A 56072-nucleotide genomic window follows, 5' to 3' on the forward strand; every position below is an offset into this window, starting at 1 on the left:
TCAGCGATCGCTCGGCGCCGTGTCCGCTGGACCGGGTCAACCGGCAGTTCCACGCGCCAGCACCCGACATGCTGTGGGTCTCGGACTTCACCTACAGGACGGGATTTCAGCGGCGAAGGCACGACGCAATAGTCTGCAAGCTGCGGTGAGTGATCTGGACAATCGGATCGCTTCCATAAAGCGTGAGCGACAAGGCCGAGATATGGGCGATCGGATCAAACTGGAGCGTGACGTGCGATCGCTCAATGACCAGCGTAACACCGCTGTTGAATTGCTCAGCGCAGCGGAGGAACAGTACGCCAAAAAGCTTAGCGAGTATGACGACGCCACTGCCATGGCCGTGAAGGATTTGGGCAAGATCGCAGCTGCATGTTCGGCGGCGGCAGGGCGCTTCGATCGTGCTTTGCGTGACGCGTTAGTGGCGTTGGACGATATTGAACGCGAAGCCCTTCCGCTCGCAAACACGTTGATCCCGAACGGCGTGCGCCGGGTTTACACGCATCCCCGCTGCATCAATGCCGCGATTGCGCTCGCACTCGAAAGCCGGCTGGGTCGATCGGTTACGCATGTGCCGAAGCCCTCAATGGCCGACTGTATCGGAAACATGATCAGCGAGGCTCGCGATAGTGCTGCGCAGCTGCGCAACAAGGCAGCCGCGTGATGGCCGATGGTGCTCAGATTTTCCGAACCGCCCTCGCAAAAATACTTGCAGGTGGCGGCGACAGCGGCGAGGCAAGAAAGGCTTTTCGACTTAAGGTGGACTCCGTTGCAAAGCGCGACGGCTGCGCTGCGCACGAGGCAATGCGCAAAGTCAGGATTGAACATCCCGAGCTGTATGATGCTCTCCAGAATGGGTCGCCAGCTTCGATCAATGCCGTGGAGCAGCCAGCTCCAGGCCTGACCGAAGCGAGGGCGGCGTTCGCGTCAAAGGCGCGCGAGATCGCAAAGCGGGACGGCTTGCCGGGCCACGTCGCGATGTCACGCACGCGTGTGGAGCATCCCGAGCTTTTTGCCGCATTGCGGTGATTTGAGTTTGCCCGCCGTTCATGTCGGGGGCGGGCCGGCCACTTGGCGGTGCCGGAAAACACCAAGAGCCGGCGGCGGCATGGTGATACCGCGCGGCCGGCATAAATCGAGGTTTTGATGCTGGATCACGACACAGCGGAGACTGTTCGCAACCTTGTCCGGTTAGGGCGGTGGGATGACGAGCGAATAGCGCGCTACTGCGGTATCGACGCCGCTGCGGTCGCGCGGGCGCGGCAGCTTGTCCCCAAGGGCCGGAAGCCGAGCAGGGCAATTTACGAAAATTAGAAGTCCATGTTTGCCGCATCGTCCATGCGACGCGCAAGGAAACCGGCAAAAACTTCCATATCGGCGTCAGAGTGCATAGCGGCCGCATATGTGCCGTCCGCGACATAGGTCAGTATCGCCGGGAGTTGATATTCCTAAATGTATATCTTCGCAGGAGAACGCGACCCGGTCCATAGATGATTCATAAATGCATTAACGAGCGCGATTGAAGGTTCTAACCTGAATTCGAACCCAGAACCGAAGCGAAAAGTACTCTTGCTGCGCCTGTGCGGCAATAACATTGGCACAGCACCTGCGCCTGAATGGAATTGCAATGCCTCGCCGTCTTTGCCGAATGATCCATGCGCAACAAAGTTGCGGAGTTGTCGGCTCAACTCCGCAAGTTCATCATAAAACCGTTTGTCAGCTGCGTCCGTAAGATCAAGCGCTGCCTTGCATTTTTCCGCCCATTCTGCCTTCGCAAGCTCATTCACCTCCTTACCCGTCGTGACAGCGCCGAGAAGAATAGCAATGTGAATGAACACATGCTCCGTCCAACTAAAAAATCCCTCGATGGCGGCGATTGCATAGTGCCGGGCTTCACGTCTCAGGTCGACCGACGGACGGTGCACTGTCCACGCATGTGCGCTTATCTGGGTCTTGATGACCTCGTCGTTTCGGGTGTCCGCTTCCGCTGCCCGCGCGTCATACAGGACAAGATGAAATTGGAGGTGCTGCAACAAATCGCTTGATCGATTCAAAACATTGAGATGGGCCTGTTCGGCAGCAACCTGCGCTCGCCAATCAAAATAGGGCCTGGCCGCTTTGACGGCTCTGTGCAGACACGAAGCAACGCGTGCTGCCGTAGACTCAAAATTTGGTCCATCTAACCCAAATAGGCCAAGCCCGAACTTGCGGTGAGCAATCAGGAAGGGCGTGCCCTCGAACTCGACCGTGACAGACCATGATGTCTTTTCCCACTGCCCGTTATTTCGGAACCCGAGGAGGTCCACCAACAGGAAATAGAGCAGATAATAATCTGGCAGCCTTCGCCCGCCACTCGTTCGTTTACCTGACATAAAGATTGGCATATATGTCGAGTGACTAAGCTCGGCCTGCTTCAGAGGCGAGATCGCCTTTTGCGCCCGCTGTCTAATGATTTCAATATCCACCTGAAACGCATAGACTAGACTGCACGGTTCGACAACGAGCACTGCGAAGCGAAGTAAAAACCGACAAATGCCCAGCGATCATCCTTGATCGATTTGACAGTCGGTAAAGACCGAATGTTCGCTATCGAGGACTAAATGTGGGAAGACGCTGGCCATCGGGAGTGGTGTAGCAGCCGCAATCGCCAACTCCAACCGAGACGCTGCTCCAGATTCAAGGTGACCCATCGTCCCCATCTGTGCCGCTCGCCATTGGCCTGCTATTCCCATGCGATGTTGACCAAACTTTCTCCTCTTCAGTCAGGAACGCTCGGTGAGTTGCTGGCCGTGGGGAAGCTCAACAGCCTTGGACATGCTGCTTACATCAGCCCCGAGGGTGCGCCAGGCGATGACCTAATCGTGGTCATTGAGGGGCAGGCAAAATCGGTTGAAGTGAAGACAAGGCAGTTTTTGAACCGCGCTTCAGAGATCACTCGGTGGCCGGTTGATATGGAGGCCAAGGGAATGCAGACTTTTTCATCTTTATCGAGCTTGACCTGCGGACGTTATCGCCGACATTTTACCTACTGACCAATTTACAGGCTCGCGAAACGTATAAGGATTATGCTGGGGGCGGCAACTGCATTCCGTTCCATGTCAGACAGTTGGTCACAGCAAATGATTTTTCGGCCCTCAATTTTGGCTGAAGACAGTCCAACGAACTTGAGTGATATTATGGTTGCCAAAAGGCTCGTCTGGGATAGCTGGGCGACACGGCGGCATAACCAACGATTGGCGATGGTGGCCGTCTCGGATGCCAGTGCTTTTAAGCGACGTAATCGCCAATCGGAATCTGAGGCACTGGAGTAGCGATTTGTTCAACCAACGCGCTGACCAGTCTTGGACTATGCAACTTCATGTTATCATAATCGCGATTGCGCAAGATGCGCAGCCCGACGCGAGGGAATGTTTATGAAGCGAATGATCAGCTTAGCAATCGGTTTGTTGGCGGCAAGCTCTGCTCTTGCTCAATCAACGGAATGCCTGACATTCGGCAATCAGACATCCTGCACAACGTCTGGCGACGAGCTGTCAGCTGTGGCCAAGGCGCAAGCGGAAAGGGATCGTCAAGCGGCAGAGGATGCGGTGACCGAACGTGCTGCTGAAAACCGTAGGGCGGTGATGTTCAATCAAGTCGGTGCTCTGATTGCAAAGGGCGATTGCGACGGCGCGAAACGACTCGCCACCTTTTACAATGATCGAGCCTTAAGCAAAGCGACCCTGCGAGCCTGCCCATAGTTCTAGAGCTAAAGCGGCCTGACTGATTCGGTCTCGCCAATGGCGCTCGCCGCTCCCCGTTTGCGCAAGACTGCGCAGCATTCCGAGCTTCGCCCGCTCGGCTCCCGGTTGGCATGGTTCATGTCTGTTGCGCACCGCGTTGCGCAGAAGCCAAACTCCCCGTCTCGAAAGGCTTCGTTTTTGGGATAAGTTATTGAGATTATGGTGGACACACTTGGGCTCGAACCAAGGACCCGCTGATTAAGAGTCAGCTGCTCTACCGACTGAGCTATGTGTCCATCACCGCGATTTGCATCTTGGCGAGGGCAGGCTGTTAGCAGCGATGCCGAGGCGTGTCCACCCCTATCCCTCGCTCCCCTATGCCTCACCCCCCTATCCCTCACCCAACGTGCGTTCGCGGTGAATGCCCATGATGAGGCCCAGCAGGATGCACACCGTCATCATTGCCGATCCACCCCAGCTCACCAGCGGCAGCGGAATGCCGACAACCGGCGCCAGCCCCATCACCATCATCAGATTGACGGCGACATAGAAGAACAGCGTCACCACCAAACCCATCGCAAGCAGCCGCTCGAACTGGGTGCCGGCACGCATCGCAACGCCGGTGCCCCAGGCGAGGATGAAGGTGAAGCCAGCCATCACCGCAAGGCCACCGAGCAGGCCCCACTCCTCGGCCATGGTGGCAAAGATGAAATCGGTCTGTAGCTCCGGCAGATAATCGAGATGGCTCTGGGTGCCCTCCAGAAAGCCCTTGCCGCTCAAGCCGCCCGATCCGATCGCGATCTTGGATTGGGTGATGTGATAGCCCGCACCGCGCGGATCGACCGAGGGATCGAGAAAGATCATCACCCGGCGTTTCTGATAATCATGCAGCAGCCCCCAGGCAAAGGGCGCTGCGGCTGCCATGGCAAGGGCTGCCCCGCCGAAAAGCCACATGCGCACGCCGGCGAGGAACATCACCGCCACACCGCCGACCGCGATCGAGGTGGCAGTGCCGAGGTCGGGCTGCAGCATCACCAGCGCCGACGGCACCGCGATGAGAACGAGCGGTGGCCAGAGCGCCATCGGCTTCGTCTCATAGCCGCGCGGCATATAATGGTAGAAGCGCGCCACGGCGAGCACGATGCCAAGCTTCATCAGTTCCGAAGGTTGCAGCTGGATGAAGCCCAGGTCGAGCCAGCGCTGGCTTCCGCCGCCGACCTGGCCCTTGATCTCGACGCCGAGCAACGCCACCACCAGCACGCCATAGATGAGAAAGGCATGGCGCAGCCAGAAGCTCGGCCTAACCTGCGCCAGCACCAGCATCATCGTGCCCAGAATCCCGAAGCGCACGCCGTGCTTGAGCGCCCAGGGCTGCAGTGCGCCGCCGCCGGCCGAATAGAGGATGACCATGCCGAAGCCGGCAAGCAGCGCAGTGACGGCAATCACCCCCCAGGGGAGCCGTGCGAGCTCGCGGGCCCAAGGTCCGTTGAACATCGGCTAGATCACATCGCGGGGTGGTTGCGGGGTGTCGCCGGTGTTGACCGGTGGCCTTGCCGGCGGCGCATCGGCGCGCAGCCAGGCCGGCATCAGCCGGGCCTCCTCCGCCGCACGCGCTTCGGCGACTTGCGCCTGTGATTCCGCCCGGCGCTTGGCCGCGAGTGCGCGCTCGACCGGCTCAAGCGCCTTCATCGCGCGGTCGCGGTCGTACAGGAAGCTCAGCACATCGCGCGCGATGGGGGCGGCGTAGCGGCCGCCGGCAATGCCATGCTCGATAATCACGCTCACGGCATAGCGCGGGGCAGCGGCGGGTGCATAGGCGACGAAAAGCGCATGGTCGCGAAATTTCCACGCCAGCGCCTCGTTGCGCAGCACGCCGCTGCGGCGCTCGGCCTTGCTGATCCGGCGCACCTGCGCGGTGCCGGTCTTTCCGCACACCTCGACACCGGGAAGCCCGGTGCGGGCACCCCGCGCCGTGCCGATGCCCGAATTGACAACATCGAACATGCCCTGGCGCACCATCGCCAGATGCTCGGGGTCGATGCCAAGAGCAGGAAATACCGGTGCGGCGTCCCCGGCCTGCGGCAGCAGCAGCCGCGGCTGCACGATCAGGCCGGAGGCGATGCGCGCGGTCATCACACCCAGCTGCAGCGGATTGGCAATGAGATAGCCCTGGCCGATCGAACAGTTGAGCGTCTCGGCGACGTTCCACGGCTTGTCGTAGCGGCGCTGCTTCCAGTCATTGTCGGGCACCAGCCCGCTCGCCTGGCCGGGGAGCGGCAGGTCGAATTCCTGCCCAAGGCCGAGTCGCCGCGCCATGTCGGCAATCCGCTCGATCCCGATCTGTCGGCCGAAATGATAGAACCAGGTGTCGCAGCTCTTGGGCAGTGCCGTCGCCATCGTCACCCGGCCATGGCCGCGCCGGGCATGGCAATGCCAGACATTGCCGCCCATCGGATAGCGGCCCGAGCAATTGACGCTGGCATCGGGCGGAATGCCGGCTTCGAGCGCAGCCAGCATCGTCACCATCTTGAAGGTGCTGCCGGGGGGATAGACACCCATCGCACTCTTGTTGAGCAGCGGCGTATGGTCATCGACCTGCAATGCCTTCCACAGGCTGGTTGGCACGCGGGTCGAAAACACATTGGGATCGAACGCCGGCATCGACACCATTGTGAGCAGGTCGCCGGTCACGCAATCGATCACGATCACGCTGGCGCTGTTGTCCCCCAGCCGGCGCGCGGCATAGCTTTGCAGGTCGCGGTCGATGGTGAGCCGCAGCGTGGCACCGGGCTGGTCGGGCGTCTGGCCGAGCTCGCGGATCACCTGGCCACGCGCGGTCACCTCCTCGCGCGTCGAGCCGGGGCGGCCGCGCAGCACCTTGTCCTCGTGCCGTTCGATGCCGTCCTTGCCGATGCGAAAGCCCGGAAAGATCAGCAGCGGATCCTTTTCCTTCTCATATTGCTCGGGCGAGGGCGGGCCGACATAGCCGAGCAGATGCGCAAAGGGTTCGCCATCGGGGTAATGGCGGCTGAACACGCGCACCGGCTGCAGGCCGGGCACATCGGCCACCTGCACATTGAGCGCAGCATAGGCCGGCCAGTCGAGATCGCGCGCCACCTCAACCGGCATCCACGACGGCTGGATGGCGAGATCGGCCCGGATGCGCAGCTCGTCCTCCAGTCCGATCGGCAGCACCTGGGCGATGCGGGCAAGGGCTGCATCGAGATCCTCGACGTCCTTCGGGATGAGCTCGAGCCGATAGTCGGGCCGGTTGACTGCGAGCGGCTTGCCGGTGCGGTCGACGATCCAGCCGCGGCGCGGCGGCACCAGGCGGTCGCGGATGCGATTGCGCTCGGCGGCCGCGGCGTAGCGATCACCCTCGAACAAGGCAAGCCACGCCATGCGACCGGCGAGCGTGGTGCCGACCAGCCCCATGCCGCCGCCGAGCAGCAGCGCCCGCCGGCTGAAGCGGGCTTCACGGGGCGGGCCGATGTTCATGCCGCCGCCCTCACGTGGCGGTGCGGGCGCCGAAGGCGGCGCGCTGCAGCCATCCGCACAGCGCCACCACGGCGGGATAGGCGAACAGACTGGTAAGCCACTGCCAGGCCAGCGGCTCGAGCGGCACCGGATGCGAGGCAAGCGCCATCAGCTGGATGGTGAGCAGGGCATGGACGGCGGTGATCGCGACGGCCATCGCCCAATCGAAGCCGTGCGCATGATGGCCATAGCGCACTTCGAACCAGCGCACGAAGCCCGCCACCGCCGCGAACAATGTGGCGTTGACCCCGAACGGCATCGAAAGCAGCAGATCGGCCACCAGGCCGAGCAGGAAGGCGAGCCAGGGCGGCATCAGCCCCGGCTGGAAGGTCGCCCAGACGAACACGCCGAGCAGCCCCAGCGGCGGCATCAGCGGCAGGCTGAGCGGCAGTGGTGCCGTGGCAAGCAGCAGCAGGCCCAGCACCGCCAGCGCCGGCAGCCCGAGCCGCCAATGGCCCAGCCAGAAGCTGCGGCGTTCGCGCGGGTTCATCAACCGCAGCGGGGGCGCGGGGCCGCGCATCAGGTCGCGCCGTCGGTGGAGGGCGCATCGAGCCCGCGCACCAGGCCCTTGATACCGCCGACCCGCTGCGCCTCGACCGGCACCGGGGCATCGGTCATCGGCAAAGTGGCCGCAGTCGCGGGCATCGCCGCATAGGCGGCTTCGATCCGCACAAAACCGATCCCGCGCGGCGAAGCGGCTGCGCGCACGCGGATCGGCTCGCCCGCATCCACCACGAAGCCGACCGGCACGCCCGGCGGGAAGATCCCGCCTTCGCCCGAGGTGAGCAGCCGGTCCCCGCGCTGCAGCGGCTCCTGCAGGCCGAGCCGATCGGTCAGCACCAGCAACGGCCCGCCATCGCCGCTCACCAGCGCGGCCTGGCCGGTGCGCTGCACCAGCACCGGCACCCGGCTTTGCGGATCGGTGAGCAGCAGCAGCCGCGACGAGCCCAGTCCGGTCTCGATCGTGCGGCCGATCAGGCCGTCCGCCGCAATCACCGGCTGTCCGGGGCGCACCCCCTGGTTGCGGCCGGCAGCGACCAGCGCAGTCTGCACGACGGCACCCTGCGTGGCCGACACGATGCGCGCGGTGGCGACAAGCCGGCGTTGCGGGTTCTCCAGCCGGCCGAGCCGCGACAACTGGCGAAACGCGATCTGGTCGGCCTCGGCGACCTGCAGCCGTGCCCGCAGGTCGATCACCTCGGCCTCGAGCGCCCTGGCACGGCCAACCGCGCCGAAATAGTCCCCGATGCCGTTGACACCCTTGCCCAAGCCATCGAACGGCGCGCGCACCACCGACCATAAAGGTGTGACGACATCCACCGCCGCGGCGCGCACGCTGGCGCCGAACTGCGGGCTGACCCGGGCGATGAGCAGCAGCACCAGCCCGGTGGCGATGACAGCGCCGGTCACCACCGCGCCGATGATGGCGAGATTCTGGTCACGCCGCATGGCGCTCGACCGGCGGGGGGATGGCGTCCAGTCCATCGGGATCGGCCAGGGTCCTTCGAGGTGCTGCCCGGGGTGCTGCGGGTGCTGGGAACCATGTAGCAACTAATGCTGCAACGCCCAAGCGGCGCACGCGACGCGCGTGCGTCGGCCTTGGTCAGGCGGTGGTGAGCACGCCGCGGTACATCGGGTCCTCGAGCGCACGCCCGGTGCCGATCGCCACACAGGTGAGCGGATCGTCCGCCACCGTCACCGGCAAGCCGGTCGCTTCACGCAGCACGACGTCCAGATCGCGCAGCAGCGCACCCCCGCCGGTCAGCACGATGCCCTGGTCGACGATATCGGCTGCCAGCTCGGGCTGGGTGTTCTCGAGCGCCACGCGCACGCCCTCCACGATCGTGGCCACCGGCTCGGCGAGCGCCTCGGCAATCTGCGCCTGGTTGATCTGGATTTCCTTGGGCACGCCGTTCATCAGGTCGCGGCCCTTGATGTCGAGCGTCATGCCGATGCCGTCGGCGGGCTGCTTGGCCGTGCCGATTTCCTTCTTGATCCGCTCGGCGGTCGCCTCGCCGATCAGCAGATTGTGGTTGCGGCGCACATAGGAGACGATCGCCTCGTCCATCTTATCGCCGCCTACACGCACGCTGGTCGTATAGGCCAGGCCCCGCAGGCTGAGCACCGCCACTTCGGTCGTGCCGCCGCCGACATCGACGACCATCGAGCCGATCGGCTCGGTCACCGGCATCCCGGCCCCGATCGCCGCCGCCATCGGCTCCTCGATCAGATACACCTGCGAAGCGCCGGCATTGTTGGCGGCATCGCGGATGGCGCGCTTCTCCACGCTCGTCGAGCCCGACGGCACGCAGATGACGATCTCGGGAAAGCGCGGCAACCGCGACGTGTGCACCTTGCTAATGAAATATTTGATCATCTGCTCGGCCACATCGATGTCAGCAATCACGCCGTCGCGCAGCGGCCGGATGCACTCCACATTGCCCGGCGTCTTGCCCATCATCACCTTGGCCTCATTGCCGACCGCCTTGACCGTCCGGGTCCCGCGGATCGTCTCGATCGCCACCACCGAAGGCTCGTTGAGAACGATCCCGCGGCCCCGTACATAAACGAGCGTGTTCGCCGTGCCGAGATCGATAGCCATATCCTGGCTGAGGAAGGAGAACATCCGGCTGAAAAGCGACATGGGGGCAGGGGACCAATGGTTGGGCGCGCCGGCAAAGCCCCGGCAGCGCCAAGCGAATCGGGGAAGTGGCCATTAGTCGCCGTTCAGACCGCATTGCAAGGCAGCGACCCGGCCTTTGTGCCGCGGCGAGGCCGCAATCGGCTGGAGCGATGACCCGGCAGATCGGACCGGCCCGGTCGTGACACATGCGCCCCCCGCGCATACAAGCAGCAAGTGCCCATCATCCGCCGCCTTCCCGAAAATCTCGTCAACCAGATCGCCGCCGGCGAGGTGGTCGAGCGACCGGCGGCCGCCCTCAAGGAGCTGGTCGAGAATGCGCTCGATGCCGGCGCCCGCCGCATCACCATCACCCTTGCCGATGGTGGCACCACGCTGCTCGAAGTGGCCGATGACGGCTGCGGGATGGACCGGGAATCGCTGCATCTGGCGGTCGAGCGCCATGCCACCTCCAAGCTGCCGCGCGATGATCTTGGCGCCATTGCCACCATGGGCTTTCGCGGCGAGGCGCTGCCGTCGATCGCGTCGGTTTCGCGGCTGCGCCTTGCCAGCCGTACCGTCGATGGCGAGGGCTGGCAGCTGGCGATCGACCATGGCCATCGGCTGGAAGATGGCCCGGCCGCCCAACCCCCCGGCACGACGGTCACGATGGAAGGCCTGTTCGACAAGGTGCCGGCGCGGCAGAAATTCCTGCGTTCGCCGCGCGCCGAGCTTGCCGCCTGCCTCGATGTCGTGCGTCGCCTCGCGATGGCACGCCCCGATGTCGCCTTCACGCTCACCCATGATGGCCGGCGGCTGCTGGCGGTGCCGGCCGGGCCCGATGCCTCGGCGGCGTCGATCCTCGGCCGGCTGTCGGCGCTGCTGGGAGCGGAATTCGTCGAATCAGCGGTGGCGGTCGATCTGCTGCGCGAGGGCGTGGCACTCGGCGGGCTGGCCGGAATTCCCACCTTCAACCGCGGCGTTGCCGACCAGCAGTTTCTCTTCGTCAACCGCCGCCCGGTCAAGGACCGGCTGCTCGCCGGCGCGCTGCGCGGCGCCTATATGGACCTTCTGGCGCGCGACCGGCACCCGGTGGCGGTGCTGTTCCTCGATGTGCCGGCCGATTTCGTCGATGTGAACGTGCATCCCGCCAAGACCGAAGTGCGCTTCCGCGATCCGGGGCTGGTGCGCGGGCTCATCGTCTCGGGCATTCGCCGCGCCCTCGATGCCGCCGGCCAGCGCCCTGCCGCCAACATCAGTGCTGCGGCGCTCGCGGCCTTTGCGGTGCCGGCGATGGCCCAGCCCGCGCAATCCGCACTGTGGGACCGCCCCTCCGCAACCGACCCCCTCACGGCAGCCGGCCTCGCCGAGCCGCCGCGGCTGTTCACCGAATTCCCGCCGGCCTTCGCGCCGCATGCAGTACCCGCCGCTGGTCCCGCTGCCGCGCCGCCCGCGCAGCAATTTCCGCTGGGTGCCGCGCGCGGGCAGATTGCCGGCACCTATATCGTCGCCGAGACCGACGATGCACTGATCCTCGTCGATCAGCACGCCGCGCATGAGCGGCTCACGCTCGAACGGATGAAATTCGCACTCGCCGGCGGCCGGGTGGCCGCCCAGGCGCTGCTGGTGCCCGAGACGGTGGAACTCGACGAACCATCGGCGGCGCGGGTGGTCGCGCGTGCCGGCGAGCTTGCCGAGCTCGGCCTCGAACTCGAAAGCTTCGGCACCCAGGCTGTGCTGGTGCGCGCCACGCCGGCGCTGCTCGGCCGCGCCGATGCCCGGGCGCTGGTAATCGATCTCGCCGCCGACCTTGCGCACTGGGGCGAAGCGCTCAGCCTGCGCGACAGGCTCGATTCGGTAGCCGCAACGATGGCCTGCCATGGCAGCGTGCGCGCCGGTCGCATCCTGTCGGTCGCGGAAATGAACGCCCTGCTCCGCCAGATGGAGATCACCCCTAATGCCGGCCAGTGCAATCATGGCCGCCCGACCTTCGTGCGGCTGGCACTCACCGACATCGAAAAGCTGTTTGGCCGCCGCTGACCGCCGATTTTTCCGGCGCGCCGAATGAGAATGACTTGCAACGCGTCGGCCCATGGGCGATATCGGTTCTCAACAGCAGGGATTCGCCCGGTTGGGATTTGTGAGGCCGCTCGTGATCGTTTGCGTCTGCAATGCCCTTCGAGAACGCCAGGTCCGCGATGCCGCACGCGCCTCCGGCCGCGCCTGCGCCCACACCGCCTATGCCCAGCTCGGTTGCAAGGTGAAGTGCGGCATGTGCCTCCCCTTCGCGCGCGACGTCGTCCGCTCCGAACTCGCGACCGCCTGACCCCTGCATCGATTCGATTGCTCGGACTGCATCGCACTCGCAAGGGCGTTCAGGCACGACTGCGTGGCATTCGCACCGAATTCATCCGATTTTGCGCTAGTGCAAATGGTTTGCAGAAAAACTAAGCGAATTCAGGCAATTATTGGCTAATTCTACCCTGAATCCTTGACGCCTGGATCGCGCTGGCAGCATATCCCGTGCAACGAAAAGGAGTTGCACCATGAAGGGCGATGCAAAAGTCATTGAATATCTCAACGCCGTGCTCAAGGGCGAGTTGACTGCGGTCAACCAGTATTGGCTGCACTATCGGCTGCTCGACAACCTCGGCATCAAGCGCCTCGCCGATTACGAGCGCCATGAATCGATCGACGAAATGAAGCATGCCGACCGGCTGATGGAGCGCATCTTCTTCCTCGATGGCTTCCCCGGCATGCAGACGCTCGGGCGGCTGCGCATCGGCGAAACCGTCCCCGAAGTGCTGCAGGCCGATCTCGAGCTCGAGCATGAAGCGATCGCGCTGCTTCGCGACGCCGTCCAGCACAGCGAGACCGTGCGCGATTATCCGAGCCGTGATCTGTTTGCGGAAATCCTCCGCGCCGAGGAAGAGCATGTCGACTTCATCGAGACGCAGAAGACGATGATCGAGCAGATGGGGCTGCACAATTACCTGCAACTGCAATCCCGCCCCGCAGGCGAATAGCTTCCGCCGACGGCCTCCGCCATCGAAGGCCGGCATATGAAAAGGCCGGGTGGACCTCAAGTCCACCCGGCCATTTTCACGTGCTGTCGCGGACTCAGGTGGCCGAAACGGCGCCGCGCGTCTGGGCGTAAAGATCCCAGAGATGCGCGATCTCAAACATGCCGAACTTCTCGCCCACGCCGTCGAAGGCCTTGCGCCCCGCCGCGACATTGCCTGCCTTGAGCGCAGCAATGCCCTTGAACAGCATCGCCTGGTCGCCGACAGCGCCGCCGCCCTTGGCTGCGACATCATAAGCCTGCATCGCCTTGGCATACTGGCCCTGGCCGAAATAGGCACCGCCCCCCTTGAAGGCCGTGGCCGGGGTGGCGGCAAGCTTCGGCGCTTCGCCAACGGCCTTTGCAGCCATCTGGTCCGCAGCCTGCACCAGCCGCTGCGACATGGCGTCGGCGCCGATTTCGGACTTGGCAAGGGCTGCCTTTGCAGTGCCGGCCTGGTTCGCCACCAGCGCAAGCTTCGCAAACTCCATCTGATCGGCCGGCGTGGTGAGGTTACCGGTCGCCTGCATCAGATGATACATCGCGAGCTTGGCTTCAGGCCGCAGCGGGTTCTGCCGGAAATTGGCGAGCAGCGTCTGCCAGCGCTTCGGCGAACTGTCGGCGCGAACCAGCCGCTCGGTGGTGGCCAGATAGCCGGCCTTGTCCCCCGCCTTGAACTGCATGCCGGCGAGGTTCTCCAGATACATCGGCTTGGGGCCATTGGCCTTGATCAGCCCCTGATAGGCCGCCACCGCACCCTTGTTGTCGCCCTTGCGCATCAGCGCCTGGGCAATGAGAATCTGCATCTGCTCGCCGCCGCCTTTGCGCGCTTCGGCAATCGCCTTGTCATATTGACCGGCGCGGTAATAGAGCGGCGCCAGCTGGCTCGGCCCGGCACCCACCGACTGCAGCGCGGACGCAGCATCGGCGTAGCGACCAGCCTGGGTGAAGACATAGGCGGCCATCTGCGCGCTCTTGTCCCGCTCTTCGGGCGTCTTGGCTGCGGTTCGTGCCTGGTTGACGGCGTTGATTGCAGCGGCGTTGTTGCCGGCGCGGGCAGCACTCTGCGCCGCCTGCAAGGCCTTGCCGACAGCCGGCGAGACAGCAGCCGATGCGGGAGCGGCCACGCCAAGGCCTATCACAGCGGCAAGCAGCATCGTGCCGGTGCCGGCCTTGCGGGATTTGGTAGGGGCGGTGACTGTCATTGCGACCTCATTGTTGCAGCGAGCAAAAGCCCGGATGGACGTTGGTTCATCGACGGGGCCAAGCCCCGGGATATGCAGCCATTGTCGTGCCTATCCCATGGCCCGGGGGTGAACAGCGCGCGTTGAGAACCGACGAATTGCCACCCCCATGGCAAACCCGCCCTAGTAATTGCGCATTCCTGCCAGCGGCGCAACCGGTCGCGCGCCCTCAACTGCTCGCCCCCCGCGAACGGCGTCCGGTTGCATGCACGCCGGCAAGAGCCTAGTTGCGCCCGATTGCAGCGTTGGGGAGAACGACAATTCGCGCCTTCATCTTTCCCGGTCAGGGAAGCCAGGTCATCGGCATGGGCCGCGGCCTCGCCGATGCCAGCCCGGTCGCTCGCGCCGTCTTCGAAGAGGTCGATGAGGCGCTCGGCCAGAAGCTCAGCCGGCTGATGTGGGAGGGCCCCGAAGTCGAACTGACCCTCACCGCCAATGCCCAGCCGGCGATCATGGCGGTGGGAATCGCGGCTCTTCGCGTGCTCGAAGCCGAGGCCGGCATGCTGCTTGCCGACAAGGCCAGCTATGTGGCCGGCCACAGCCTCGGTGAATACACCGCCCTTTGCGCCGCACGTGCGCTGCCGCTGGCTGCCACGGCGCGGCTGCTGCGCGTGCGCGGCGATGCCATGCAGGCCGCAGTCCCGGCCGGCGAGGGCGCCATGGCGGCGCTGCTCGGGCTCGGCTTCGACGATGTCGTGGCGATCGCCGCCGAAGCCTGCACCGCCACCGAGCTGGTGCAGGCCGCCAACGACAATGCCAATGGCCAGGTTGTCGTGTCGGGCCACACCCCGGCCGTGGCACGCGCGATGGCGCTGGCGCGGACCCGCGGCGCCCGCCATTCGGTGCTGCTGCCGGTTTCGGCACCCTTTCATTGCGCGCTGATGCAGCCCGCCGCCGAGGCGATGGCGGCAGCGCTTGCCGATGCGCCGCTGGTGGCGCCGGTGGTGCCGCTCATCGCCAATGTCACTGCTGCTCCGGTCCATGAAGTCGATGCCATTCGCGCGCTTCTGGTCGCGCAGGTCACCGGCACCGTGCGCTGGCGGGAATCGGTGCTGGCGATGGCCGATCTCGGCGTCACGACACTGGTCGAGCTCGGCGGCAAGGTGCTCGGCCCTATGGTGCGGCGGATCACGCCCGACATGAAGATGCTCACCGCTGCCGACATGGCGGGGGTGGAGGCACTGGCGAAGGAGCTTTGAGCATGTTCGACCTCACCGGCATGACAGCCCTTGTGACCGGCGCCACCGGCGGCATCGGCGCCGCCATCGCGCGCGCCCTGGCAGGGCAGGGGGCGCGGCTGGCGCTTTCAGGCACCAGTGCCGACAAGCTCGCCGCTCTCGCGGCCGAACTGGGCGGCAATCATGTGACGCTGCCGTGCAACCTCGCCGACGCCGGGCAGGTGGAATCACTCGTGCCCGATGCCATCGCCGCGCTGGGCAAGCTCGATATCCTCGTCAACAACGCCGGAATCACCCGCGACAATCTGGTGATGCGGATGAAGGACGAAGAGTGGCACGCTGTCCACCAGGTCAATCTCGAAGCCGCCTTCCGGCTGGCGCGCGCGGCGTCGCGCCCGATGATGAAAGCGCGCTTCGGGCGGATCATCTCGATCACTTCGGTGGTCGGCGTCACCGGCAACCCCGGCCAGGCCAATTATGCCGCCGCCAAGGCCGGGCTGATCGGCATGTCCAAGGCGCTGGCGCAGGAGCTGGCCAGCCGCGGCATCACCGTCAATTGCGTCGCCCCCGGCTTCATCGCCTCGCCGATGACCGCTGCGCTCGCCGATGCGCAGACCACCGCACTTCTGGCGCGCATCCCCGCCGGCCGGCTCGGCGATGGCGACGAGGTGGCGGCAGCGCTGGTGTGGCTGGCAAGCCGCGAGGCAGGCTATGTCACTGGCCAGACGATCCATGTGAACGGCGGCATGGCAATGCCCTGATGGTGCCAGGCGGGGGCGCCGGCCTTGAAAGCCGCCGCAATCCCGCCATATTCAGGCCCGGCTGCTCTTGTCAGCCGGCCACAGCGCCGCTAGTGCCGTGTCTTGCAGTTCATAACAGCAGTTTCATCCACCAAGTTCGATAGTGAAGGGGTTCCCATGAGCGACGTTGCCGACCGCGTGAAGAAGATCGTTGTCGAGCATCTCGGTGTCGAGGCCGACAAGGTCACCGAAGATGCCAGCTTCATCGACGATCTCGGCGCCGACAGCCTCGACACTGTCGAGCTGGTGATGGCGTTCGAGGAAGAATTCGGCGTGGAAATTCCGGACGATGCCGCCGAGAAGATCCTCACCGTCAAGGATGCGATCGGCTTCATCGCCGCGAACGCCAAGGGCTGATGCCATCGGCGGCCCTGGGCAAACCGCCCTCGGGCCGCACGGCGGCATGCTGGACAAACGGCCCTTCGCGCAAACCGCGAAGGGCCGTTTGACCATCTGCCCCCCGAAAGGCCGGCTTTGAAGGGAATATGACAGCATGCGTCGTGTGGTGATAACGGGCCTGGGCATGGTGACCCCGCTCGGGTCCGATGTGGAAACCGTCTGGGCGAACATCCTCGCCTCGCGCTCGGGCGCCCGGCCGATCACGCGCTTCGATGCCACCGATTATGTCTGCCGCATCGCCTGCGAAGTGCTGCGCGGCGACGGCAGCGGCGAGACCTTCAACGCCGATACCCGCGTCGACTACAAGGTCCAGCGCCAGGTCGATCCCTTCATCATCTACGGCATCGATGCCGCCGGCCAGGCGATTGAGGACGCCGGTCTCACCGACATGACCGAGGAAGAGCGCTTCCGCGCCGGCTGCTCGATCGGCTCGGGCATCGGCGGCCTGCCGGGAATCGAATCCGAATCGCTCGTGCTCGCCGCCAAAGGTCCGCGCCGTGTCTCGCCGCATTTCGTCCATGGCCGCCTCATCAACCTCATCTCGGGCCAGGTCAGCATCAAATATGGCCTGATGGGCCCCAATCATGCCGTCGTCACTGCCTGCTCGTCGGGCGCCCATGCCATCGGCGACGCGGCGCGGATGATCGCGCTCGACGATGCCGATGTGATGCTCGCCGGTGGAGCCGAGGGCGCAATCTGCCCGCTGGGCATCGCCGGCTTCAGTCAGGCCAAGGCGCTCTCCACCGGCTACAACGACGATCCCACCCGCGCCAGCCGCCCCTATGACAAGGGCCGCGACGGCTTCGTGATGGGCGAGGGTGCGGGTGTGGTGGTGCTCGAGGAATATGAGCGCGCCAAGGCCCGCGGCGCCAAGATCTATGCCGAAGTCATCGGCTACGGCCTGTCGGGCGACGCCTGGCACGTCACCGCGCCGCATCCCGAAGGTTCGGGCGCCTTCCGCTCGATGGCGATGGCACTCAAGAAGTCCGGCCTCTCCACCGCCGACATCGATTATGTCAACGCGCACGGCACCTCGACCCCGATGGGCGACGAGCTCGAGCTCGGCGCCGTCCGCCGCCTTTTCGGCGCCGATCTCGGCAACCTTTCGATGTCCTCGACAAAATCGGCGATCGGTCATCTGCTCGGCGGCGCCGGCGCAGTCGAATCGATCTTCTGCGTGCTTGCGATGCGCGATCAGGTGGCGCCGCCCACCCTCAACCTCGACGATCCTTCGGACGCCTGCATCGGTGTCGATCTGGTGCCGCACACCGCCAAGCCGCGCCGCATCCGTGCCGTGCTCAACAACAGCTTCGGCTTCGGCGGCACCAACGCGACGCTCATCATGCGCGGCGTCTGAGCGGCGGCGCGGACCATGCGGACGTTCCGGGCGCTGGTCCCCACCTTTCTCCTTCTGCTGCTCGTGTTCGGCGTGCCGGCCTTCGTCGCCCCCTGGCACGGCTGGTTCCGCAGCCCGGGCGAGCTGATCGAGGTCGAGATCCCGCGCGGCACGTCGCAGGCCGGGGTTGCCGCCGAGCTGGAAAAGGCCGGGCTGATCGAGTCGCCCCGCCAGTTCCGGCTGCTCGCCCGGCTCCATGCCGCCGACGAGCCGATCCAGGCCGGCCGCTATGCGCTCCGCCGCGACGATGCCTGGAAGCGCTGGATCGAAGCGATGCAGGCCGGCAAGGTGGTGCGCCTCACACTCACCATTCCCGAAGGCACGCCATCGATCCTGATCGCCGAGCGGTTGCTGGCCAATACCGCGCTCACCGGCCCGGTCAACCCGCCTGCCGAGGGTGCTGCCCTCCCCGAAACCTATGATTTCGCCAAGGGCGAGGCGCGCAGCGCCGTGGTGGACCGGATGACCGCCGCGATGGACCGCACCCTCGCCGAACTCTGGCCCAGGCGCACGTCCGATGCCGTGGTCAAGACCCCGCAAGAAGCGCTGATCCTCGCCTCCATCGTCGAGAAGGAAACCGGGAAGGGCGAGGAACGGCGCATGATTGCAGGCGTTTATTCCAACCGCCTGCGAATCGGCATGAAGCTCGATGCCGACCCCACGGTCATCTACCCTGTCACCAAGGGGAAGCCGCTCGGCCGCCGGATCCTGCGCTCCGAGCTCGACACCGACAATGGCTACAACACGTATCTCAAGCCCGGCCTGCCCGCCGGCCCCATCGCCAACCCCGGCCGCGCCAGCATCGAGGCGGTGCTCGATCCGGCAAAGACCGACGCGCTCTATTTCGTGGCGGATGGCAGCGGCGGCCATGTGTTCGCCGCCACGCTGGCCGAGCACAATACCAATGTCGCGCGCTGGTATGCGCTGCGCCGCAGCCGGGGGGAGATGTGACCCGCAAGCCGCGTCCTATGGTCGTGGGCAAGCGCCCGCGCAGCCGCAGCACCGGGCTGATCGGCGCGCTGCTGCGGCTGGTGGCGATCGTGGCGCTCGCCTGGGTGGCAGGGCTGCTCTGGTTCAGCCTCACCCTGCCGGGGGCGGCACCGCTCGCCACCCGCACCGATGCGGTGGTCGTCCTCACCGGTGGCAAGGGCCGGCTGGCGCGCGGTGTCGAAGTACTTCAGGCAGGGGCCGCACCGCGCATGCTCATTTCCGGCGTGGCGCGGAGCAGCTCGATGGCGATGATCGCCGAAGCGGCCGAGCTTCCGATGAGTGCCTTTGCCACCACCGATCTCGGCTATGGTGCCGTGGACACCCGCTCCAACGCCGAGGAGACGGCGAGCTGGGTCACCCGCCGCGAAGTGCGGTCCCTGCGGCTGGTCACCTCCTCGGCGCACATGCGCCGCGCCCGGCTCGAGCTGTCGCGCGCTGTCGCCGCCGATGTGCGCGTGGTGCCGGATGCCGTGCCGCACGAAGTGGGCGCGCCCGGCATTCCATGGGAATACACCAAGTTCCTCGCCCGCTGGCTGGCGCTGAACGCCGGTCTCGGCTGACCCATGGCGCTGTTGCGGACCCTCGTCTTTCAACTGGTCTTCTATGCCGGCACGGTGCCGATCGTGCTCGGCACGCTGCTGTTCAGCCTGTTTGCCGAGGGCGCGCGCTTCATCATTCCCCGCGCCTGGGGGCAGTGGTTCCTGTTCACCTCGCGCCACATCCTCGGCGTCCGGCTGCGCATCGAGGGCGAACTGCCACAAGGGCCGGTGCTCATCGCGATCAAGCACCAGAGCGCCTATGAAACGATCGCGCTGCTGGCGCTGTTCGAAAAGCCGGCCACGGTGATGAAGGCCGAGTTGCAGCGAATTCCGTTCTGGGGCTGGGCTGCAGCAAGGCAGGGCGCCATCTTCGTTGATCGCACCGGCTCCTCGGCATCGCTACGCGCAATGATGAAGGCCGCCCAGCGCGCCGCCGCGGCCAGCCGTCCCATCGTCATCTTCCCCGAAGGCACGCGCGTCCCGGCGGGGCAGGCGCCGCCGCTCGCCGCCGGCTTTGCCGGGCTCTACAAGGTCAGCCGCTACCCGGTGGTGCCTATCGCACTCGATTCGGGCCTTGTCTGGACGCGTGATTTTGCCAAACGCCCCGGAACGGTGACCATGCGCGTTGGCGATGTCATTCCCGCCGGCCTGCCGCGCGAGGCGATCGAGGCGCGCGTGCACAGCGCCATCAACGCGCTGGAAACATTATGAAGCGACGCGTCCCGCTGTGGTTGACGCTGGTGCCGCTGCTGGCCGCCGGCGGCCTGTATTTCCTGCTATGGCGGGGCTGGGCCGGTGAGTTCGAGGCGGAACTGGCGCAGTGGTTGCCCGAGGAATCGCTTGCCATCGGCGGCTTCCCCTATCGGCTCGAAGCGACCGTGGCCGGTCCGGCTGTGCAGATCGGCGAGACCATCACCCTGCGGGTCAGTGCCGCGGCTGCGCGAATCAACCGTGGACCATGGCAGCGTGAACTCACCGTCGTCCGCCTCGAAGCACCGCAAGCCAGCGCGACCGTGAGCCCGGCGATCCGCGCTTCGATCACGGCACGGTCGGCAACAGCAAGCATCAACTGGGGCGAGGGGCGGCTGCGCCGGCAGTCGACCATCTTCCAGGCTGCGCGCTTCCGCCTCGGCAGCAACCCGCTGCCGATCACCGCCGATACGCTGGAAATGCACCTGCGCGAGCGTGCCGAAACTGCGGTGCCGCCATCTTCACCCACTTTTGCACCGCGTGGCCAGCTCGTGCTTGCGGGCACACGGCTGCGGCTGGCGGGCGGGGATGCACTGACGATGGCGGCCGAAGTGCTTGCCACCGGTGCCGCGCGGTTGACCGATTATGACCGCTGGGCGCGGGGCGGGACGCTGGAAATCACCCGGCTTTCGCTCTCCGACGGGCATGGCGAAGTCGTGTCGGCCAGTGGCACGCTGGTGCCGCAGCAACGCGACGGGCTGCAGCTTGCCGGCACCTTGACCACCGTGTGCCCCTATGCGGTCGCTGCCGCCTTCGCCGGCACGGTGCCGGCACCCGAAAAGCGGCTGCGCGTGCCCGTGCGCCTCGCCTTTTCGGGCGCTTACGAAGCGCCGGTCCTGGCGCCATTCCCCGATCTGTCGCGCCGCCCGCGCCGGGAGCAACAGCCCGATTGCCCGCGCCTGCGTTGAGCCTTGCCGGAAAAATTCGCAAAATCCATCAATAGTGTCGCGTTTCTACAATACGCCGCGCAGCGATCATGGCTTGTGGTGCCGGGGAGCAAGGGGGGCGAACCGGGGGGGGGAGAACCGGGGGGCAGTCAGCGCGGGCGGCGGCGCCCCGGTTCTTCATCCACCGGCTGCCGGGCGCCCAGCCACCACGCCGCCAGGCCGAGCCCCACGGCACCGCCGGCAGCAGCGGCCGACACGGCAAGCAACTGCCATGGCAGGTCGAGCGCCAGCGCCACTGCCACGAACAGCAGGGCAGGGGCCATGAAGCCGACCAGCGCCAGCCCGATGGCACGCATCAGCGGGGGTCCTCATCGGCCGGCTCGGCCGGCGGCCCATGCGGGCGGCCGAAGTCTTCGGCCTCGGTGTCCTGGCCTTCGTCGATGATGCTGCGGCGGATCGCGCGTGTGCGGGTAAACAGCGCCTCCAGCGTGTCGCCCTCGCCCCAGCGGATGGCGCGCTGCAATGCCACCAGATCCTCGGTGAAGCGACCCAGCGTTTCCAGCACCGCCTCGCGGTTGGTCAGGAACACATCGCGCCACATCACCGGATCGGACGCGGCAATGCGGGTAAAGTCGCGAAACCCTCCCGCGGAATATTTGATCACTTCGGAGCGGGTGACGGTTTCGAGGTCGCTGGCGGTGCCCACGATCGAATAGGCGATAAGGTGCGGCAGGTGGCTGGTGACGGCGAGCACCCGGTCATGATGCGCCGCGTCCATCAGTTCCACCTTTGCCCCCAGCCGTTCCCAGAAAGCCTGCAACTGCCGCGAAGCCGGCCCTGGCTGCTGCGGGGTGAGGATGCACCATCGGCCCTCGAACAACGTCGCGAACCCGGAATCCGGCCCCGATCGCTCGGTGCCCGCGACCGGGTGGCCCGGCACCACATGCACATGCGCGGGAAGGGCGGCAGTGAGCGCTGCGAGCACGCTGGCCTTGACCGACCCGACATCGGTGACGACCGCCCCCTCGGCGAGATCATCGGCGATCTCCGCCGCCACGGCCCCCATGGCGCCAACCGGCACGCACAGGATCACGAGCTCGGCGTCGATCACCGCGGTGGCGGGCAGGTCGCACACGTCATCGGCCAGCCCCAACGCCTCCACCCGCGCCCGGACATCGGCCGAGCTGTCGGACACGCTGAGCCGCACCGTCGGCATCCGCACGCGTATGGCACGCGCCAGCGAGGAGCCGATCAGCCCCATGCCGATGATCGATACGCGCGCGAACGACAGCATCAGCCTGCCGCTGCAATGAAGCCGGTGAGCACGGCTGCCGCCGCCCGCGTCTCCGTCTCGGTGCCGATCGACACCCGCAGGCAGCGCGGCATCCCCTGCACCGCCAGATAGCGGGTGAGGATGCCGGCTTCGAGCAGCGCGGCATTGGCAGCCGGAGCCGTGCAGGCGCCGGTTTCGGGAAATTCGAGCAGCAGGAAGTTGGCAGCAGACGGGATCACCCGCACGCCGGCATTCCCCAGATGGGCATGGCTCGCCGCTTCGATCTCGCGCGCCAGCCAGCTGCGCCACTCGACGGTGTGGGCGCGCACCTTCTCGGTCCAGTCGGGGTCGGACAGCGCTGCCACCGCCGCAACCTGTCCCAGCATCGGCACATTGAAGGGCGCGCGCACCCGGTGCAGCGCATTGATGACCGCGGGGGCGGCATAGCCCCAGCCGATGCGCTCGGCGGCAAGGCCATGGATCTTCGAGAAGGTGCGCGTCACGAACACATTGCCATGCGCATCGGCGAGCCCGAAGCCATCCTCGTAATCGCCGCTCACGAACTCGGCATAGGCGCAATCGAGCACCAGCAGCACATCGCCCGGCAGCCCGGCATGGAGCCGGCGAACTTCGGCCGGCGGAATGATCGTGCCGGTCGGGTTGTTGGGGTTGGCGAGATAGACGACCTTTGTGGCGGGCGTCACAAGCGCCAGAATGGCGTCGACATCGGCGGTGTAGTCCCGGTCCGGCGCCACCACCTGCGTGGCCCCGACGCGCCGCGTCGCCAGTTCATACACCGCAAAGCCATGACGAACCTGGATGATCTCGTCTTCCGGCCCTGCAAAGGCGCTGGCGGCCATGTGCAGCAGCTCGTCCGAGCCGGTGCCGCAGATGATCCGCGCCGGATCGAGCCCGTGCCGCGCGCCAAGCGCCTCGCGAAGCGCGGTGGACGCAGGATCGGGATAGCGATGGCCCTCTGCCAGCACATCCTGCATCGCGGCGATCGCCCGGGGGCTTGGGCCGAACGGATTCTCGTTCGAGGCCAGCCGCGCCACCACCGGCCGCGCGCCGATGCGCGCCTTGCCCGGCACATAGGCGTGCATCGCTTCGATCCAGGGCTTCATTTGCGGAGAACTGTTCATGGGGACGCTCTAGGCGCAATCGCGGCGCCGGGGAAGGCGTCCCGGCGCCGCGCGGGGATGCCCGCCCACCCAGCACCCCCTTCTTCATACGGCAGCATTCATGACCAGTTGCGCCTGCGCGTGACATTTTCGGGCATTGGCCGTAACGGCCAGACAATGCTGGCACCGGTTCACGATCAACGCTTCGGGCTCGGCCGCACCGTGCGGCTCGCGGAGCCCGTGCCGCTTGCCAGCGGCCAGAGCCTCGACGGTGTCGCCATTGCCTATGAAACCTATGGCACGTTGGCCGCCGACGGCAGCAACGCCATCCTCATCTGCCATGCCTTGACCGGGGACCAGCACGTCGCCTCGCCCAACCCGCGCACCGGCAAGCCCGGCTGGTGGGAGCGGCTGGTAGGACCGGGCAAGCCGATCGACCCTGCCCAGCATTTCATCATCTGCTCGAACGTCCTTGGCGGCTGCTCGGGCACCACCGGCCCCGGCAGCATGGATCCCACAACGGGACGAACCCATGCGATGCGCTTTCCCGTCATCACCATCGCGGACATGGTGACGGTGCAGGCCCGCCTCCTCGATCATCTCGGCGTCGAGCAGCTGCAGGCAGTTGTCGGCGGCTCGATGGGCGGCATGCAGGCGCTGTCCTGGGCGGCGCAATTCCCGGAGCGAGTGCGCGCCGTGGTGGCCATCGCGTCCGCTGCTCGCCACTCGGCGCAGAACATCGCCTTCCACGAAGTCGGCCGTCAGGCCATCATGGCCGATCCCCGCTGGGCGAGCGGCAACTACACCTCCGACGATGCCCCGGCTGCGGGGCTGGCAGTGGCTCGGATGGCGGCACACATCACCTACCTCTCCGAACAGGGGCTCACCGAACGATTTGGCCGGCGGCTGCAGAACCGCGCCGCTCTTGGCTTCGGTTTCGATGCCGAGTTCCAGGTGGAAAGCTATCTGCGCCATCAGGGCCTCACCTTCACCGAGCGTTTCGATGCCAACAGCTACCTCTACATCACCCGTGCCATGGACTATTTCGACCTTGCAGCACCCCATGACGGCCTGTTGACGACCGCTTTTGCCCCTGCAGCGACCGCCGGCACCCGCTTTGCACTCATCAGTTTCACCTCGGACTGGCTCTATCCCACCGCCGAATCCAAGCGCATCGTTCGCGCCCTCCATGGCGCCGGCGCCAGCACGAGCTTCTGCGAGCTCGAAAGCCCGCATGGCCATGATGCCTTCCTGCTCGATGCGCCCGAGATGAACCGCATCGTCGCCGGCTTCCTGAACGGCCTTGCCGAGAGATGAAATCCACCCTCCGCCCCGATCTGCAAGCCGTCGCCGATGCCGTGCCAGCCGGCGCGCGCGTTCTTGATATTGGTTGCGGAGACGGGGCTTTGCTGGCGCATCTTCGTGCAACACGTCAGGTTTCCGCGCATGGCATTGATGTGTCCGCTGCCAATGTGGCATCTGCGGTGGCACGCGGATTGGCGGTCGTGCAGGGCGATGCCGACACCGATTTGGCCGATTGGCCCGACGCCGCCTTCGATGTCGCCATATTGTCGGACACCCTGCAAGCAATGCGCGCACCGGAGAGCATTTTGGGCGAGCTTCTTCGCGTGGCACGGCAGGGAATCGTCAGCTTCCCCAACTTCGGCCATTGGCGCGTCCGGGCGGCCCTGACCTTGGGCGGACGCATGCCGGTCACCCGCACACTGCCGGTGAGCTGGCACCAGACACCCAACATTCACCTGTGCACCATCAACGATTTCAAGGCATTGGCAAACGATTGCGGACTACGGATCGACCATGCCGCCTTCCTCGCCGGAGGGGATCGCCGATCAGGTTTCGCTGCAAACCTTCTGGCTGATCAGGCGGTGTTCGTGCTTTCCAAAGCCTAGATGTTGGCAACAGTCCAGTCCGCGAGGTCGCCCGCCAATCGGTTGATCGCGCGAGAAAGGGCAGCCGCCACATCGGCAGGAGCCTGGCTTGCAACCGGCTCGCTCGCCTCGAAGCGGCGCAGATCGGGCCCGCGCGGCTGGTTGGGATGGCTCAGCTGCGCATCGTAGCGCACACGGACAATCGGTTGCAGCGGATCGCGCACATCGAGCGTGAAATCGCGCAGCGCACCCGACAGGGTCGCCTGGGGCTGTGGGCTCACCTGGCTGCGATCGAGCACCGGCAGCCCGCGCGCCGCCAGCGTATCCGAAAAGAGCCGTTGCACCTGGCGGTTGGGCGTCTCTGCCCAGCCGGCGGCTGTAAGATACTGAATTTCCGTGTCCGAAATGCGAACCGCTACCCGCAAGGTCTGCAACATTGCCGGGAGCAACGGCAGATCAACGGCAATCGTCGGGCTACCGGGCTTGGCCTGCACTCCTGTCGGCGTGGCCGTAGCCTCCACCAGCAACAGCGATACAGCCGGCGGCCCCTTCGCGCCGATCTGCACGAGCGGCCCGCAGCCGGCGACCACGACCGGCAGAAGCACGAGAATTACACGCAATGGCTTCATTTCTGGGCGCTCCCGGCGGGATCATAGCTTGGCAAGCGGTTTCCGCCCGAAACCGCGCCGATTGGGTCTTCATCCAGCCGGGTCGCGAGCACATTCAACTCGGCTGTGAGTGCGCGGAGCTCCCGGATGAGCTGGCTGGCTTCGGGAATGGTTTCGGTGGTCAATTGTCGCAATCCGGGCTCTGCCGATGCGGTGAGCCCCTCGATTCGCTCCAGGCTGACGCTGGCACTGCGCAGTGTCTTGCCGAGTTCGGCAGCCAGCGGCTTGGCATCTTCGCGCAGAAAAGCATCGGTGCTTCCGGCAAGCGCCTCTACCCGCGCCATGGCCGTTGTGGCGGCAGCCAGCGTGGCACGCGCTTCGGTGAGGGTTGCAGCAATCTCGGGCCCGCGGTCGGCCAGCGCATCGCTCAATCGATCGACATTCCTGAGAATGTTCGAAATGCTGTCCTTGTTATCCTCATCGAGAACTTCCGCGAGCCGCTTGGCGACCAGGCTGACGTTCTTGAGCAGCTCGGGTGCGCTGGCAAGCAATGCCCCCAGGCCGCCGGCACGTGCGGAGATGATGGGAACACCATAGGGCCCCGGCGTCGTCAAAGGCCTGCCTCCGGCCATCGAACCCGTAAGCTGGATCTGGCTCACGCCGGTGAAGCCAACCCCCTCGATCGTGGCGGTGGTGCCCTCGAGAATGGGCACATCTTCCTGCACCGAGATCCGCACGCGCACGAACTCCGGCGAGCGCGGCTGCAGCTTGATCTCATCGATCTTGCCCACAGGCACACCGTTGAACGCAACCGGCGACCCCGGCGCCAGTCCGGTGACAGCCTGGTTGAAAAGGATGTCGAACTTCTGGTCGGGCTCGCCGGAGAAGCGGGCAAACCACAGGATCGCGGCGAAGAGCGCCACGACCAGGAGCAGCACGACGCCGCCCACAATCGCATAATTGCTGCGGGTTTCCATCAGGCAAACTCGGTTTTGCTGGGCTGGGGCGTAGGCTGGGCTGGTGGCTTACGCTGCGAGCGCACGGCAGCACGGCCGCGCGGGCCGGAGAAATATTCCTGCACCCAAGGATGATCGAACTCGCGCAATGCCTCGATTGTGCCACAGGCGATGACAAGGCCGTCGGAGAGCACCGCCACCCGGTCGCAAGTGGCGTGCAGCGTGTCGAGATCGTGGGTGATGAGAAAGACGGTCAGGTCCAGTGTGTCTCGCAGCACGCGCACCAGATCGTCGAAGGCGGCCGCTGCAATCGGATCGAGGCCCGCCGTAGGCTCGTCAAGGAACAGCACCAGCGGATCGAGTGCCAGGGCGCGGGCGAGGGCCGCGCGCTTGCGCATCCCACCTGAAAGCTCGGACGGGAATTTGCATGCAGCCTCCTCGGGCAACCCGACCATCCGCACCTTCAACTTGGCAAACTCGTCCATCAGGTCGAGCGGCAGATCGAGAAACTCCCGCATGGGCACTTCGATATTCTCGGCGACAGTGAGTGCGGAAAACAGCGCACCTTCCTGAAAAAGCACGCCCCAGCGCCGGCGCAGCGCTCGGCCCTCGACAGCATCGAGCGTGGCGGCATCACGGCCCAGCACCTCGATGGTACCGGCGCGCGGCGTCTCCAAGCCGATGATGCAGCGCAACAGCACCGATTTGCCGGTGCCCGAGCCGCCGACCAATCCGATGATTTCGCCGCGGCGGACATCGAGATCGAGATCCTTGTGGATGGTCTGTGCCCCGAAGCCGGTCTCGAGCCCACGCACGCGGATTGCGACATCAACATCCGATGGCAAGGTCGGCGAAAGGGCGGCAGGCGTCTGCATCGGTCAGTTATAGCCAAGCGCTGAAAAAAAGATGGCAAAAAAGGCATCGAGCACGATGACCACGAAGATCGATTCAACAACGGCACGCGTCGTGCGGTTCCCTACCGCCTCGGCGTTGCCTTTGACCTGGAACCCATGGAAGCAACCCATCATTGCGATAACGAGCCCGAAAACCGGCGCCTTGATCGTGCCGATGATGAAATCGGACAAGGGCACCACTTCCTGCAGCCGCTGGACATAGGTGATCGGCGGCATGCCGAGCTGGGTCCAGACAAACAGCCCGCCACCGACCAGCGCCATGAAAGTGCCGAAAAACCCGAGCAGAGTGAGCATCAGCGCCATGCCCAGAACGCGTGGCACCACCAGGGCCTCGGAGGGCGAGACGCCAATGGTTTCCATGGCGTCGACCTCCTGGTTGAGCTTCATCGAACCAATCTGTGCCGCAAAGGCCGAGGCCGAGCGGCCGGCCACCATGATCGCGGTGAGCAGGATGCCGAGTTCGCGCGTGGTGGAGCGGCCGATCAGGTTGACGACGAACACCTCGGCTCCGAACTGGCGAAGTTGCACCGCACCCTGCTGCGCCACGACGATACCAACGAGGAACAGCAACAGCCCGACGATGCCGAGCGCGTTGACGCCGATCGCCTCACATTGGTGGATGAGGGCATTCCAGCGCATCGAACGGCGTCCAGCGATGGTACCGCCGATTGTTATCATCGTCTGACCGATGAAGGCCAGAAAACTGCCCGCATTGTCAAAGGCCTGCACCACGGCTCTGCCGATCCGATCCAGCCGCGCAAAAATGAACGACGCCGGTCGTTGGTGCATGACCATCGGCTGGTCATGGTTGGCAATCTCGCTGATCAGTCGAAGCGTATCGGGCCCGGCGTTGGCAACCGTCACCTTCACCCCGGCTTCTTGCCAGTTCAGCATGAGCCGATGCAGCAGCCAGGCGCCTGCAGTGTCCATTCGCTCGAGCTTCGCCAGATCGATCGTCAGCTTGCTTCCGCCCGGCACCAGCGCGCGCAACTCGTCAGCAATCAATTGCACGTTGGCAATCGTCAACCGGCCACGGATCGCCAGCGCCTGGTGATCACCTTCCGTGACGGATTCGAAGCCCAGAGCCGACATTATCCCTTTGGTGCGGGATTATCGCACCCTGCGCAAGAGTGAGCCGTGCCGTGATCAGGCCGCCAATTCATGCACCGGCGTCTTGGGAGGGTAGGGCGCGATCGCATCGGGATCGAGCGGTCGACCGGCGAGCGCATCGGCGAACTGATGATTGACGTCGCGGTGATGTGCCTCGTCGGCACGCACCACCAGTACGACGTCACGAAGCGTAGCGGTGTCGGGCAGCTGCCAATACCGGCGAGCAATCTGAGGAGCGGGGATGTTTTCCACCGTACCATAATCGATCTGCGCCAGATAATGGGTGTAACTTGTTACAGCCTCTTCTTCGAAATAGCCGACAACGCGGTGCGCGGTGCGGGGGCTGACGACATACAGCGCAAAAAAGCTCACATAGAACAGCCATTGCACCGCAATGATCAGAAAGCGTTCGAAGGCGGAGGGTTGTGCCACCTCGATGAAGGTCATCAAGTGCATCCGCTCATTCTCTGCCTCTTCCATGAGCGTGCGTATCCAGCCCTTGTCGTCTTCCATGCGGCGCAGGCTGCGCAAATGGGTCATGGTGGCACCTACCATGCCTGGCACAGCGGCCACGGTTTCGAGCACGATGGCGCGGTGACCATAGCGGTGCACAAAGAACCGGTCGGCAACAAAGCGCAACGTGCGTGTGAAGGCCAGTGCCACCCGGTCGCCCAGCCCTTGCGGCGCAAAATGCCGGGTCTTGTCGACAAAGGGAATGACGGTCATCGCGGAACTCCACTCGGTTGGTTGACGTTAAGGTAAGGTGCGCTGAAGGTGTTGCAACGCCGCCAAATCGTCGCACCGGGCCTCGCCGGTTGAGATTGACGCATGCGGGTGAAGCGGCGGAAGAGACAATCATGGCGATCAGCATTTACGACATGGACCGCACCATCACGCGCGGCGGCACCTGGGGGCCCTGGCTGCGCTTCTGGCTGCGGCGGCACGCGCCTTGGCGGATCGTGCTGCTTCCACTGCTTGGACTCGCCGGCGCTGCCTATGCCACAAGGATCATCGATCGTGGAGCCTTGAAGGCGACGGCACATCGGCTGTTGATGGGGCGGCGGTTGCCGCGCTCTTTGGTCATGGCTGCCGCTGCGGACTATGCCGATAAAGTTGTAGCAAATGGCTGCTTCGAAGCCGCACTGGAGCAGATCGCGGCTGACCGCGCTGCCGGGTGCCAGCTGGTGCTCGCAACCGCTTCCAATGCCTATTATGCCGAAGCGATCGGTACGCGATTGGGGTTCGATGCGGTGATCGCGACGCCATCACGATGGATCGATAATCAACTGGATTGGCGACTTGGCGACGCCAACTGCTATGGCCAGGAAAAGCGGAAGCGCGTGGCCGCCTGGCTCGATCAGAACGCGAAGGTTGGTGATCCGCTACGCTTTCATTCGGACCATCAATCAGACGCGCCGGTGTTTCTGCTGGTGTCCGCGCGGGGTGGAAAAGCCTTTGCCACCAATGCCACTGCGGAACTGACTGCTCTCGCACAAAAAAATGGCTGGCCCCAGGTCATATGGGGCCAGCCAAGGAAAAGCTTGTTCGAACGCGCCTGAGGCTCAGGCAACGGCAACCATGCGGCGACGGCGCATCGAGCCGCCGACGAGGCCGAAACCAGCAATGAGCATCGCCCATGTGCCGGGCTCGGGAACCATCGAGCTCAGGATGAAGTCGCGGTGGATGTAAATCGGCACATAGCCGCTGAGTTCGCCCCAGCTGGAATTCAGCCCGGGACGGAAATCGCCGAAGTTTGTGCCGAAGCTCAGACCGTAGGAGTTGATCGAGGCCAACTCACCATTGACGAAGCCAGGGCCACCCGAGTCACCGCCAGCGATATTGACTTCGCGCGCACCCAGACCAAGGTCCGCAAAGTTGTTGGTGCCGATCGGGCCAAGTCCAAGGCCGTTTGCAACGCGCGTTGCCTGGCTTTGAGCGGCAAGCCCATTGTCGAAGTCCGAAATATAGCTGAACTCGATTTCGGCAAAGCCGAAGAAGTTCTGCCCGGCAAACTGGCCGGTCTCATCGCGATCGGTAAAAAACCCGTCGAAAAGCGAGTTACCCAAAGCGTAATCATAGATGTTGTCACCCTCGCGCAGCCAGCCGGTGCGCGCATCGGTGCCGAATGCGCCACCGATGGTCGAACGGCCGCCATAGCCGGCAACATTGAACTCTTCGCCGGTCAGGCCGACCTGGCGTGCCAGCCGATAGCTTTGCGCTGATTCGGGTGCGAATTCGCTGAGGCGTAGAACGGCGATATCGTTCTGATCGATGACTTCACCGGTATAGCCCGAGTTGACGAAATACTTCGTCACATCGATTGCAACGCCCTGCTGCTGGAATGGCGTGCGGGTGTCGGGATCGCCCTCATAGAAATAGGCTGTGGTGCGGATGGGATTTGCGGTGCCGGCACCGTCACTGACGCAATGTCCCGCCGTTGCAATGGACTTGCGATCCGACAACAGGCTGCCCGAGCAGATGAACGTGCCATCGGAACGTTCCATGATGAGCGCAACGACGCCGCTCTTGTTGCTGCTGGGCTTGTAAATCGGGTCCCCGCCGCCGATGCTGTTGGCGGGGGTGCCAGGCAGAATGTTCGAAGTCGGAGTTTGGCCGATGATGCGGCTTGCGGCGGTCCAGGACAACCCGTTGCGCGCTCCACTCTGCGTGCGCACCAGGCTGTTCGCTGTCGCCATCTTGTTGGTGGTTTCGACCTCCAACGCCGCCGCGAAGACCGGCGATGCCGCCCCGAGCATCGTTGCGATCGCAATCGACGACGCGATTCTTCCCTGCCTGTTCATCCCTCAATTCCCCTTCCACGTCGCCATGATTGGCGGCACCGCTTCAAGGTATTTTGCAACGTCAGGGATACAAGGAAAAATTGCTTTCCATGACGTTAATTTGACGGTTTTCTGGGTGCGTTGCAGTGAAGCCACAGCATTACCAAGGCTCTCCTGCTGTCTGAATCAGGCAGCCAATTTCCTGAGAACGTAGGGCAGGATGCCGCCAGCATAGAAATATTCCAGTTCTTGCTCCGTATCGATTCGCGCCAGCGCCGTAAAAGTGCCGGTACTGCCGTCGGCCCGAATGAAGTGCACGGTAACGTGCTGGCGAGGCTTGAGGCTGTCCAAACCCTCGATATCGAACAATTCATCGCCGGTCAGGCCGATGGTCTGCCGCGATGTGCCTTCGGCAAACTGCAGTGCCAACACGCCCATACCGATAAGGTTCGAGCGGTGAATACGCTCGAAGCTCTCGGCAATCACGGCGCGCACACCAAGCAGCATCGTGCCCTTTGCCGCCCAGTCGCGCGACGAGCCTGTGCCATATTCCTTGCCGGCGATCACAACCAGTGGCGTGCCCTCGGCCTGGTAGCGCTCGGCGGCATCGTAAATCGCCAGCGTTTCGCCCGAAGGGATGTGCTTCGTCACTCCGCCCTCGATGCCGGGCACCATCTCGTTGCGGATGCGGATGTTGGCGAAGGTGCCGCGCATCATCACCTCATGGTTGCCGCGGCGGGCGCCATAGGAGTTGAACTCGGCGCGGCTGACCTGGCGCTCGGCGAGATAGGTGCCCGCCGGGGACGAGGCCTTGATCGAGCCCGCCGGCGAGATGTGGTCGGTGGTGATCGAATCGGCGAACTGCGCAAGGGCCCGGGCGCGAATTATGTCCTTCACCGGCTTCGGTGTCATCGTCATGCCCTCGAAATAGGGCGGGTTCTGCACATAGGTCGATGCGGCGTTCCAACTGTAGGTGGCACCACCTTCGACCTTGATCCCCTGCCAGCGCTCGTCGCCCGCGAACACATCGGCATAGCGCGCCTTGAACGCTTCGGCGGTGACCGAGGCCTGCACGGTTTCCGCCACTTCGAGATTGGTCGGCCAGATGTCCTTCAGATAGACAGGCTGGCCATTGCTGCCTTCGCCGATCGGATCGACCGCGATGTTCTTGCGCATCGAACCTGCCAGCGCATAGGCAACGACAAGCGGCGGCGAAGCCAGATAGTTGGCACGCACATCGGCCGATACCCGACCCTCGAAATTGCGGTTGCCGCTCAGCACGCTGGCAGCAACGATGTCGTTGCCGTTGATGGCCGTGCTGATTGGCTCGGGCAGCGGGCCGGAATTGCCGATGCAGGTGGTGCAGCCATAGCCGACGAGGTTGAAGCCGATGGCATCGAGCTCGGCCTGAAGGCCAGACTTCACGAGATAGTCGGTCACCACCTTCGAGCCCGGGGCGAGGCTTGTCTTGACCCAGGGCTGCGAGCGCAGGCCGAGCGCCCGAGCCTTTTTCGCTACCAGCCCGGCCGCGACCAGAACATTCGGATTTGAGGTGTTGGTGCAGCTGGTGATGGCGGCGATCACCACATCGCCATGGCCAATGCCGTGGTTGGCCCCGGCCACGGGTACCCGCACATCCATGCGCTCGGCCTGCTTGTAGCCGCCGGCCAGCTCGGCCTCGAACGCGTTCTTCGCGTCGGCGAGCAGCACCTTGTCCTGCGGGCGGCGCGGGCCGGCGAGGCTTGGCTGCACCACCGAAAGGTCGAGGCCCAGCGTGTCGGTGAACACCGGGTCTGGCGTATTCGTCTCGCGCCACAGGCCTTGGGCGCGGCAATAGGCTTCGACCAGCGCACAGGTCTCCTCGTCACGGCCAGTCAGGCGCATGTAATCGATCGTCTTGGTGTCGATGGGGAAGAAACCGCAGGTGGCGCCATATTCGGGTGCCATGTTGGCGATGGTGGCACGATCGGCGAGGGTGAGCGCATCCAGGCCGGGGCCGTAGAATTCGACGAAGCGGCCGACGACGCCGTGTGCGCGCAACATCTGGGTGACGGTGAGCACGAGATCGGTGGCGGTGATGCCCTCGGCGAGGGTGCCCGACAGCTTGAAGCCGACGACTTCGGGGATGAGCATGCTCACCGGCTGGCCGAGCATTGCTGCTTCGGCCTCGATACCGCCGACACCCCAGCCGAGAACGCCCAGGCCGTTGATCATCGTGGTGTGGCTGTCCGTGCCCACTACCGTGTCGGGATAGGCGATGGTGGCGCCCGAGGGATCTTCGGAGGTCCAGACCGCCTTGGCGAGATATTCGAGATTGACCTGGTGGCAGATGCCGGTGCCAGGCGGCACGACGCGGAAGCCCTTGAGGGCCGAGGATCCCCAGCGCAGGAATTCGTAGCGTTCGATATTGCGCGCATATTCGAGGTCCATATTGTCCTCGAAGGCGGTGGCGTTGCCGAATTCGTCGACCATCACAGAATGGTCGATGACGAGATCGACCGGGACAAGCGGGTTGATCTTCTGCGGGTCCCCCCCGAGCATTGTCATGGCGTCGCGCATGGCGGCGAGATCGACGACGCAGGGCACGCCGGTGAAATCCTGCATCAACACGCGCGCCGGGCGATAATTGATCTCGTGGCTGGAGCGGCGGGTTTCGGCCCAATCGACCATTGCCTGCAGATCGGCGACGGTAACGGTGCTACCATCCTCGAAACGCAGAAGATTTTCGAACAGCACCTTCATAGAATAGGGCAGGGTGTCGACGGCACCCAGCGCTTCGGCGGCAGCGGGGAGGCTGTAGTAATGGACCGTCTTGCTCCCGACTGTGAGGCTGCGCCGCGTGTTGAGGCTGTCCTGGCCGATGGCAGTCATGGCAGATGGTCCTTCCGTGTTTTGCCAGCGGTCTAGCGCATGGGGGGGCTTGCTGGAAGGGCGTTGCCGCGATGCAGCAGCGGTGGCATTGAAATTTCATGGCTTCGCCCGAAATCGATGCGCTGACGCAAATCCTCTCCCGGCTCCCGGGGCTGGGGCCCCGTTCGGCACGGCGGGTGGTGCTGCACCTGCTCAAGCGACGCGAAACCGCGCTTGGGCCTTTGGTGGCGGCGCTGCAGGCGGTGGAGGCAAGGCTGGTGACATGCGGCATTTGCGGGAACATCGATACACATGATCCATGCAGCGTGTGTGCGGACCCGCGGCGGGATCCGGCGAGCCTTTGCGTGGTCGAGGAGGTGGCGGACCTGTGGGCGCTTGATGGAAAGCGGCTTTTTGCGGGGCGTTTTCATGTGCTCGGGGGGCGACTTTCGGCGCTCGAAGGGGTGCGGCCGGAGGATCTGGGGATAGAATCGCTCGTTTCGCGGGTGTCCGGGGGCGGTTTTCGGGAGGTTGTGCTGGCGATGAATGCAACGCTCGAGGGTCAGACGACGATGCATTATCTCGCCGACCGGCTGGCTGGCCTTGATGTGTCGGTGACGATGCTGGCGCACGGCCTGCCGGTTGGCGGCGAACTCGACTTCATGGACGAGGGCACGCTGGCGATGGCATTGAGGGCGCGCAAGCCCGTCGCTTGATTTCATCGGCCTGCGTGCTTAGCTGACAGATATGGCCATTCTCCCGATCATCGAAGCGCCCGACCAGCGGTTGCGCGTTATCTCCAAGCCCGTCGAGTCGGTGACCGACGCGCATCGCACGCTCATCGCCGACATGTTCGAAACGATGTACAAGGCGCCAGGCATCGGGCTGGCGGCGATCCAGGTGGGGGTGGCGGAGCGCATTCTGACCATCGACCTGCAGCGGCCGAAAGGCGAGGTGACCGAGGATACCGATCCCGACACGATCGAATATGTCCGCGAGCCGCAGGTGTTCATCAACCCCGAGATCCTTTGGGAGTCGGATGAGCTTTCGGTCTATTCGGAAGGGTGCCTCTCGGTGCCTGACCAATACGCCGATGTCGATCGGCCGGCGCGAGTGCGGGCGAAGTGGCTCGACGAGAATGGCGCTGAGCATGAAGCCGAACTGGACGGGCTGATGGCGACCTGCCTCCAGCATGAGATGGACCATCTGAACGGCGTGTTGTTCATCGACCATCTGAGCAAGCTCAAGCGCGACATGGTGCTGAAGAAGCTCGAAAAGGCCCGCCGCGCCCGCGCGGCCTAGGTTGCGTCGGCCTCCGGGTCGGGGTGGCGTTGGCGCCAGCGGGCGTCGAGGTTTTGCTGCAGCTCGGCTTCGGTTTTCAGCCGGGCGATGAGGGTGATGCCTTCGAGATCGGGGGCATCGCTTTGCAGGATGCGTTCGCGCCATCCATGGCCGATATCATAGGTAGCGATGTCGGTGCGCTCGGTGCCCTGGTCGGTGTAGCGCGTGATGATCCCGATCGGCAGGCGGCCCTGAACGCGCTCCTTTCCGAGCGCCTTGCGCAGGCCGCTGGCGAACCAGCCGGCGTCCACATGCGGATTGCCGACGGTGTCGATGCTGCCGACACCAAGGGCTGCGGGAAATACGATGGTCTGCGTCTGGATGACACGGTCGGCGCCGGTCGCGGACAGGCGCAGCGCATTTCCGCCATCCTCTATCGTCGAAACAAGGACCAGCGGTTTCGCGGGGGCCTTTTGCGGGGCGGCCGCTGCGGCGCGCTTCTCTTCGCGCTCGCGGTGGGATTCCCAGAAATTGGCGGCGCCGATCGCCAGCGCGATGACGGTGGTGATCTCGGCAAAGGTCAGCCAGCGGCGGCGGGTCTTCGCGGCTTCGGTGGCTTCGGTCATGCGCGGCCTCCGGTTGGGGTTTGGACGTTACTGCTTGGAAGAGACCGGGTCAGCGCGCCAGTGCTGCCAGGATGGTGGCCGCCACGTCTTCAGGGGGCTTGACCGTCGACGGATCCTCTCCGGGAAAGGCGCGGGCGCGCATTGCGGTGCGGGTGGCGCCAGGATCGATGATATGGGTGCGGATGGCAGTGACCGGAGCCACTTCCTGGCCATAGGTGGCGATGAGGTTTTCCAGCGCCGCCTTGGACGCCGCATAGGCGCCCCAATAGGCGCGCGGTTCGCTGCCGACCGAGGAGGTGAGCGCCACGACATCGGCGGCGGGGGCGCGGCGCAGCAGCGGATCCAGAACGCGGATCAGATGCCAGTTGGCGGTGAGATTGACCGCGATCACCCGGTCCCAATCCTTCTTGTCGAGGTGCGGCACCGGTGCCAGCGACCCCAGTTGACCGGCGTTGAGCACGAGCACGTCGAGGCGGCCCCAACGGCTGGCGAGGGCGGTGGCGAGGCGCTCGATGGCCGGCGTGTCGGTCAGGTCGAAGGGCGCGATGGTGGCGGTGCCGCCGGCCTGGTTGATCAGGTCGTCGGTGACTTCAAGATCCTTGTCCTTGCGCGCGGTGATGATGACATGGTGGCCGGCGGCAGCCAGCGCCACCGCAGTGGCGGCGCCGATGCCGCGGCTGGCGCCGGTGACAAGGGCGAGGGGCTTTGTGGTGATATCGTTCATGGGGGCGGGTTAGACGGGCGCAGGGTGCGGGGCAAGGGCCGTCGCGGCGCTCACCCTCCCACGGTGCGGGAGAGGACTTATATCACGCGTTCGGCGAGAAGGCTCAGCTGGTCGGGGATCTCGACTTCTTCCTGGTCGGTGAGCCGGGTCGGATAATCGCCGGTGAAACAGGCATCACAGAACTGCGGCGCCTGGGTGTTGCGCTCGGCTTCGCCAAGCGCCCGATAGAGACCGTCGGTGGACAGGAAGGCCAGGCTGTCTGCCTTGATGAAATCCCGCATCTTGCCCACGGTCATCTGGGCGGCGAGCAGCTTGGAGCGCTCGGGCGTATCCACGCCATAATAGCAGCTGTGGCGCGTCGGCGGACTGGCGATGCGCATGTGGATTTCCGACGCGCCGGCCTCGCGCAGCATCTGCACGATCTTGAGCGAGGTGGTGCCGCGCACGATCGAATCGTCGATGAGCACGATACGCTTGCCGGTGATCATCGCGCGGTTGGCATTGTGCTTGAGCTTGACGCCGAGGTTGCGGATCTGGTCGCCGGGCTGGATGAAGGTGCGACCGACATAGTGCGAGCGGATGATGCCGAGCTCGAAGGGGATGCCGCTCTCCTGCGCATAGCCGATGGCGGCCGGGGTGCCACTATCGGGCACCGGCACGACCATGTCGGCATCCACCGGTGTTTCGCGCGCCAGTTCGGCGCCGATCGCCTTGCGCACCTGATAGACCGAGGCGCCTTCGACCATCGAATCGGGGCGGCTGAAATAGACATGCTCGAAGATGCACGGGCGCGGCCGCATTTCGGTGAAGGGCCGCAGCGAGCGCAGGCCCTTGGACGAGATGATGATGAGCTCGCCGGGATCGACCGCGCGGAGGAAGGTGGCGCCGACGACATCGAGGGCAACGGTTTCGCTGGCGAGGATGTAGCTGTCTCCGAGCCGGCCGAGCACCAGCGGGCGGATGCCGAGCGGATCGCGGCAGGCGAGCATGCCTTCGGAGGTGAGGCAGATCAGGCTGTAGGCGCCTTCGACCTTCTTGAGGGCATCGATGAAGCGGTCGAGCAGCGTGCGATACGACGAGGTGGCAACGAGATGGATGATGACTTCGGTATCCGAGGTCGACTGGAAGATGGCGCCGCGGCGGACGAGCTCGCGCTTCAGCGTCATGGCGTTGGAAATGTTGCCGTTGTGCGCGACTGCGAAGCCGCCGCTGGCGAGGTCGGCGTAGAGCGGCTGCACGTTGCGCACCGCGGTTTCGCCGGTGGTGGAATAGCGGTTGTGGCCGATCGCGACATCGCCGCGCAGCTTGCGGATGACCTCGTCCGAATCGAAATTGCCGGCGACATGGCCCATGGCGCGGTGCGTGCGGAATTCCTGGCCGTCGAAGGTGGTGATGCCGGCGGCTTCCTGGCCGCGATGCTGGAGGGCGTGCAGCCCGAGGGCAGTGACGGCAGCGGCACCCGAAGCGCCCCAGACACCGAACACGCCGCACTCTTCATGCAGATGGTCGGCTTCCCACGGATCGGTGGTGAGCATGTTGGTTCCCATCGGAAGACTGTCGCCTCGCCAGCGCTGCGTTCTCGCGGCATATAGGGAGCAGGCGGGGCTTTGTCGCCCCCTTAAGCGCCACGAAAGTGTCATATGAGCCGTGTTGAAAGCGATGGGTGCCGCGAAACGGGTTTGAGGCTCGACCCGAAATGGGATGCCGCAGGGCTGGTGACGGCGGTGGTAAGCGACGCCGTTTCGGGCGAATTGCTGATGGTGGCGCACATGAATGCCGATGCTCTGGCGGCGACGCTGGCGACCGGCGAGGCGCATTTCTGGAGCCGGTCGCGCGGCGAGCTCTGGCACAAGGGTGCGACATCGGGGCATGTGCAACGCATTGTCGAAATGAGGATCGATTGCGATCAGGACGCGCTGTGGCTCAAGGTCGAGCCGGCAGGGCCGGCGTGCCATACCGGCGAGCGCAGCTGCTTCTTTCGCGCTGTGACCAGCGACGGACTTGTGCGCGGCTGATGCCCGTCGATCTGGCGTTGACGGCCGGCAGTGAAACGCTGGTCATGGCCCTTGCCGATGATGCGCTGAAAGGATTGGGGCGATGAGCGTTTTGCTCGCAGGGGCCACCGGGCTGGTCGGCTCGCGTGTGCTGGCGTTGCTGCCCGATGCCATTGCGGTCGTGCGGCGACCAACCGGCAGGGTGGGGGAGCTTGTCGTGGACTTTGCCGCGCTGCCCCCGCTGCCGGATGCCGATGTGGCGATCTGTGCGCTGGGGACGACCATCCGCGCCGCCGGCAGCCAGGCGGCGTTTCGGGCGGTGGATCATGATGCCGTGCTGGCCTTTGCGCGGGCGGCGCAGGCGGCGGGCGTGAAGCGCTTCATCGTGGTGACGGCGGTGGGTGCCGATGCCGGGTCGAGCGTGTTCTATTCGCGGGTGAAAGGCGAAGTCGAGACAGCGCTGACGGCGATGGGCTTTGCGCGGCTCGATCTTGTCCAGCCCGGCCTGATCATCGGCCCGCGTGCCGAGAGGCGGCCGGTCGAGGCCTTTCTGCAGGCGGTGACACCGCTGCTGGGTCCACTGCTGGGCGGCGGGCTGTCCCGATACGGATCGGTGCCGGCCGAGGTGATTGCGGCTGCGATTGCGGTGCTTTCCAACCGTGTGGTGACGGGACGGTATGTCCACCAGAACCGGGCCATCCGCGCGCTGGCGGCCAGCGCCGGCCATTGACCCTTACGTTAACGTCAACTAGGTAAACTCCATGTCAGATCCCGCCCATGTCTTCTCGATCGTGCCGGCACTTGCGCACCATGAGGGGGCGGAGAGCTTCACCATCACCGAACTGGCGCTGGGGTTTAACGTCACCCCGCGCGCAATCCGGCTTTACGAAGACCAGGGGCTGATCTCGCCCGAGCGCATCGGCCAGAACCGGGTGTATTCGCGGCGGGACCGGGCGCGGCTGGCGTGGATCCTGCGGGCGAAGAATGTGGGTTTTTCGCTCGCGGAAATCCGCGAGATGATCGACCTTTACGATCTGGGAGACGGCCGGGCGAAGCAGCGGCAGGTGACGCTCGACAAGTGCCGGGCGCGCATCGCGGCACTCGAGGAGCAGCGTGCCGATATCGACGCGACGATCGAGGAACTGCAAAGTTTCTGTGCTGTGGTGGAGTCGATGATCGCCGTTCCACCGACCGCAGCGAAGCAATAGGAGCAAGCCATGCCAGCGTATCGCGCCCCGGTGAAGGATACCGCCTTCGTCCTGCAATCGGTGGTGGGGCTGGAGCGCTATGCCAATCTGCCGGGCTTTGCCGAGGCGACACCCGATGTGGTGGCGGCGATTCTGGAGGCTGGCGGCAAGTTCTGCGAGGATGTGCTGTTTCCGCTCAACCTGTCGGGCGATATCGAGGGCTGTACCCGCCACGCCGATGGCTCGGTGACGACGCCGGCGGGGATGAAATCGGCTTATGACCAGTTTTGCGAGGGCGGCTGGGGCACGCTGATGGCCGATACCGCCTGGGGCGGGCAGGGGCTGCCCTATGTGGTGGGCACGGCGTTTCAGGAATATCTGCAGAGCGCCAACATGGCCTTTGCCATGTATCCGGGGCTTTCCGAAGGCGCGCAGGCGGCGATCGAGGTTGTCGGCTCCGAGGAGCAGAAGGCCAAGTGGCTGCCGCCGATGGTGGCGGGGCGCTGGACAGGGACGATGAACCTGACCGAGCCGCATTGCGGAACCGATCTGGGGCTTATTCGTACCCGGGCTGCGAAGAACGCCGATGGTTCCTATGCGATCACGGGGACGAAGATCTTCATTTCGGCGGGCGAGCATGATCTCGCCGACAATATCGTCCATCTGGTGCTCGCCAAGACCGAAGGCGCGCCCGATACGGTGAAGGGGATCAGCCTGTTCATCGTGCCCAAGCTGATGGTCGATGATGAGGGCCGCTTCGGCGCTCGCAATGCGGTGTCGTGCGGATCGATCGAGCACAAGATGGGAATCCACGCCAACGCCACCTGCGTGATGAACTACGATGGTGCCACCGGCTATATGCTCGGCGAAGAGTTCAAGGGCCTGAAAGCCATGTTCATCATGATGAACGCTGCCCGGCTCGGGGTGGGGCTGCAGGGGCTGGCGCAGGGCGAAATCGCGTATCAGAACGCCGTGGCCTATGCGAAGGACCGGCGGCAGGGCCGCTCGCTGACAGGCGTGAAGGACGCGGAGGCCAAGGCGGACACAATCCTTGTTCACCCCGATGTGCGGCGGATGCTGCTCGATGGCCGGGCGTTCAACGAAGGGGCGCGGGCGCTCATCCTGTGGGGGGCGCTGCAGGTCGATCTGGCGAAGAAGGCGGCGACTGCCGAAGAGCGCGAGCTGGCGGATGATCTGATTTCGCTGCTCACCCCGGTGATCAAGGGCTATTGCACCGACAAGGGGCTGGAGGTGGCGGTGACCAGCCAGCAAGTGTTCGGCGGCCATGGCTATGTGCGCGAATGGGGCATGGAGCAGTTTGTGCGCGATGCGCGGATTGCGCAGATTTACGAGGGCACCAACGGCATCCAGGCGCTCGACCTGGTCGGTCGCAAGCTGGCGATGAACGGCGGCCGCGGCTTGCGGGCGTGGCTGGCGATGGTGCGCGAGGCGCTGGCGGGTTCGGACGATGCAGCACTCGGGTTCCTGAAGGCGCCGCTTGAAAAGGCGCTCGGGGACCTTGAAGCCTCGACGATGTGGCTGATGTCCAACGGCATGGGCAACCCCGACAATGCGGCTGCGGGGGCGACTGCCTATATGCACATGATGGGCATCGTGGCGTTGGGGCATATGTGGCTGGTGATGGCCAAGGCGTCGCGCGAGGCGCTCGATGCCGGGGCTTCCGACGCCGGGTTTTATGAGGCGAAGCTGATCACCGCGCGCTATTATGCCGAACGGTTCTTGCCCGATACGGCCTCGCTGCGCGCGCGGCTGGAGGCCGGAAGTGCCACGATGATGGCGATGCCGGCGGATGCATTCTGAACGATATTCCTTGGGAGACTGACCATGGCTGACGCTTATATCTACGACACGGTGCGCACTCCGCGCGGCAAGGGCAAGAAGGACGGCAAGCTCCACGAGATCACGCCGATCCAGCTGGCGACACAGGTGCTCGAGGCGATCCGGGATCGCAATGGCATCGATACGGCAGATGTGGATGATGTGATCCTCGGCTGCGTGGCGCCGGTGGGTGAGCAGGGCAGCGACATTGCGCGGGTGGCGGTGCTCAACGCCGATTATGCGGAATCGACCGCCGGGGTGCAGATCAACCGCTTCTGTGCCTCGGGGCTGGAAGCGACCAACATGGCGGTGGCCAAGGTGATGGCCGGCGAGGCGATGTTCGCGATCGGCGGCGGTGTGGAGAGCATGAGCCGCGTGCCGATGGGCTCGGACGGCGGGGCCTGGGCGATGGACCCGGCGGTGGCGTTCAAGACCTATTTCGCGCCGCAAGGCATTGGCGCCGATCTGATCGCGACGAAATATGGCTTCAGCCGCAATGATGTCGATGCCTATGCGATGGAGAGCCAGAAGCGCGCGGCACAGGCATGGAAGGAGGGGCGCTTTGCCCGTTCGATCATGCCGGTGCGCGATGTGATCGGCGAAGTGGTGCTCGACCATGACGAGCATATGCGCCCCGGCACCGACATGCAGTCGCTGGGGTCGCTGAGCCCGGCGTTTTCGGCGATGGGCGAGCAGATGCCCGGCTTCGATGCGATTGCGCTGATGCGCTATCCGGAAGTCGAGAAGATCGACCATGTCCATCATGGCGGCAATTCGTCGGGCATCGTCGATGGGGCGGCAGGCGTGCTGGTCGGCAGCAAGGAGATGGGCGAGAAATACGGCCTGAAGCCGCGGGCGCGCATCCGGGCCATGGGTTCGGTGGGCTCCGAGCCGATGATCATGCTGACCGGTCCGGAATTCGTGGCGAACAAGATCTTGAAGCGTGCCGGGATGACCGCCGACGATATCGACCTGTTCGAGCTGAACGAGGCCTTTGCCAGCGTGGTGCTGCGCTACATGCAGGCGCTGAAGATCGATCATTCGAAGATCAACGTGAACGGCGGCGCCATCGCCATGGGGCATCCGCTGGGGGCCACCGGAGCGATGATCCTCGGCACCGTGCTCGATGAGCTTGAGCGGACCGGCAAGGGCACGGCGCTGGTGAATTTGTGCGTGGGTGCCGGCATGGGCACCGGCACGATCATCGAACGCTTGTAAGGGGTTTTGACCATGACTGATGTTGCAATCCGCTCCGAACTCGACGCCGATGGCATTCTGCTGCTGACGATCGACGTCCCCGGTCTGGGCATGAACGTGATCACCCCCGAAGTGACGCGCGATCTGGCCGCCGCAATCGAGCGGCTGCGGACCGATCCGGACGTGAAGGGCGCTGTCCTCACGTCGGGCAAGAAGAGCGGCTTCATGGCCGGCGCTGACTTGAAGGGCATGGGCGCGCTGTTCGGCGGCGCTGCTCCGGCTGCCGACGATGGCAAGTCCAAGCTGGCGAAGCTGTTCGACGCGGTGTTCGGGCTGAACAAGCTGCTGCGCGATCTTGAAACCTGCGGCAAGCCGGTCGCGGCGGCGGTGAATGGCCTGGCGCTCGGCGGCGGGCTCGAGTTCATCCTCGCCTGCCATTACCGGGTGATTGCCGACAATCCGAAGATCACGCTCGGCTTGCCCGAAGTGATGGTCGGGCTGTTCCCGGGGGCCGGCGGCACGCAGCGGTTGCCGCGGCTGATGGGGGTGCAACCTGCGCTCATGTATCTGCTGCAGGGCAAGAACATGAGCCCCGCGGAAGCCAAAGGCTTTGGCGTGGTGCAGGAAATCGCTCCGGCAGACGAGGTGGTGGACCGTGCCAAGGCATGGGTGAAGGCCAACCCGGCCGGCGGCGTGCAGCCCTGGGACCAGAAGGGCTTCAAATTCCCGGGTGGTGTCGGTGGCTTCAACCCGGCGTTTGCGCAGACCTTCGTTGCCGGCACGGCGATGACGGCGAAGAGCACGAGCAACAACATGAACGCCCCCAAGGCGATCCTGTCGGCGGTGTATGAGGGCGCGCAGCTGCCGATGGACACGGCGATCCGGGTGGAATCGAAGTATTTCGCGAAGGTGGTTGCCGATCCGCAGGCGGGCAACATGATCCGCTCGCTGTTCGTGTCGAAGCAGGCGGCCGAAAAGGGTGCGCGGCGGCCGAAGGATGTGGCCCCGATGCCGACAAAGAAGATCGCAATGCTGGGTGCCGGGCTGATGGGGGCCGGCGTGGCGATGGTGACGGCACAGGCCGGGATCGATGTCGTGCTGCTCGACCGGGACCTGGCGGCTGCAGAGAAGGGCAAGCAGTACACCGCCGACCGGCTGGCCAAGAAGCGCATGGACCCGGCGAAGGCGCAGGCGATCCTCGACCGGATTCACCCGACGAGCGACTATGCCGATCTGGCGGGCTGCGACCTCATCATCGAAGCGGTGTTCGAAAGCCGCGAGATCAAGGCCGATGTGACCAAGGCGACCGAGGCCGTGGTTGGGGCGGACACGTTCTTCGGCTCCAACACCTCGACGCTGCCGATCACCGGCCTCGCCAAGGCGTGGTCGAAGCCCGAGAACTTCATCGGCATCCACTTCTTCTCGCCAGTCGAGAAGATGCCGCTCGTGGAGATCATCGTCGGCAAGGAGACGGGGCCAGCGGCAATCGCCAAGGCGCTCGACTATGTTGCCGCCATCCGCAAGACACCGATCGTGGTCAACGACAGCCGCGGGTTCTACACCTCGCGCTGCTTTGGCACCTATGTGCAGGAAGGGCTGGCGCTGCTCGGCGAAGGCACCAACCCGGCGCTCATCGAGAACATCGGCAAGCAGATGGGCATGCCGGTGGGGCCGCTCGCAGTGAATGACGAAGTGGGGCTCGATCTCAGCTACAAGGTCGGCCAGCAGACCAGGGCCGATCTGGGTGATGCCTACAAGCCCGGCCCCGCCGACGGTGTCATCACCAAGATGCACGAGCTTGGCCGCCAGGGGCGCAAGAACGCCAAGGGCTTTTATGTCTATCCCGATGATGGCGGGAAGAAATACCTCTGGCCCGATCTGGTGGCGACCGTTGCCGGCGGGCTGGCCGAGGAGCAGCCTTCGGCCGATGCGGTGAAGGAGCGGCTGCTCTATCGCCAGCTCGTCGAATGCGCGCGCTGCTTCGGCGAAGGCGTGCTGGAGACGCCCGAGGACGGTGACCTTGGAGCCATTTTCGGCTGGGGCTTCCTGCCCTTCTCGGGTGGTCCGTTCAGCCATATGGACACGGTGGGCATCGCCAATGTCGTGGCGATCCTCGAGCGGCTGGCCGAGACGCATGGCGAGCGCTTCACTCCGCCGCAGCTGCTGCTCGAGATGGCTGCTGCGGGCGAGACCTTTTATGGCCGGGCACGGATGAAGGCCGCCGCCTGAGATGAGTTTGCGACGGCTGGCGGGGCTGGCCGTCGCACTTGTGCTGGGCCTGGGCTTTTATGCCATGGCCGAAGCGGTGCAGGACCCGGTGGTGGTGCGCTACCGGGTGCCGATTGTCGGGCTGGCGGCGCCGGTGCGGGTTGTGCAGTTGAGCGATATCCATGCCGGCTGGCTCGACATGCCGCCAAGCCGCATTGCGCGCATTGCCGCACAGGCCAATGCGCTCAAGCCCGATCTGGTGGTGCTGACCGGCGATTATGTCGGGGGCAAGGTGTACGACTGGCCGCGGCTCTTCCATCGCCCGGTGTTGCGGGCGCTGTCGGTTCTGGAGGCGCCGCTCGGTGTGCTGGCGGTGCCGGGCAACCATGACAGCCCCAGATGGACGTCATGGGTGTTTGCGGAGACACCGATCAGGCTGCTGGTCGGCAGCTTCATCGATGTGGGGCCGCTGGTGGTGGTGGGGGGCGATTCGATCGGCAATCCGGTGCCACCGGTTCCGGGACTTCGCCATGCGATGGATTCGGCCCCGCAGGACAAGCCGATGATCACGCTGAGCCATGAGCCGGACACGTTCGAGTATTTGGACCGGCGGAGCCAGCTGCATCTCTCGGGCCATAGCCATGGCCGGCAGATCCTGATCCCCGGCCTCGACCCGACACACAGCAATCCGTTCGTCAGCGCACATCGGCGCGGCCTGTTTCGCGAGAATGGGCGTTGGCTGCTGGTGTCTTCAGGCGTCGGGACGACGTTCGTGCCGCTGCGCTTCCGGGTGCCGCCCGAGATCGTGGTGATCGAGCTGGTGCCCGCTCATTCGGTGGGCAGGAACTCCGGCACCGAAAGATAGCGTTCGCCGGTATCGTAGTTGAAGCCGAGCACGCGGCTGCCGGCGGGCAGCTCGGGCAGCTTCTGCGCGATGGCGGCAAGCGTGGCGCCCGAGGAGATGCCGACAAGCATCCCTTCCTGGGTGGCCGAGCGCAGTGCCATCGCCTTGGCGGCCCCTGCTTCGACCTGGATGACGCCATCGATGACGCCGACATCGAGATTGGCCGGAATGAAGCCGGCGCCGATGCCCTGGATTGGGTGCGGCGAGGGCGCGCCGCCCGAGATGACCGGGGAGGCGCTGGGCTCGACGGCGAAGACCTTGAGCTGCGGCCAATGCGGTTTGAGAAAGCGGGCGATGCCGGTGATATGGCCGCCGGTGCCCACCCCGGTGATGATCGCATCGATTGGCGTGTCCTTGAAGTCGGCGAGGATTTCGGGGCCGGTGGTGCGCAGATGCACTTCGATGTTGGCCGGGTTCTCGAACTGCTGGGCCATCCAGGCGCCCGGCGTTTCCGCCACGATCTCGGCGGCGCGGGCGATGGCGCCCTTCATGCCCTTCTCGCGCGGGGTCAGATCGAAGCTGGCACCATAGGCGAGCATCAGCCGGCGTCGTTCGATCGACATCGACTCGGGCATGACGAGGATGAGCTTGTAGCCCTTGACCGCGGCTGCCATGGCGAGGCCGATGCCGGTGTTGCCCGAGGTGGGCTCGACGATGATGCCGCCGGGCTTGAGGCTGCCATCGGCTTCGGCGGCCTCGATCATGGCGAGGCCGATCCTGTCCTTGATCGAGCCACCGGGGTTGGCGCGCTCGGACTTGATCCAGACTTCGGCATCCGGGAACAGCCGGGCCACGCGGATGTGCGGGGTGTGACCGATGGTGGCGAGGATGTTTTCGGCTTTCATGGGCAGGGTCTCCGTTTCATCCGCTTATAGCAGGTCAGGGCCGGCTGTCAGGAGGATCGAACCGATCGGCGAGCCGCAGCTCGGGGAAGCGCCAGGCCCAGAGGAAGGTGATGACGATGGCGCCGACCCCGCCGATCACCACCGCCTCCACCGGACCGAACCAGGCGGCGGTGATACCGCTCTCGAATTCGCCGAGTTCGTTGGAGGCCGAGATGAACAGCCCCGACACCGAGGAGACGCGGCCGCGCATCTCGTCGGGCGTGTGGAGCTGGATGAGCGAGGAGCGGACATAGACCGAGATCATGTCCGCTGCCCCCAGCACGGTGAGCGCTGCGAGCGAAAGCGGCATCGAGCGGCTGGTGCCGAAGACGATGGTGGCGATGCCGAACAGGGCGACACAGACGAACATGATGGGCCCGACGTTGCGCGAGAGCGGCCGGAAGGCGAGGGAGAGCGCGGTGATGGCGGCTCCCAGGGCCGGTGCTGCACGCAGCGGCCCCAGCCCCTCGACGCCGACATGCAGGACATCGCGCGCGTAGAGCGGCAGCATGGCTGTGGCGCCGCCGAGCAGCACGGCGAAAAGATCGAGGCTGATGGCGCCGAGCACGATCCGGTTGTGGCGGACATAGCCCAGCCCCTGCATCAGGCTGCGCCAGGGCGACATGGTGGAGGGCGCCGGGCGCGGCACCGGGCGGATGGCGAAGAGGGCGGTGAGCGAGGCGGCGAACATCACCGCCGCCGTGCCATAGGCCGTGGTGGCGCTGACTGCATAGAGATAGGCGCCGAGCGGCGGGCCGAGGACGGCGCCGGTCTGCCAGGCGATGCTGCCCAGCGCGATGGCGGTGGGCAGCTGCGCGCGCGGCACGAGGTTGGGGGCGAGGGCAGAGAGTGACGGCCCGGCCAGCGCACGGCCGACGCCGAGGATGGCAGCGACGATGAAAAGGGCCGGAATGGTGATCGAGTCGGTCGCGGCGAGGCCGGCGAGGGTGGCGGCGCACAGCAGCTCCAGCGCGACCGCGGCGCGGGCAATGTATCGACGATCAACCCGGTCGGCGATCACGCCGACGAGCAGGCTGAGAAACAGAAGTGGAATGAACTGCACGAGCCCGATGAAGCCGAGCAGCAGGGCGGCTTCGCGAAGCGGCATGGTTTGCCGTGCAATGTCGTAGACCTGCCAGCCGATGACGATGACCATCATCATGCCGGCGATCGTCGAGAACAGCCGCGCCGCCCAATAGGCGCGGTAGCTCGGAATGAGGAATGGGAGCGGGACGTTCACGGCCTGCTCTTAGGGACAGGGCAGGGCGGCTGCAATGCGCCGTTGAGCCCTTGGGATTGCCGCGCTGACGACGTTCATCCTTGCCGGAGGGAGATGAAATTGAACGAGGGAGATGCAGAGTATAGGCATCCGGCCATAATTGCAGAGGCGACGGATGATTCTGGCGCGTGAACTGCTTGGGCTGGCCCTGGAATCGATCCATGTGGCCTGTGGCTGATGATCGAGCAGTGCCGCTGGTCCTGAGCTATTCGCGCTCGGTATCGACGACTTCGACGAAGCTGGCGACGACGCGGCGGGTGCCGGCGGCGGCGAACTCGATCTCGAGCTTGTCGTCCTCGACCGAAATCACGGTGCCGCCCCCGAACTTCTGATGATGAACGCGCGCGCCTGGCCTGATGTCTATTTTCGGGCGCAACGATGGCCCTGGAAGGGCTCGAGCCTGGATGACCGGCCCGCCGCGCGATGCAGGTGCAGTGGCCGCGCGGGTCCAGCCGGGGCCGCGACCGGTGCTGCGGCCGGTGGCGAGCGCATCGCCGAAGGGATCGTGCGCGCCGAGCGCAGCGCGCCACAGGCTGGCGCCGCCCGCCATGGTGTTGGTGGCCTCGACGTTGGCGTCGGGCAGCTCGTCGATGAAGCGGGAGGGGATGGAGGCGGTCCATTGCCCATAGACCTGGCGGTTGGCAGCGTGGAAGATGGTGGCGGTGCGGCGCGCGCGAGTGATGCCGACATAGGCGAGGCGGCGTTCCTCCTCGAGGGCCGCGGTGCCGCCTTCGTCGAGGGCCCGGCTGCTGGGGAACAGCCCCTCCTCCCAGCCGGGGAGGAAGACATGGTCGAATTCGAGGCCCTTGGCGGCGTGGAGGGTCATGATCGTCAGCTTTTCGGCGGCGTCCGACGCGTCATTGTCCATGACGAGGCTGACATGCTCGAGGAAGGAGACGAGCGACGGGTAATCCGCCATCGCGCGGGTGAGCTCCTGCAGATTGTCGAGGCGGCCGGCGGCTTCGGGGGATTTGTCGGCCTGCAGCATTGCAACATAGCCCGATTCCTCCAGCACGATGCGCGCCAGCTCGGCGTGATCGGTGGTGGCGGCCTCGCTGCGCCAGCGGCTGAGGCTGGTGAGCAGGCTCTTGAGGCCGCGCCGCGCCTGCGGCGAAATCTCGTCGGTTTCAACAAGCTGGCGGGCGGCTTCTGGCAAGGGCCTGTCGAGCAGCCGCGCCATGTGGTGGAGGCTGGCCATCGCCTTGTCTCCAAGACCGCGGCGGGGGGTGTTGATGATCCGCTCGAAAGCCAGCGCGTCGTTGGGGGACGCGATGAGACGCAGGTAGGCGAGCGCGTCGCGAATTTCGGCGCGCTCGTAGAAGCGGAAGCCGCCGATGATCTTGTAGGGCAGGCCGATGGCGATGAAGCGCTCTTCGAGCACACGCGTCTGGTGCTGGGCACGCACCAGAACCGCCATGTCGTTGAGCGAGGCTCCCTCGCGCGCCAGCCGCTCGGCGCGGTCCCCCACTTGTCGGGCTTCCTCGGGGGCATCCCAGATGCCGATCACCTGCAGCGGCTCGCCCTCGCCCTGGTCGGTGCGCAGCGTCTTGCCGAGCCGGGTGCGATTATGGGCAATGAGGCCATTGGCGGCGGCGAGGATGTGGGATTGCGAGCGGTAATTCTGTTCGAGACGGATCAGGCGCGCGCCGGGGAAATCATGTTCGAAACGCAGGATGTTGGCGACTTCCGCACCCCGCCAGCTGTAGATCGACTGGTCGTCATCGCCCACGCAGGCGATGTTGTGGCGGGTGCCGGCGAGCGCCTTCAGCCAGAGATACTGGGCGACATTGGTATCCTGATACTCGTCGACGAGCAGATATTTGAAGCGCTTCTGATAGTCCGCCAGCACATCAGGATGCTGTTCGAAGATGGTGAGCATGTGAAGCAGCAGATCACCGAAATCGGCGGCGTTGAGGGCGCGCAGCCGCTCCTGGTAGCGGGCGTAAAGGGCGGTGCCCTTGCCATCGGCGAATTCGTGTGCGGCGGCGGGTTCGAGCTGGTCCGGCCGTAACCCGCGGTTTTTCCAGCGATCGATGACGCTGGCGAGTTGTTTGGCCGGCCAGCGCTTCTCCTCCAGCCCGGCTTCGATGATCACCTGCTTCATCAGCCGCTGCTGATCATCGGTATCGAGGATGGTGAAGCTGCTCTCCAGCCCCACCAGCCCGGCGTTGCGGCGGAGCATGCGGGCGGCGATGGCGTGGAAGGTGCCGAGGAAGGGCAGGCCCTCGCGCCCGCCGGGTTCGGCGGCGCCGAGCAAGCGCTCCATGCGCTCGCGCATCTCGCGCGCGGCCTTGTTGGTGAAGGTGACGGCAAGCACTTCGGATGGCCAGGCGCGGCGGGTGTGGAGGATCTGCGCCAGCCGGGCGGTGAGGGCGCGGGTCTTGCCGGTGCCGGCGCCGGCGAGGATGAGCACCGGGCCTTCGAGGTTGAGCACCGCCTCGCGCTGGGCGGGGTTGAGTCCTGACAGCCAGGGCGCTTCGGGCGACTGCGAATCGGGCCTGGGGAACACTTGGACCATGGCGAACGATTAGAGAACAAACGTGCCGCTGCCAAGGCCTGCGCTAAAAAGCCGGCATTTGTGGTCGTTTTCTCGACCGGGTGAGGAGACGCGGATGTCGATGATGTTCCGTCCACCGATCGCGACGATGGCGGCGATCGGGTGGAAGCAGGTTCTGGGGTTCGGGCACGGCGATGATCCGTTCTTTGCCCGCGTGCGTGCGGCGCAGCTGGCGGTGCTCAACCGCTATGTGCCGTTCAATGTCGGGCTGTTCATGGTCAATGCGGTGATGCTGGCGCATGCGCTGCGGAACCATCCGCGCGCCGGCTTTGTGGTCGGGTGGGTTACGGTGGTGGGAGCGCTTTCGGCGCTGTGGATCGCGCGCTTTCGCCGCAACGGGCCGGAGCTGGCAGTGGAAACAGTGACGCGGACGCAGTTCTGGATGATCACGATCGAGGTGCTGGCCTTCGGGCTGCTCTGGGCAGTGATGGAGCTGGTGATGATGCCCGAGGCCGACCAGGACGGGCAGACGCTGCTGCTGCTGCTGTCGCTTGCCGCCATGGGCGCCTGCGGCTTTGCCACCGCGATCATGCCGGTGTGCGGCTTGCTCACAACCTTCTGCGTCGGTGCTGCGATGCTGGTGGCACTGCCGGCGGGCTCGCCGTTGCACTCGCCGGCGGTGATCGCGGCGCTGGTGACCTATTGGTTGCTGATCGCGCGCGGAGTGATGGTGACGAGTTTTGCGCTGATGGGAAGGCTGCGCACGCAGGAGAGCCTCGCCGAGCAGAGCGAGGTGGTGCGGTTGCTGCTCAACGAGTTCGAATCGAATGGGTCGGACTGGCTGCTCGATGTCGATGCCGAGGGGATGCTGGTGCATGTTTCGCCAAGACTGGCGCAAGTGGCGTGCCGGCCGGCGGAGACGCTGATCGGCATGTCGTTCGTGCAGATGCTGGGCACCCCCATGGGGCAGCCGGGCACCGCGGCGCTGCGGGCGCTCGTCAATGTATTTCGCGCCGGCCAGGCGTTTCGCGATCTGGTGGTGCAGGCGCAGGTGGGCGGCGAGACGCGCTGGTGGGCGCTTTCGGGCACGCCCAAGCGGCGGGCCGATGGCAGCTTTGGCGGCTATCGCGGCGTGGGGCGCGACGTGACCGAGGTGCGCCGGGGGCAGGACCGGATCGCGCAGCTGGCGCGTTTCGATCCGCTGACCGGGCTCGCCAATCGCACGCTGTTTCGCGAGGCGTTGGAGGATGCGCTGGCGCGGGCGGGGCGCACGCGGCGCAGCTGCGCGCTGCTGTTCATCGATCTCGATCGCTTCAAGCCGGTGAATGACGCGCATGGCCATGCTGCCGGCGACCGGTTGCTCGGGCTGGCGGCGGAGCGGCTGCGTGTCGCGGTGGGTGGCGGCGCCACCATCGCGCGGCTGGGGGGCGACGAATTTGCCGTGGTGCTGCCCGGCACCACCGAACGCCGCGCCGAGGCTGTGGCGACCGCCGTCGTTGCTGCGATGGCCGAGCCCTTTGCGCTCGGCGAGCAGTGCCTGCAGATCGGCGCCAGTGTGGGCTGGGCGATGGGGCCGGGCGATGGCGCGAGTGCCGACCGGCTGCTGAAGAGCGCCGATCTCGCCCTATACGCAGTCAAGTCGGGCGGCCGCGGGGCGGCGTGCCGCTTCGAGCCCGCCATTCGCGCGCGTGCCGAGGAGCGGCGGACGTTGGAGACCGAGCTGGGCGGGGCGCTGGCGCGTGGCGAGCTGCGGCTGGCGTTCCAGCCGGTGGTCGATGCGCATGACGAGCAGATTGTCGGCTTCGAAGCGCTGCTGCGCTGGGGGCACCCCGAACTGGGCAATGTGACACCCGATCGCTTCATTCCGGTGGCGGAGGAGACCGGGCTGATCGTGCCGATCGGGCATTGGGTGATCGAGGAAGCCTGCCGCTGGGCGGCGCGCTGGCCGGCGAATGTGACCGTGGCGGTGAACCTGTCTCCGGCGCAGATCGACGATCCCAGGCTGGTCGCGGTGGTGGCAGAGGCGCTTGCAGCGAACGGCGTGGCGCCCGAGCGGCTGGAACTGGAGATCACCGAGCGGCTTTTCCTTGACGAGAAGCCGAGCACCACGGCGCGGTTGGCCGAGCTCGGCGCGCTGGGCGTGCGCTTTGCCCTCGATGACTTCGGCACTGGATATTCGGCGCTCGGCTATCTGCAGAAGGCGGCGTTCAGCCGGATCAAGATCGACCGCAGCTTCGTGTCGCGCGCCGGCCCGGGGTCGGATGCGAGCGCTATCATCGAGGCGATCGTGCGGATGGCGGGTTCGCTGCACATGACGACGACCGCGGAGGGCACCGAAACGCGCAGCGAATTCGAGACGTGCCGGGACCTGGGGTGCAGCCAGGTGCAGGGCTATCTGTTCGGCAAGCCGATGCCGCCCGAAGAGGCGACGGCGCTGGTGGTGCCCTCGCTGCGCGTCTTTGCGGAGTAGATCAGCTTTCCACCCAGGCCTTGAGCAGGGTGTGGGCGATCGCCATCGGCGGCGGCGCCAGCCAGTCTCCGCTGCCGTCGAGTGCAGCGCGGACATCGTCCTTCGTCACCCAGCGCGCCTCCTCCAGCTCGTCGAAATCCAGCGTGAGTTCCACCCCTTTGGCCTCGGCGAAGCAGGCAACCATCAACGAGGAGGGGAAGGGCCAGGGCTGGCTGGCGAGATAGCGAACGCGGCCGGTGAAGATCCCGGCCTCTTCGTGCAGCTCGCGCGCCACGGCTTCCTCGAGGTTTTCACCAGGCTCGACAAAGCCGGCAAGGGCGGAGAAGAAGCGCGGCGGAAAGCCCGGCTGGCGGCCGACCAGCGCATGGTCGCCGTGGACGGCGAGCATGATGACCACCGGATCGGTGCGCGGGAAATGTTCGGCGTGGCAGGCGGGGCAGGTGCGGGCGTAGCCGGCCTTGCTGACGCTGGTGGGGGCACCGCAGACGCTGCAATGGCCGTGGCGGGCGTGCCAGGCGAGCAGGCTGCGGGCATGGGCGAGGATGGCGGCGCGGCCATCGCCGAGCAGTTGCGCTGCGGCGCGCGCGTCCATCAGCTTGCCGCCGTTTTCGGCGATCAGCTCATGGGCAAGGGTGGCGGCGGCGAAGCGCGGGGCACCTTCGGGCGTGAGGCCGAGGAACACCGACAGCGCATCGTGGGGCAAATCCGAGCGATAGGCCCAGAACAGCTCGGACTCGGCAGTCATCAGCGGCTTCAGGTCATCGAGTACGAGCCAGCGCGCATCGGGCCGGCTGCGCAGTGCGATCATCTGCGCGGGATCGCGGCGAAGATGGTCGGCGCGGTCGAGCGGTGAGCCGGTGAGGCCGGTCGAGGGGGTTTCCGGTCCGGCGAAAAGGCTCATGCGGGCTCCGTAGTGTCGGGGGTGTTGGCGAGGACGCGGGTGACGGCCTTGGCGAAGGCTGTGGGCAGGCCGCTGGCGAGGCTGGCGCGGGGTCGCCATTCGCCCGCCCATTCACCTGCCACCTCCGGCCTTTCGGGCAGGAACAGCGCTGCCACGTCAAGCTGCAATTCGAAATGAGTGAAGCCATGAAAGACGCGGCCGAAGCTGCGCCAGTTGCCGCGGACGGGCGGGGTGGCTTCGACGGGGCTCTCCAGCCAGTCCGAGGACGGCAATGCCGCCATGCCGCCGAGAAGCCCGCTCGGCGGGCGGGTGATGGTGAGGACGTCCCCGGCAGCTTCGAGCCACCAGACAGTGCCGTGGCGGACGGGGCGGGCACGTTTGGCGGGCTTTACCGGCAGGGTTTCGGGGTCGGTGGCGCTGCATTCGGGGCGCAGTGGGCAGACGAGGCATTTGGGCGCGCGCGGAGTGCAGATGCTGCGCGCGAGGTCCATCAGGGCTTGCGCGAAATCGGCGGCCGCCAGGCCATCGGGGGTGAGCGTTTCCAGCGTGGCGGCAATCTCGAGCCGGGCGGCGGGCAATGGCGTGTGGATGTCGGCAAGGCGGGTGATGACGCGCTCGACATTGCCGTCGATGACGATGGCGCGCTGGCCGAAGGCGAAGGCGGCGATGGCGGCGGCGGAATAGGCGCCGATTCCCGGCAGCGTGCGCAGCGCAGCCTCGGTGGCAGGGAATTGCCCGCCATGGTCGGTGGCGACAGTGCGGGCGCAGGCGAGCAGGTTGCGCGCGCGGGCATAATATCCGAGCCCGGCCCAGGCGTGCATCACCTCGGCGTCTTCCGCGGCGGCGAGTGTGGCGACGCTCGGCCAGCGCTGCGTGAAGGCGGCGAAATAGGGACGAACGGCTTCCACGGTGGTCTGCTGGAGCATGATCTCGGAGAGCCAGACGCGGTAGGGCCAATCGGCATCGGTCGGCAGGGGTTCGCCGGGGGCGCGGCGCCATGGCAGCGCGCGGGCATGGCCGGCATACCAGTCGAGCAAGCGATGCGTCAGCGCCATGGGCATGGTGGCCCTGCTATGGCAGAACGCCGGCTATGGCCAGCGACTCGAAACCTGAAGAACCCGCGCATCGACAGCGCCGGGTGCGCAGCGTCGCCGATCTGGTGCCGGCGGTGGGCGGCACGGCGTTCAAGCGCTTCGGCTTTGCGCAAGGGGCATTGGTGGCGCGTTGGGCCGAGATCGTCGGCACTGCCTATGCCCGGCACTCGCGGCCCGAATCGCTGCGCTTTCCGATAGGCGAGAAGAGCGGCGGCACGCTGGAGATTGCCATCACCGGAGCGCTCGCGCCGATGCTGAAGCATGTCGCGCCGCAGCTGATCGAGCGCGTCAATCGCGTGCTCGGGCATGGTGCGGTGGCGAAGATCCGGCTCAAGCACGCCGATATCGATCCGCCGCCCGCCGCAC

53 protein-coding genes, 1 tRNA gene and 2 pseudogenes (1 of these 56 running past the window's edge) are annotated in these 56072 nt (G+C 65.5%); 29 read left to right on the forward strand and 27 right to left on the reverse strand.

The features are described from left to right. A partial coding sequence (locus FHS79_RS09085) for a hypothetical protein (RefSeq protein ID WP_207792305.1) occupies positions 1-661 on the forward strand: 661 nt, incomplete at its 5' end. Further along, positions 661-1026, forward strand: coding sequence for a hypothetical protein (locus FHS79_RS09090; protein ID WP_184198652.1), 366 nt, complete (start codon positions 661-663; stop codon positions 1024-1026). The genes FHS79_RS09085 and FHS79_RS09090, both read left to right, overlap by 1 nt. Positions 1027-1445: 419 nt before the next feature. On the opposite strand, the gene FHS79_RS09095 is transcribed toward FHS79_RS09090, so the two are convergent. Then, on the reverse strand, positions 1446-2462 hold the full coding sequence (locus tag FHS79_RS09095; protein ID WP_184198654.1) for a hypothetical protein: 1017 nt from the start codon (positions 2460-2462) through the stop codon (positions 1446-1448). 216 nt (positions 2463-2678) lie between these two features. Here FHS79_RS09095 and FHS79_RS09100 point away from each other — a divergent pair, with 216 nt between their 5' ends. Both FHS79_RS09100 and FHS79_RS09105 read left to right on the forward strand, forming a co-directional pair. Continuing rightward, a complete protein-coding gene (locus FHS79_RS09100) occupies positions 2679-3029 on the forward strand; it encodes a hypothetical protein (RefSeq protein WP_184198658.1) in 351 nt (116 codons plus the stop codon). Positions 3030-3410: 381 nt separating this feature from the next. Continuing rightward, positions 3411-3737 (forward strand): hypothetical protein, encoded by a 327-nt coding sequence (locus FHS79_RS09105; protein ID WP_184198660.1) that lies wholly within the window; start codon positions 3411-3413, stop codon positions 3735-3737. Between the two features lie 202 nt (positions 3738-3939). Here FHS79_RS09105 and FHS79_RS09110 read toward each other — a convergent pair. The 6 genes from FHS79_RS09110 to FHS79_RS09135 all read right to left on the reverse strand — a co-directional run bounded on the left by FHS79_RS09110 (position 3940) and on the right by FHS79_RS09135 (position 9900). After that, a tRNA-Lys gene (locus FHS79_RS09110) sits at positions 3940-4015 on the reverse strand. Positions 4016-4109: 94 nt separating this feature from the next. Next, the gene (gene rodA, locus FHS79_RS09115) at positions 4110-5213 is read right to left on the reverse strand and encodes a rod shape-determining protein RodA (protein WP_184198663.1); all 1104 of its coding nucleotides are present in this window, start codon (positions 5211-5213) and stop codon (positions 4110-4112) included. A 3-nt stretch (positions 5214-5216) separates the two neighbouring features. Then, entirely contained in the window at positions 5217-7217 is a 2001-nt protein-coding gene (gene mrdA, locus FHS79_RS09120; protein ID WP_184198666.1) for a penicillin-binding protein 2, read from the reverse strand. Between the two features lie 10 nt (positions 7218-7227). Then, on the reverse strand, positions 7228-7776 hold the full coding sequence (locus tag FHS79_RS09125) for a hypothetical protein (protein WP_184198669.1): 549 nt from the start codon (positions 7774-7776) through the stop codon (positions 7228-7230). Further along, entirely contained in the window at positions 7776-8705 is a 930-nt protein-coding gene (gene mreC / locus FHS79_RS09130; RefSeq protein WP_184198672.1) for a rod shape-determining protein MreC, read from the reverse strand. The genes FHS79_RS09125 and mreC overlap by 1 nt, the downstream gene beginning before the upstream one ends. A gap of 154 nt (positions 8706-8859) precedes the next feature. Beyond that, positions 8860-9900 (reverse strand): rod shape-determining protein, encoded by a 1041-nt coding sequence (locus FHS79_RS09135; RefSeq protein ID WP_279380438.1) that lies wholly within the window; start codon positions 9898-9900, stop codon positions 8860-8862. A gap of 213 nt (positions 9901-10113) precedes the next feature. Here FHS79_RS09135 and mutL point away from each other — a divergent pair, with 213 nt between their 5' ends. From mutL to bfr, 3 genes are all read left to right on the forward strand, one after another. Next, on the forward strand, positions 10114-11916 hold the full coding sequence (mutL, locus tag FHS79_RS09140) for a DNA mismatch repair endonuclease MutL (protein WP_184198675.1): 1803 nt from the start codon (positions 10114-10116) through the stop codon (positions 11914-11916). A 52-nt stretch (positions 11917-11968) separates the two neighbouring features. Next, complete coding sequence (locus tag FHS79_RS09145) at positions 11969-12202, forward strand: (2Fe-2S)-binding protein (protein WP_207792289.1); 234 nt, start codon at positions 11969-11971, stop codon at positions 12200-12202. A gap of 220 nt (positions 12203-12422) precedes the next feature. Further along, positions 12423-12902: a bacterioferritin gene (gene bfr, locus FHS79_RS09150; protein ID WP_184198678.1), complete on the forward strand. Its 480-nt coding sequence runs from the start codon at positions 12423-12425 to the stop codon at positions 12900-12902. Between the two features lie 94 nt (positions 12903-12996). Here bfr and FHS79_RS09155 read toward each other — a convergent pair whose 3' ends face one another. Next, complete coding sequence (locus FHS79_RS09155; protein ID WP_184198681.1) at positions 12997-14142, reverse strand: tetratricopeptide repeat protein; 1146 nt, start codon at positions 14140-14142, stop codon at positions 12997-12999. A 299-nt stretch (positions 14143-14441) separates the two neighbouring features. Here FHS79_RS09155 and fabD point away from each other — a divergent pair, with 299 nt between their 5' ends. The 8 genes from fabD to FHS79_RS09195 all read left to right on the forward strand — a co-directional run bounded on the left by fabD (position 14442) and on the right by FHS79_RS09195 (position 21141). Next, on the forward strand, positions 14442-15380 hold the full coding sequence (fabD, locus tag FHS79_RS09160) for an ACP S-malonyltransferase (RefSeq protein ID WP_184198984.1): 939 nt from the start codon (positions 14442-14444) through the stop codon (positions 15378-15380). A 2-nt stretch (positions 15381-15382) separates the two neighbouring features. After that, entirely contained in the window at positions 15383-16120 is a 738-nt protein-coding gene (gene fabG, locus FHS79_RS09165) for a 3-oxoacyl-[acyl-carrier-protein] reductase (RefSeq protein WP_184198684.1), read from the forward strand. A gap of 156 nt (positions 16121-16276) precedes the next feature. Beyond that, positions 16277-16516 (forward strand): acyl carrier protein, encoded by a 240-nt coding sequence (locus FHS79_RS09170; RefSeq protein WP_184198687.1) that lies wholly within the window; start codon positions 16277-16279, stop codon positions 16514-16516. Between the two features lie 136 nt (positions 16517-16652). After that, positions 16653-17915, forward strand: a complete 1263-nt coding sequence (fabF, locus tag FHS79_RS09175; protein ID WP_184198690.1) for a beta-ketoacyl-ACP synthase II — start codon at positions 16653-16655, stop codon at positions 17913-17915. A gap of 15 nt (positions 17916-17930) precedes the next feature. Beyond that, on the forward strand, positions 17931-18905 hold the full coding sequence (gene mltG / locus FHS79_RS09180; RefSeq protein ID WP_184198693.1) for an endolytic transglycosylase MltG: 975 nt from the start codon (positions 17931-17933) through the stop codon (positions 18903-18905). Continuing rightward, positions 18902-19504 carry a YdcF family protein gene (locus tag FHS79_RS09185; protein WP_184198696.1) on the forward strand — a complete coding sequence of 201 codons (603 nt, stop codon included), beginning with the start codon at positions 18902-18904 and terminating at the stop codon, positions 19502-19504. The genes mltG and FHS79_RS09185 overlap by 4 nt, the downstream gene beginning before the upstream one ends. 3 nt (positions 19505-19507) lie before the next feature. Next, positions 19508-20194 carry a lysophospholipid acyltransferase family protein gene (locus tag FHS79_RS09190; protein ID WP_184198699.1) on the forward strand — a complete coding sequence of 229 codons (687 nt, stop codon included), beginning with the start codon at positions 19508-19510 and terminating at the stop codon, positions 20192-20194. Then, on the forward strand, positions 20191-21141 hold the full coding sequence (locus tag FHS79_RS09195) for a hypothetical protein (RefSeq protein ID WP_184198702.1): 951 nt from the start codon (positions 20191-20193) through the stop codon (positions 21139-21141). Before FHS79_RS09190 ends, FHS79_RS09195 begins: the two co-directional genes overlap by 4 nt. 128 nt (positions 21142-21269) lie before the next feature. Here FHS79_RS09195 and FHS79_RS09200 read toward each other — a convergent pair whose 3' ends face one another. From FHS79_RS09200 to hisC, 3 genes are read right to left on the reverse strand one after another with little or no spacing between them, the layout of a single operon-like run. Then, complete coding sequence (locus tag FHS79_RS09200) at positions 21270-21476, reverse strand: hypothetical protein (protein ID WP_184198705.1); 207 nt, start codon at positions 21474-21476, stop codon at positions 21270-21272. After that, positions 21476-22414, reverse strand: coding sequence for a prephenate/arogenate dehydrogenase family protein (locus FHS79_RS09205; RefSeq protein WP_184198708.1), 939 nt, complete (start codon positions 22412-22414; stop codon positions 21476-21478). The genes FHS79_RS09200 and FHS79_RS09205 overlap by 1 nt, the downstream gene beginning before the upstream one ends. Then, entirely contained in the window at positions 22414-23517 is a 1104-nt protein-coding gene (gene hisC, locus FHS79_RS09210; protein ID WP_243452789.1) for a histidinol-phosphate transaminase, read from the reverse strand. The genes FHS79_RS09205 and hisC overlap by 1 nt, the downstream gene beginning before the upstream one ends. Positions 23518-23691: 174 nt before the next feature. Between hisC and metX the strand changes: the two genes are divergently transcribed. Together metX and metW are read left to right on the forward strand one after the other, a co-directional pair. Next, the gene (metX, locus tag FHS79_RS09215) at positions 23692-24831 is read left to right on the forward strand and encodes a homoserine O-acetyltransferase MetX (RefSeq protein WP_184198714.1); all 1140 of its coding nucleotides are present in this window, start codon (positions 23692-23694) and stop codon (positions 24829-24831) included. Beyond that, positions 24828-25424: a methionine biosynthesis protein MetW gene (gene metW, locus FHS79_RS09220; RefSeq protein WP_184198717.1), complete on the forward strand. Its 597-nt coding sequence runs from the start codon at positions 24828-24830 to the stop codon at positions 25422-25424. Before metX ends, metW begins: the two co-directional genes overlap by 4 nt. Here metW and FHS79_RS09225 read toward each other — a convergent pair. From FHS79_RS09225 to FHS79_RS09245, 5 genes are read right to left on the reverse strand one after another with little or no spacing between them, the layout of a single operon-like run. Then, on the reverse strand, positions 25421-26032 hold the full coding sequence (locus tag FHS79_RS09225; RefSeq protein ID WP_184198720.1) for an ABC-type transport auxiliary lipoprotein family protein: 612 nt from the start codon (positions 26030-26032) through the stop codon (positions 25421-25423). The two genes, metW and FHS79_RS09225, sit on opposite strands and share 4 nt — an antisense overlap. Then, a complete protein-coding gene (locus FHS79_RS09230; protein WP_184198723.1) occupies positions 26029-26988 on the reverse strand; it encodes an MlaD family protein in 960 nt (319 codons plus the stop codon). Before FHS79_RS09230 ends, FHS79_RS09225 begins: the two co-directional genes overlap by 4 nt. Continuing rightward, entirely contained in the window at positions 26988-27842 is an 855-nt protein-coding gene (locus tag FHS79_RS09235; RefSeq protein WP_184198726.1) for an ABC transporter ATP-binding protein, read from the reverse strand. The genes FHS79_RS09230 and FHS79_RS09235 overlap by 1 nt, the downstream gene beginning before the upstream one ends. A gap of 3 nt (positions 27843-27845) precedes the next feature. Then, positions 27846-28973, reverse strand: a complete 1128-nt coding sequence (locus FHS79_RS09240; protein WP_184198729.1) for an ABC transporter permease — start codon at positions 28971-28973, stop codon at positions 27846-27848. A gap of 54 nt (positions 28974-29027) precedes the next feature. Further along, entirely contained in the window at positions 29028-29717 is a 690-nt protein-coding gene (locus FHS79_RS09245; RefSeq protein ID WP_184198732.1) for an alternative oxidase, read from the reverse strand. Positions 29718-29848: 131 nt separating this feature from the next. Between FHS79_RS09245 and FHS79_RS09250 the strand changes: the two genes are divergently transcribed. Then, positions 29849-30550, forward strand: coding sequence for an HAD family hydrolase (locus tag FHS79_RS09250; protein WP_184198735.1), 702 nt, complete (start codon positions 29849-29851; stop codon positions 30548-30550). Between the two features lie 3 nt (positions 30551-30553). Here FHS79_RS09250 and FHS79_RS19435 read toward each other — a convergent pair. The 3 genes and pseudogenes from FHS79_RS19435 to acnA all read right to left on the reverse strand — a co-directional run. Further along, positions 30554-30649 (reverse strand): annotated as a pseudogene (locus FHS79_RS19435) (PEPxxWA-CTERM sorting domain-containing protein); the annotation flags it as partial. A gap of 492 nt (positions 30650-31141) precedes the next feature. Beyond that, a pseudogene (locus FHS79_RS19440) lies at positions 31142-31792 on the reverse strand (trypsin-like serine peptidase); the annotation flags it as partial. Between the two features lie 165 nt (positions 31793-31957). Next, entirely contained in the window at positions 31958-34642 is a 2685-nt protein-coding gene (acnA, locus tag FHS79_RS09260; protein WP_184198741.1) for an aconitate hydratase AcnA, read from the reverse strand. A 98-nt stretch (positions 34643-34740) separates the two neighbouring features. Between acnA and recR the strand changes: the two genes are divergently transcribed. Together recR and def are read left to right on the forward strand one after the other, a co-directional pair. Next, positions 34741-35337 (forward strand): recombination mediator RecR, encoded by a 597-nt coding sequence (recR, locus tag FHS79_RS09265; protein ID WP_184198744.1) that lies wholly within the window; start codon positions 34741-34743, stop codon positions 35335-35337. Positions 35338-35368: 31 nt separating this feature from the next. Further along, on the forward strand, positions 35369-35923 hold the full coding sequence (gene def, locus FHS79_RS09270) for a peptide deformylase (RefSeq protein ID WP_184198746.1): 555 nt from the start codon (positions 35369-35371) through the stop codon (positions 35921-35923). Here def and FHS79_RS09275 read toward each other — a convergent pair. The 3 genes from FHS79_RS09275 to purF all read right to left on the reverse strand — a co-directional run bounded on the left by FHS79_RS09275 (position 35920) and on the right by purF (position 38787). After that, entirely contained in the window at positions 35920-36528 is a 609-nt protein-coding gene (locus FHS79_RS09275) for a hypothetical protein (RefSeq protein ID WP_184198748.1), read from the reverse strand. The genes def and FHS79_RS09275 overlap by 4 nt on opposite strands. 49 nt (positions 36529-36577) lie before the next feature. Further along, a complete protein-coding gene (locus tag FHS79_RS09280; RefSeq protein WP_184198751.1) occupies positions 36578-37252 on the reverse strand; it encodes an SDR family NAD(P)-dependent oxidoreductase in 675 nt (224 codons plus the stop codon). A gap of 77 nt (positions 37253-37329) precedes the next feature. Further along, positions 37330-38787, reverse strand: a complete 1458-nt coding sequence (gene purF / locus FHS79_RS09285; protein ID WP_184198987.1) for an amidophosphoribosyltransferase — start codon at positions 38785-38787, stop codon at positions 37330-37332. A gap of 105 nt (positions 38788-38892) precedes the next feature. On the opposite strand from purF, the gene hisI reads away from it, so the two are divergent. The 7 genes from hisI (at position 38893) to FHS79_RS09320 (ending at position 46542) form a co-directional block, all read left to right on the forward strand. Continuing rightward, complete coding sequence (gene hisI / locus FHS79_RS09290) at positions 38893-39267, forward strand: phosphoribosyl-AMP cyclohydrolase (RefSeq protein ID WP_184198754.1); 375 nt, start codon at positions 38893-38895, stop codon at positions 39265-39267. Between the two features lie 82 nt (positions 39268-39349). Then, the gene (locus FHS79_RS09295) at positions 39350-39976 is read left to right on the forward strand and encodes a Rossmann-fold NAD(P)-binding domain-containing protein (RefSeq protein WP_184198757.1); all 627 of its coding nucleotides are present in this window, start codon (positions 39350-39352) and stop codon (positions 39974-39976) included. 31 nt (positions 39977-40007) lie between these two features. Continuing rightward, positions 40008-40454 (forward strand): MerR family transcriptional regulator, encoded by a 447-nt coding sequence (locus tag FHS79_RS09300; protein ID WP_184198760.1) that lies wholly within the window; start codon positions 40008-40010, stop codon positions 40452-40454. Positions 40455-40463: 9 nt separating this feature from the next. Continuing rightward, entirely contained in the window at positions 40464-42254 is a 1791-nt protein-coding gene (locus FHS79_RS09305) for an acyl-CoA dehydrogenase C-terminal domain-containing protein (RefSeq protein WP_184198763.1), read from the forward strand. Between the two features lie 24 nt (positions 42255-42278). Next, entirely contained in the window at positions 42279-43490 is a 1212-nt protein-coding gene (locus FHS79_RS09310) for an acetyl-CoA C-acetyltransferase (protein WP_184198766.1), read from the forward strand. A 12-nt stretch (positions 43491-43502) separates the two neighbouring features. Then, entirely contained in the window at positions 43503-45698 is a 2196-nt protein-coding gene (locus FHS79_RS09315) for a 3-hydroxyacyl-CoA dehydrogenase NAD-binding domain-containing protein (protein WP_184198769.1), read from the forward strand. Between the two features lies 1 nt (position 45699). Beyond that, positions 45700-46542, forward strand: a complete 843-nt coding sequence (locus FHS79_RS09320; protein ID WP_184198771.1) for a metallophosphoesterase — start codon at positions 45700-45702, stop codon at positions 46540-46542. Here the strand turns inward: FHS79_RS09320 and cysK are convergent. The 3 genes from cysK to FHS79_RS09335 form a co-directional block, all read right to left on the reverse strand. Next, positions 46506-47426 carry a cysteine synthase A gene (cysK, locus tag FHS79_RS09325; protein WP_184198775.1) on the reverse strand — a complete coding sequence of 307 codons (921 nt, stop codon included), beginning with the start codon at positions 47424-47426 and terminating at the stop codon, positions 46506-46508. The two genes, FHS79_RS09320 and cysK, sit on opposite strands and share 37 nt — an antisense overlap. Before the next feature lie 34 nt (positions 47427-47460). Beyond that, positions 47461-48705, reverse strand: coding sequence for an MFS transporter (locus FHS79_RS09330; RefSeq protein ID WP_184198778.1), 1245 nt, complete (start codon positions 48703-48705; stop codon positions 47461-47463). Between the two features lie 244 nt (positions 48706-48949). Next, the gene (locus FHS79_RS09335; protein WP_184198781.1) at positions 48950-51262 is read right to left on the reverse strand and encodes an ATP-dependent helicase; all 2313 of its coding nucleotides are present in this window, start codon (positions 51260-51262) and stop codon (positions 48950-48952) included. Positions 51263-51356: 94 nt separating this feature from the next. On the opposite strand from FHS79_RS09335, the gene FHS79_RS09340 reads away from it, so the two are divergent. Beyond that, entirely contained in the window at positions 51357-53711 is a 2355-nt protein-coding gene (locus FHS79_RS09340) for a putative bifunctional diguanylate cyclase/phosphodiesterase (protein ID WP_184198784.1), read from the forward strand. Position 53712: 1 nt separating this feature from the next. On the opposite strand, the gene nudC is transcribed toward FHS79_RS09340, so the two are convergent. Then, entirely contained in the window at positions 53713-54612 is a 900-nt protein-coding gene (gene nudC, locus FHS79_RS09345; protein WP_184198787.1) for an NAD(+) diphosphatase, read from the reverse strand. Beyond that, the gene (locus FHS79_RS09350) at positions 54609-55673 is read right to left on the reverse strand and encodes an A/G-specific adenine glycosylase (RefSeq protein ID WP_184198790.1); all 1065 of its coding nucleotides are present in this window, start codon (positions 55671-55673) and stop codon (positions 54609-54611) included. The genes nudC and FHS79_RS09350 overlap by 4 nt, the downstream gene beginning before the upstream one ends. A gap of 77 nt (positions 55674-55750) precedes the next feature. Between FHS79_RS09350 and FHS79_RS09355 the strand changes: the two genes are divergently transcribed. Further along, positions 55751-56072 carry the 5' portion of a DUF721 domain-containing protein gene (locus FHS79_RS09355; protein WP_341534433.1) on the forward strand. Its footprint extends 140 nt past the window's final position, so the window shows 322 of its 462 coding nt (coding positions 1-322); the start codon lies at positions 55751-55753; the stop codon falls past the right edge of the window.

This window comes from Polymorphobacter multimanifer, from assembly GCF_014205635.1.
GTDB lineage: Bacteria > Pseudomonadota > Alphaproteobacteria > Sphingomonadales > Sphingomonadaceae > Sandarakinorhabdus > Sandarakinorhabdus multimanifer.

Excerpts from the sequence above, each read along its gene's own strand:
- FHS79_RS09090 (WP_184198652.1), top strand. The coding sequence starts at position 661 with ATGGCCGATGGTGCTCAGATTTTCCGAACCGCCCTCGCAAAAATACTT.
- FHS79_RS09105 (WP_184198660.1), top strand. The coding sequence starts at position 3,411 with ATGAAGCGAATGATCAGCTTAGCAATCGGTTTGTTGGCGGCAAGCTCT.
- rodA (WP_184198663.1), bottom strand. The coding sequence starts at position 5,213 with ATGTTCAACGGACCTTGGGCCCGCGAGCTCGCACGGCTCCCCTGGGGG.
- mrdA (WP_184198666.1), bottom strand. The coding sequence starts at position 7,217 with ATGAACATCGGCCCGCCCCGTGAAGCCCGCTTCAGCCGGCGGGCGCTG.
- FHS79_RS09125 (WP_184198669.1), bottom strand. The coding sequence starts at position 7,776 with ATGCGCGGCCCCGCGCCCCCGCTGCGGTTGATGAACCCGCGCGAACGC.
- mreC (WP_184198672.1), bottom strand. The coding sequence starts at position 8,705 with ATGCGGCGTGACCAGAATCTCGCCATCATCGGCGCGGTGGTGACCGGC.
- FHS79_RS09135 (WP_279380438.1), bottom strand. The coding sequence starts at position 9,900 with ATGTCGCTTTTCAGCCGGATGTTCTCCTTCCTCAGCCAGGATATGGCT.
- FHS79_RS09145 (WP_207792289.1), top strand. The coding sequence starts at position 11,969 with ATGGGCGATATCGGTTCTCAACAGCAGGGATTCGCCCGGTTGGGATTT.
- bfr (WP_184198678.1), top strand. The coding sequence starts at position 12,423 with ATGAAGGGCGATGCAAAAGTCATTGAATATCTCAACGCCGTGCTCAAG.
- FHS79_RS09155 (WP_184198681.1), bottom strand. The coding sequence starts at position 14,142 with ATGACAGTCACCGCCCCTACCAAATCCCGCAAGGCCGGCACCGGCACG.
- fabG (WP_184198684.1), top strand. The coding sequence starts at position 15,383 with ATGTTCGACCTCACCGGCATGACAGCCCTTGTGACCGGCGCCACCGGC.
- FHS79_RS09170 (WP_184198687.1), top strand. The coding sequence starts at position 16,277 with ATGAGCGACGTTGCCGACCGCGTGAAGAAGATCGTTGTCGAGCATCTC.
- fabF (WP_184198690.1), top strand. The coding sequence starts at position 16,653 with ATGCGTCGTGTGGTGATAACGGGCCTGGGCATGGTGACCCCGCTCGGG.
- mltG (WP_184198693.1), top strand. The coding sequence starts at position 17,931 with ATGCGGACGTTCCGGGCGCTGGTCCCCACCTTTCTCCTTCTGCTGCTC.
- FHS79_RS09190 (WP_184198699.1), top strand. The coding sequence starts at position 19,508 with ATGGCGCTGTTGCGGACCCTCGTCTTTCAACTGGTCTTCTATGCCGGC.
- FHS79_RS09195 (WP_184198702.1), top strand. The coding sequence starts at position 20,191 with ATGAAGCGACGCGTCCCGCTGTGGTTGACGCTGGTGCCGCTGCTGGCC.
- FHS79_RS09200 (WP_184198705.1), bottom strand. The coding sequence starts at position 21,476 with ATGCGTGCCATCGGGCTGGCGCTGGTCGGCTTCATGGCCCCTGCCCTG.
- FHS79_RS09205 (WP_184198708.1), bottom strand. The coding sequence starts at position 22,414 with ATGCTGTCGTTCGCGCGCGTATCGATCATCGGCATGGGGCTGATCGGC.
- hisC (WP_243452789.1), bottom strand. The coding sequence starts at position 23,517 with ATGAAGCCCTGGATCGAAGCGATGCACGCCTATGTGCCGGGCAAGGCG.
- metX (WP_184198714.1), top strand. The coding sequence starts at position 23,692 with ATGCTGGCACCGGTTCACGATCAACGCTTCGGGCTCGGCCGCACCGTG.
- metW (WP_184198717.1), top strand. The coding sequence starts at position 24,828 with ATGAAATCCACCCTCCGCCCCGATCTGCAAGCCGTCGCCGATGCCGTG.
- FHS79_RS09225 (WP_184198720.1), bottom strand. The coding sequence starts at position 26,032 with ATGAAGCCATTGCGTGTAATTCTCGTGCTTCTGCCGGTCGTGGTCGCC.
- FHS79_RS09230 (WP_184198723.1), bottom strand. The coding sequence starts at position 26,988 with ATGGAAACCCGCAGCAATTATGCGATTGTGGGCGGCGTCGTGCTGCTC.
- FHS79_RS09235 (WP_184198726.1), bottom strand. The coding sequence starts at position 27,842 with ATGCAGACGCCTGCCGCCCTTTCGCCGACCTTGCCATCGGATGTTGAT.
- FHS79_RS09240 (WP_184198729.1), bottom strand. The coding sequence starts at position 28,973 with ATGTCGGCTCTGGGCTTCGAATCCGTCACGGAAGGTGATCACCAGGCG.
- FHS79_RS09245 (WP_184198732.1), bottom strand. The coding sequence starts at position 29,717 with ATGACCGTCATTCCCTTTGTCGACAAGACCCGGCATTTTGCGCCGCAA.
- FHS79_RS09250 (WP_184198735.1), top strand. The coding sequence starts at position 29,849 with ATGGCGATCAGCATTTACGACATGGACCGCACCATCACGCGCGGCGGC.
- acnA (WP_184198741.1), bottom strand. The coding sequence starts at position 34,642 with ATGACTGCCATCGGCCAGGACAGCCTCAACACGCGGCGCAGCCTCACA.
- recR (WP_184198744.1), top strand. The coding sequence starts at position 34,741 with ATGGCTTCGCCCGAAATCGATGCGCTGACGCAAATCCTCTCCCGGCTC.
- def (WP_184198746.1), top strand. The coding sequence starts at position 35,369 with ATGGCCATTCTCCCGATCATCGAAGCGCCCGACCAGCGGTTGCGCGTT.
- FHS79_RS09275 (WP_184198748.1), bottom strand. The coding sequence starts at position 36,528 with ATGACCGAAGCCACCGAAGCCGCGAAGACCCGCCGCCGCTGGCTGACC.
- FHS79_RS09280 (WP_184198751.1), bottom strand. The coding sequence starts at position 37,252 with ATGAACGATATCACCACAAAGCCCCTCGCCCTTGTCACCGGCGCCAGC.
- purF (WP_184198987.1), bottom strand. The coding sequence starts at position 38,787 with ATGCTCACCACCGATCCGTGGGAAGCCGACCATCTGCATGAAGAGTGC.
- hisI (WP_184198754.1), top strand. The coding sequence starts at position 38,893 with ATGAGCCGTGTTGAAAGCGATGGGTGCCGCGAAACGGGTTTGAGGCTC.
- FHS79_RS09295 (WP_184198757.1), top strand. The coding sequence starts at position 39,350 with ATGAGCGTTTTGCTCGCAGGGGCCACCGGGCTGGTCGGCTCGCGTGTG.
- FHS79_RS09300 (WP_184198760.1), top strand. The coding sequence starts at position 40,008 with ATGTCAGATCCCGCCCATGTCTTCTCGATCGTGCCGGCACTTGCGCAC.
- FHS79_RS09305 (WP_184198763.1), top strand. The coding sequence starts at position 40,464 with ATGCCAGCGTATCGCGCCCCGGTGAAGGATACCGCCTTCGTCCTGCAA.
- FHS79_RS09310 (WP_184198766.1), top strand. The coding sequence starts at position 42,279 with ATGGCTGACGCTTATATCTACGACACGGTGCGCACTCCGCGCGGCAAG.
- FHS79_RS09315 (WP_184198769.1), top strand. The coding sequence starts at position 43,503 with ATGACTGATGTTGCAATCCGCTCCGAACTCGACGCCGATGGCATTCTG.
- FHS79_RS09320 (WP_184198771.1), top strand. The coding sequence starts at position 45,700 with ATGAGTTTGCGACGGCTGGCGGGGCTGGCCGTCGCACTTGTGCTGGGC.
- cysK (WP_184198775.1), bottom strand. The coding sequence starts at position 47,426 with ATGAAAGCCGAAAACATCCTCGCCACCATCGGTCACACCCCGCACATC.
- FHS79_RS09335 (WP_184198781.1), bottom strand. The coding sequence starts at position 51,262 with ATGGTCCAAGTGTTCCCCAGGCCCGATTCGCAGTCGCCCGAAGCGCCC.
- FHS79_RS09340 (WP_184198784.1), top strand. The coding sequence starts at position 51,357 with ATGTCGATGATGTTCCGTCCACCGATCGCGACGATGGCGGCGATCGGG.
- nudC (WP_184198787.1), bottom strand. The coding sequence starts at position 54,612 with ATGAGCCTTTTCGCCGGACCGGAAACCCCCTCGACCGGCCTCACCGGC.
- FHS79_RS09350 (WP_184198790.1), bottom strand. The coding sequence starts at position 55,673 with ATGCCCATGGCGCTGACGCATCGCTTGCTCGACTGGTATGCCGGCCAT.